47 protein-coding genes, 3 tRNA genes and 3 pseudogenes (2 of these 53 cut by a window edge) are annotated in these 57,671 nt (G+C 64.0%); 23 read left to right on the top strand and 30 right to left on the bottom strand.

The genetic code is table 11. From position 1 onward, the window contains the following. Positions 1-335, bottom strand: the 5' end (the start) of a protein-coding gene (gene rlmB / locus DIE04_RS07230) for a 23S rRNA (guanosine(2251)-2'-O)-methyltransferase RlmB (protein ID WP_044845081.1). 409 nt of this gene lie to the left of the window's left edge; the window shows 335 of its 744 coding nt (coding positions 1-335); it begins with the start codon at positions 333-335; the stop codon falls past the left edge of the window. Between the two features lie 151 nt (positions 336-486). Next, the gene (rnr, locus tag DIE04_RS07225) at positions 487-2,961 is read right to left on the bottom strand and encodes a ribonuclease R (RefSeq protein WP_124572969.1); all 2,475 of its coding nucleotides are present in this window, start codon (positions 2,959-2,961) and stop codon (positions 487-489) included. A 249-nt stretch (positions 2,962-3,210) separates the two neighbouring features. Between rnr and DIE04_RS07220 the strand changes: the two genes are divergently transcribed. Beyond that, positions 3,211-3,297 (top strand) — tRNA-Leu (locus tag DIE04_RS07220). A 143-nt stretch (positions 3,298-3,440) separates the two neighbouring features. Here DIE04_RS07220 and qatA read toward each other — a convergent pair. The 4 genes and pseudogenes from qatA to DIE04_RS07200 all read right to left on the bottom strand — a co-directional run. Then, positions 3,441-4,862: pseudogene (gene qatA, locus DIE04_RS30355) on the bottom strand (Qat anti-phage system ATPase QatA); the annotation flags it as partial. Positions 4,863-5,081: 219 nt separating this feature from the next. Next, the gene (locus tag DIE04_RS07210) at positions 5,082-5,342 is read right to left on the bottom strand and encodes a PAAR domain-containing protein (RefSeq protein ID WP_124572967.1); all 261 of its coding nucleotides are present in this window, start codon (positions 5,340-5,342) and stop codon (positions 5,082-5,084) included. Positions 5,343-5,421: 79 nt separating this feature from the next. Continuing rightward, a complete protein-coding gene (locus tag DIE04_RS07205; protein WP_124572965.1) occupies positions 5,422-5,997 on the bottom strand; it encodes a hypothetical protein in 576 nt (191 codons plus the stop codon). Between the two features lie 159 nt (positions 5,998-6,156). Then, positions 6,157-6,462: a hypothetical protein gene (locus DIE04_RS07200; protein ID WP_124572963.1), complete on the bottom strand. Its 306-nt coding sequence runs from the start codon at positions 6,460-6,462 to the stop codon at positions 6,157-6,159. A gap of 117 nt (positions 6,463-6,579) precedes the next feature. Between DIE04_RS07200 and DIE04_RS07195 the strand changes: the two genes are divergently transcribed. The 13 genes and pseudogenes from DIE04_RS07195 to DIE04_RS30040 form a co-directional block, all read left to right on the top strand. Next, complete coding sequence (locus tag DIE04_RS07195; protein ID WP_124572961.1) at positions 6,580-9,084, top strand: RHS repeat-associated core domain-containing protein; 2,505 nt, start codon at positions 6,580-6,582, stop codon at positions 9,082-9,084. Positions 9,085-9,093: 9 nt separating this feature from the next. Beyond that, positions 9,094-9,747 (top strand): hypothetical protein, encoded by a 654-nt coding sequence (locus DIE04_RS07190; protein ID WP_124572959.1) that lies wholly within the window; start codon positions 9,094-9,096, stop codon positions 9,745-9,747. Positions 9,748-9,773: 26 nt separating this feature from the next. After that, the gene (locus DIE04_RS07185) at positions 9,774-9,965 is read left to right on the top strand and encodes a hypothetical protein (protein ID WP_124572958.1); all 192 of its coding nucleotides are present in this window, start codon (positions 9,774-9,776) and stop codon (positions 9,963-9,965) included. Positions 9,966-10,457: 492 nt separating this feature from the next. Next, complete coding sequence (locus DIE04_RS29945) at positions 10,458-10,607, top strand: PAAR domain-containing protein (RefSeq protein ID WP_260426219.1); 150 nt, start codon at positions 10,458-10,460, stop codon at positions 10,605-10,607. 163 nt (positions 10,608-10,770) lie between these two features. Then, the gene (locus DIE04_RS07170) at positions 10,771-11,220 is read left to right on the top strand and encodes a hypothetical protein (RefSeq protein WP_124572954.1); all 450 of its coding nucleotides are present in this window, start codon (positions 10,771-10,773) and stop codon (positions 11,218-11,220) included. Between the two features lie 153 nt (positions 11,221-11,373). Continuing rightward, positions 11,374-12,081, top strand: a pseudogene (locus tag DIE04_RS07165) (ABC transporter substrate-binding protein); the annotation flags it as partial. Positions 12,082-12,191: 110 nt separating this feature from the next. After that, positions 12,192-12,278 (top strand) — tRNA-Leu (locus DIE04_RS07160). Positions 12,279-12,685: 407 nt separating this feature from the next. Next, positions 12,686-12,772: transfer RNA gene (locus DIE04_RS07155), tRNA-Leu, on the top strand. A gap of 558 nt (positions 12,773-13,330) precedes the next feature. Further along, positions 13,331-14,578 (top strand): ROK family transcriptional regulator, encoded by a 1,248-nt coding sequence (locus DIE04_RS07150; protein WP_124522267.1) that lies wholly within the window; start codon positions 13,331-13,333, stop codon positions 14,576-14,578. Beyond that, positions 14,565-16,118 (top strand): sugar ABC transporter ATP-binding protein, encoded by a 1,554-nt coding sequence (locus DIE04_RS07145; RefSeq protein ID WP_124572231.1) that lies wholly within the window; start codon positions 14,565-14,567, stop codon positions 16,116-16,118. Before DIE04_RS07150 ends, DIE04_RS07145 begins: the two co-directional genes overlap by 14 nt. A 40-nt stretch (positions 16,119-16,158) precedes the next feature. Further along, a complete protein-coding gene (locus DIE04_RS07140) occupies positions 16,159-17,196 on the top strand; it encodes an ABC transporter permease subunit (RefSeq protein ID WP_124489874.1) in 1,038 nt (345 codons plus the stop codon). 86 nt (positions 17,197-17,282) lie between these two features. After that, positions 17,283-18,227, top strand: coding sequence for an ABC transporter substrate-binding protein (locus tag DIE04_RS07135; protein WP_124572952.1), 945 nt, complete (start codon positions 17,283-17,285; stop codon positions 18,225-18,227). Between the two features lie 165 nt (positions 18,228-18,392). Further along, positions 18,393-18,512, top strand: a pseudogene (locus DIE04_RS30040) (carbohydrate kinase); the annotation flags it as partial. A 47-nt stretch (positions 18,513-18,559) separates the two neighbouring features. On the opposite strand, the gene DIE04_RS07125 reads toward DIE04_RS30040, so the two are convergent. The 3 genes from DIE04_RS07125 to DIE04_RS07115 form a co-directional block, all read right to left on the bottom strand. Further along, entirely contained in the window at positions 18,560-20,278 is a 1,719-nt protein-coding gene (locus DIE04_RS07125; protein WP_124522593.1) for a SulP family inorganic anion transporter, read from the bottom strand. 25 nt (positions 20,279-20,303) lie between these two features. Beyond that, positions 20,304-20,930, bottom strand: coding sequence for a ParB-like protein (locus DIE04_RS07120; protein WP_124488926.1), 627 nt, complete (start codon positions 20,928-20,930; stop codon positions 20,304-20,306). Between the two features lie 125 nt (positions 20,931-21,055). Further along, a complete protein-coding gene (locus DIE04_RS07115) occupies positions 21,056-21,598 on the bottom strand; it encodes a GNAT family N-acetyltransferase (protein WP_124488925.1) in 543 nt (180 codons plus the stop codon). A gap of 279 nt (positions 21,599-21,877) precedes the next feature. On the opposite strand from DIE04_RS07115, the gene DIE04_RS07110 reads away from it, so the two are divergent. From DIE04_RS07110 to DIE04_RS07095, 4 genes are all read left to right on the top strand, one after another. Further along, positions 21,878-23,098, top strand: coding sequence for an MFS transporter (locus DIE04_RS07110; protein ID WP_124488924.1), 1,221 nt, complete (start codon positions 21,878-21,880; stop codon positions 23,096-23,098). 216 nt (positions 23,099-23,314) lie between these two features. After that, positions 23,315-24,133, top strand: coding sequence for a TetR/AcrR family transcriptional regulator (locus DIE04_RS07105; protein WP_044849270.1), 819 nt, complete (start codon positions 23,315-23,317; stop codon positions 24,131-24,133). A gap of 380 nt (positions 24,134-24,513) precedes the next feature. Further along, positions 24,514-26,268 carry an AMP-binding protein gene (locus tag DIE04_RS07100; protein ID WP_124522591.1) on the top strand — a complete coding sequence of 585 codons (1,755 nt, stop codon included), beginning with the start codon at positions 24,514-24,516 and terminating at the stop codon, positions 26,266-26,268. Between the two features lie 29 nt (positions 26,269-26,297). Beyond that, positions 26,298-27,212 carry a DUF1571 domain-containing protein gene (locus DIE04_RS07095; protein ID WP_124522589.1) on the top strand — a complete coding sequence of 305 codons (915 nt, stop codon included), beginning with the start codon at positions 26,298-26,300 and terminating at the stop codon, positions 27,210-27,212. A gap of 33 nt (positions 27,213-27,245) precedes the next feature. Here DIE04_RS07095 and DIE04_RS07090 read toward each other — a convergent pair whose 3' ends face one another. Next, positions 27,246-27,530 carry a PXPV repeat protein gene (locus DIE04_RS07090; protein WP_044846004.1) on the bottom strand — a complete coding sequence of 95 codons (285 nt, stop codon included), beginning with the start codon at positions 27,528-27,530 and terminating at the stop codon, positions 27,246-27,248. 295 nt (positions 27,531-27,825) lie between these two features. Between DIE04_RS07090 and hfq the strand changes: the two genes are divergently transcribed. Beyond that, positions 27,826-28,392 (top strand): RNA chaperone Hfq, encoded by a 567-nt coding sequence (gene hfq, locus DIE04_RS07085; protein WP_044846005.1) that lies wholly within the window; start codon positions 27,826-27,828, stop codon positions 28,390-28,392. Between the two features lie 83 nt (positions 28,393-28,475). On the opposite strand, the gene DIE04_RS07080 is transcribed toward hfq, so the two are convergent. The 14 genes from DIE04_RS07080 to DIE04_RS07015 all read right to left on the bottom strand — a co-directional run bounded on the left by DIE04_RS07080 (position 28,476) and on the right by DIE04_RS07015 (position 42,207). Continuing rightward, the gene (locus DIE04_RS07080; RefSeq protein ID WP_124488921.1) at positions 28,476-29,183 is read right to left on the bottom strand and encodes a DUF2968 domain-containing protein; all 708 of its coding nucleotides are present in this window, start codon (positions 29,181-29,183) and stop codon (positions 28,476-28,478) included. A 54-nt stretch (positions 29,184-29,237) separates the two neighbouring features. After that, a complete protein-coding gene (locus DIE04_RS07075) occupies positions 29,238-30,629 on the bottom strand; it encodes a sigma 54-interacting transcriptional regulator (RefSeq protein WP_044846007.1) in 1,392 nt (463 codons plus the stop codon). A 12-nt stretch (positions 30,630-30,641) separates the two neighbouring features. Continuing rightward, positions 30,642-32,594, bottom strand: coding sequence for a pilus assembly protein TadG-related protein (locus DIE04_RS07070; protein WP_124522587.1), 1,953 nt, complete (start codon positions 32,592-32,594; stop codon positions 30,642-30,644). 5 nt (positions 32,595-32,599) lie between these two features. Continuing rightward, the gene (locus tag DIE04_RS07065; RefSeq protein WP_124522585.1) at positions 32,600-32,926 is read right to left on the bottom strand and encodes a DUF3613 domain-containing protein; all 327 of its coding nucleotides are present in this window, start codon (positions 32,924-32,926) and stop codon (positions 32,600-32,602) included. 20 nt (positions 32,927-32,946) lie between these two features. Then, complete coding sequence (locus DIE04_RS07060) at positions 32,947-33,789, bottom strand: pilus assembly protein (protein WP_124522583.1); 843 nt, start codon at positions 33,787-33,789, stop codon at positions 32,947-32,949. A gap of 17 nt (positions 33,790-33,806) precedes the next feature. Then, positions 33,807-34,799, bottom strand: a complete 993-nt coding sequence (locus tag DIE04_RS07055; RefSeq protein WP_124522581.1) for a type II secretion system F family protein — start codon at positions 34,797-34,799, stop codon at positions 33,807-33,809. Between the two features lie 4 nt (positions 34,800-34,803). Next, positions 34,804-35,796 carry a type II secretion system F family protein gene (locus DIE04_RS07050; RefSeq protein ID WP_124522579.1) on the bottom strand — a complete coding sequence of 331 codons (993 nt, stop codon included), beginning with the start codon at positions 35,794-35,796 and terminating at the stop codon, positions 34,804-34,806. After that, entirely contained in the window at positions 35,789-37,150 is a 1,362-nt protein-coding gene (locus DIE04_RS07045; protein WP_124522577.1) for a CpaF family protein, read from the bottom strand. The genes DIE04_RS07050 and DIE04_RS07045 overlap by 8 nt, the downstream gene beginning before the upstream one ends. A gap of 3 nt (positions 37,151-37,153) precedes the next feature. Further along, the gene (locus tag DIE04_RS07040) at positions 37,154-38,425 is read right to left on the bottom strand and encodes a fimbrial protein (RefSeq protein ID WP_124488913.1); all 1,272 of its coding nucleotides are present in this window, start codon (positions 38,423-38,425) and stop codon (positions 37,154-37,156) included. Positions 38,426-38,485: 60 nt separating this feature from the next. Continuing rightward, complete coding sequence (locus tag DIE04_RS07035; protein WP_124522575.1) at positions 38,486-39,817, bottom strand: type II and III secretion system protein family protein; 1,332 nt, start codon at positions 39,815-39,817, stop codon at positions 38,486-38,488. 64 nt (positions 39,818-39,881) lie between these two features. After that, positions 39,882-40,817 carry a Flp pilus assembly protein CpaB gene (cpaB, locus tag DIE04_RS07030; RefSeq protein WP_124522573.1) on the bottom strand — a complete coding sequence of 312 codons (936 nt, stop codon included), beginning with the start codon at positions 40,815-40,817 and terminating at the stop codon, positions 39,882-39,884. A gap of 70 nt (positions 40,818-40,887) precedes the next feature. Continuing rightward, on the bottom strand, positions 40,888-41,382 hold the full coding sequence (locus DIE04_RS07025) for a TadE/TadG family type IV pilus assembly protein (RefSeq protein WP_124522571.1): 495 nt from the start codon (positions 41,380-41,382) through the stop codon (positions 40,888-40,890). Next, positions 41,379-41,879, bottom strand: a complete 501-nt coding sequence (locus tag DIE04_RS07020; RefSeq protein ID WP_124522598.1) for a prepilin peptidase — start codon at positions 41,877-41,879, stop codon at positions 41,379-41,381. Before DIE04_RS07020 ends, DIE04_RS07025 begins: the two co-directional genes overlap by 4 nt. A 100-nt stretch (positions 41,880-41,979) precedes the next feature. Continuing rightward, complete coding sequence (locus tag DIE04_RS07015) at positions 41,980-42,207, bottom strand: Flp family type IVb pilin (RefSeq protein ID WP_124522568.1); 228 nt, start codon at positions 42,205-42,207, stop codon at positions 41,980-41,982. A gap of 669 nt (positions 42,208-42,876) precedes the next feature. Between DIE04_RS07015 and DIE04_RS07005 the strand changes: the two genes are divergently transcribed. The 4 genes from DIE04_RS07005 (at position 42,877) to DIE04_RS06990 (ending at position 48,329) form a co-directional block, all read left to right on the top strand. Continuing rightward, positions 42,877-44,490 carry a collagen-like triple helix repeat-containing protein gene (locus DIE04_RS07005; protein WP_124551438.1) on the top strand — a complete coding sequence of 538 codons (1,614 nt, stop codon included), beginning with the start codon at positions 42,877-42,879 and terminating at the stop codon, positions 44,488-44,490. A 40-nt stretch (positions 44,491-44,530) separates the two neighbouring features. Continuing rightward, on the top strand, positions 44,531-45,871 hold the full coding sequence (locus tag DIE04_RS07000) for a collagen-like triple helix repeat-containing protein (protein WP_124522564.1): 1,341 nt from the start codon (positions 44,531-44,533) through the stop codon (positions 45,869-45,871). A gap of 144 nt (positions 45,872-46,015) precedes the next feature. Further along, positions 46,016-47,701: a ShlB/FhaC/HecB family hemolysin secretion/activation protein gene (locus DIE04_RS06995; protein ID WP_044846020.1), complete on the top strand. Its 1,686-nt coding sequence runs from the start codon at positions 46,016-46,018 to the stop codon at positions 47,699-47,701. A 166-nt stretch (positions 47,702-47,867) separates the two neighbouring features. Continuing rightward, the gene (locus DIE04_RS06990) at positions 47,868-48,329 is read left to right on the top strand and encodes a DUF2147 domain-containing protein (protein WP_124488928.1); all 462 of its coding nucleotides are present in this window, start codon (positions 47,868-47,870) and stop codon (positions 48,327-48,329) included. Between the two features lie 103 nt (positions 48,330-48,432). Here the strand turns inward: DIE04_RS06990 and DIE04_RS06985 are convergent, their stop codons facing one another. The 6 genes from DIE04_RS06985 to typA form a co-directional block, all read right to left on the bottom strand. Continuing rightward, on the bottom strand, positions 48,433-48,843 hold the full coding sequence (locus DIE04_RS06985) for a transposase (RefSeq protein ID WP_124572950.1): 411 nt from the start codon (positions 48,841-48,843) through the stop codon (positions 48,433-48,435). Positions 48,844-48,987: 144 nt separating this feature from the next. Then, the gene (gene zapE, locus DIE04_RS06980) at positions 48,988-50,085 is read right to left on the bottom strand and encodes a cell division protein ZapE (RefSeq protein ID WP_124488906.1); all 1,098 of its coding nucleotides are present in this window, start codon (positions 50,083-50,085) and stop codon (positions 48,988-48,990) included. A gap of 98 nt (positions 50,086-50,183) precedes the next feature. After that, on the bottom strand, positions 50,184-51,614 hold the full coding sequence (lpdA, locus tag DIE04_RS06975) for a dihydrolipoyl dehydrogenase (protein ID WP_044846024.1): 1,431 nt from the start codon (positions 51,612-51,614) through the stop codon (positions 50,184-50,186). A gap of 81 nt (positions 51,615-51,695) precedes the next feature. Next, positions 51,696-52,973: a 2-oxoglutarate dehydrogenase complex dihydrolipoyllysine-residue succinyltransferase gene (gene odhB / locus DIE04_RS06970; protein WP_044846025.1), complete on the bottom strand. Its 1,278-nt coding sequence runs from the start codon at positions 52,971-52,973 to the stop codon at positions 51,696-51,698. A 136-nt stretch (positions 52,974-53,109) separates the two neighbouring features. After that, positions 53,110-55,974 (bottom strand): 2-oxoglutarate dehydrogenase E1 component, encoded by a 2,865-nt coding sequence (locus tag DIE04_RS06965; protein ID WP_044846026.1) that lies wholly within the window; start codon positions 55,972-55,974, stop codon positions 53,110-53,112. Between the two features lie 316 nt (positions 55,975-56,290). Further along, on the bottom strand, positions 56,291-57,671 hold the 3' portion of the coding sequence (typA, locus tag DIE04_RS06960; RefSeq protein ID WP_044846027.1) for a translational GTPase TypA. It continues 446 nt past the right edge of the window; the window shows 1,381 of its 1,827 coding nt (coding positions 447-1,827); its start codon lies off the right edge, out of view — the gene reads right to left on this strand; the stop codon is at positions 56,291-56,293.

The following is a 57,671-nucleotide window of genomic DNA, read 5'->3' as shown; positions in this document are numbered from 1 at the left end:
GCGCCGAGGTTGTGCGGATCGGTGACGCCGTCGAGTACCAGCAGCAGCGCCGGGCCCTGGATGCCGTCGAGCAGCTCGGACAGGTTCTGTGCGAGCGGAACATCCTCGACGCGCGCCACGACGCCCTGGTGGCGCTCGGTATGCGCGAGGCCCCACAGGCGGGTTTCATCGGCCGCAATCAGCCGCACGCCCGCTTCCTTCGCGGCGTGCAGGAAGTCCTGCATGCGGCGGTCGCGGCGCGTCTGGTCGTACAGCACCTCCGCAACCGTCGACGCATCGTGCCGCAAACGTGCGGTCACCGCATGAAAACCGTAAAGAACCTTCAGACGAGACATGACTGGAACAACCTTCGATCAAACGTGCGGCCGCGCGACGTGCGCAGCCGCGATCCATGGAAAAGGAAAGCGCCGCGTTGCCGGCCGGTGACCGGTCAAGCGCGGCGTCTCTCGATACTGCAAGGGCGTGCGCGTGCGCCGCCCCGAACGCTCAATACTTCTTGCGGGCGTGCACCTTCTTCGCGGCCGTCTTCGCCGCCGCGCCGCCCTTCTTCTTCGCGGCACGCGCGGCGCGCGCCTCCTTCACCGCGACGGTCGGCGCGCTGGCCGCCTTCTTGCGGCGCGGCGCGGCGTCCTCCACCGGCGGCAACGCGCGCACGCGCGGGCCGCCGCGATCGTTACCGTTACCGTTACCGTTGCCGGCGACAGCCGGCGCCGGTGCCGGACGCGGCGCCTTCACCGGCGTGTCGCGCACGAGGCGGAAGTCGATCTTGCGCGCGTCGAGATCGACGCGGCTCACCTGCACGCGTACGCGATCCGACAGGCGATAACGGATGCCCGTGCGCTCGCCGCGCAGCTCGTTCTTGATCTCGTCGTACTGGAAGTAGTCCGAGCCGAGTTCCGTGACGTGCACGAGCCCCTCGATGAACAGCGTATCGAGCTGCACGAAGATGCCGAACGACGTGACGCCGTTCACCATCCCGCCGTACTCCTCGCCGAGCTTGTCGCGCATGAAGTAGCACTTGAGCCAGGCCTCGACGTCGCGCGACGCTTCGTCGGCACGGCGCTCGTTCGCCGAGCAGTGCAGGCCGAGTTCTTCCCAGATCGCCGTGTTCGAGCGCGAACGGCCGCGTGCTTCGTCGTCGGCCTGCTGCATCGCGCGGGCGCGCGGCGACAGCGCGGTGTTCAGCTCGAAGCCGTCCGGCGCCTTCGGCACGTACTTCTTGCCGGACAGGATCGCGTAGATCGCGCGGTGCGTGAGCAGGTCGGGATAGCGGCGGATCGGGCTCGTGAAGTGCGCGTACGCCTCGTATGCGAGACCGAAGTGACCGATGTTGTCCGGGCTGTAGACGGCCTGCTGCATCGAGCGCAGCAGCATCGGCTGCAGCATCTGCGCGTCGGGCCGGTCGCGGATCTGCGCCATCAGCGCCGCGTAGTCGCTCGCATGCGGCTTGTCGCCGCCGCCGAGCGAGAGGCCCATGCCGCGCAGGAACGCGCGCAGGTTCTCGAGCTTCTCCGGCGTCGGCCCCGCGTGCACGCGGTACAGGCCCGGGTGCTTGTGGCGCTTCAGGAAATCGGCCGCGCACACGTTCGCGGCCAGCATGCATTCCTCGATCAGCTTGTGCGCATCGTTGCGCTGACGCGGGACGATCTGCTCGATCTTGCCTTGCGAGTTGCAGACGATGTAGGTCTCGGTCGTGTCGAAGTCGATCGCGCCGCGCTTCTGGCGTGCGGCGAACAGCGCCTTGTAGACGCCGTACAGATCCTGCAGGTGCGGCAGCAGGTCCGCGCGGCGCGCGGCCTCCGGCCCCTTCGTGTTCGACAGCACGGCCGCGACTTCGGTGTACGTGAGGCGCACGGCCGAATGGATCACGGCCGGATAGAACTGGTACGCCTTGATCTCGCCGCGCGCGGTAATCACCATGTCGCATGCGAGCACGCAGCGATCGACCTGCGGGTTCAGCGAACAGAGGCCGTTCGACAGCTTCTCCGGCAGCATCGGGATCACGCGGCGCGGGAAGTAGACCGACGTACTGCGCTCGAGCGCGTCGGCATCGAGCCCGCTGCCCGGCTGCACGTAGTGCGACACGTCGGCGATCGCGACGATCAGGCGGAAGCCGTCGCCGCGGCCGACCTTGGTCGGCTCGCAGTAGACGGCATCGTCGAAGTCACGGGCATCCTCGCCGTCGATCGTCACGAGCGGCACGTCGCGCAGGTCGACGCGGAAGCGCAGGTCGGTCGGCCGGACCTTGTCCGGCAGCGCGGCGGCTTCGTCGAGCGCCGGCTGGCTGAATTCGTGCGGCACGCCGTACTTGCGAACGGCGATCTCGATTTCCATGCCCGGATCGTCGATGTCGCCGAGCACTTCGACGACGCGGCCGAGCGGTTGCGAATGACGGCTCGGGAAGTCGGTCAGTTCGACGACGACGACCTGCCCGACCTTCGCCTTCTTCACGTTCTGCGTGATCAGGATGTCGTGGCCGATGCGCTTGTCTTCGGGGGCGACGATCAGCGCGCCGTTCTCGTTGAGCAGGCGGCCGATCACGCGCTTGTTCGCGCGCTCGGTGACTTCGACGACGTGCCCTTCCGGCCGGCCGCGGCGATCGTAGCCGACGATCCGCGCGAGCACGCGGTCGTTGTGCATGACCTTCTGCATTTCGCCGTTCGGCAGGAACAGGTCGTCCTGGCCGTCGTCGCGGATCACGAACCCGTAGCCGTCGCGATGGCCCTGCACGCGGCCGGCAACGAAGTTCGACGGATGGGTGAGCTGGTAGTGGCCGCGCTTGTCGAGGCGGATCTGGCCGTCGCGTTCCATCGCGGCGACACGCCGGAAGAACCCCTCGCGCTCCTGACGCTTGATCGACAGCGCTTCGGCGATGTCGTTGGCTGCCAGCGGCGCGTCGCTCGTACGCAGCACGCCGAGAATTTCTTCACGGCTCGGAATGGGGTACGGATATTTGCTCAAGGGTTTGTCGATGATTGTTCTCGTTGCGTTGACTGATGGTGCACGGCATCAACATAGAAGTGTCCGTCAGACAGTTCTATAGTGACGGCGGCGGATCATTCTATCACCCGCCTGTGTCGCCAAATGACGCGAATGCCGCGTGCAGGCGCCGCGGCGACCGGTTTGCGGTGCATCGCAAAAAAGTGTTGACACGATTAATTGGGGCGCTATAATTTCGCTTCTTTGCAGCAAGCAGCTACTGCAAAACGTGCCCAGGTGGCGGAATTGGTAGACGCACTAGGTTCAGGTCCTAGCGGTGGCAACATCGTGGAGGTTCGAGTCCTCTCCTGGGCACCACTTACACTTCCAGAGACTTCCAACAAAGTCTTCTGATCCTCGGAAAAGCCCGCCACTGCGGGCTTTTTTGTCTTCTGACGTCTTTTGAGTTCCACCCTAAGCCACCTGCAAACGAGTACATTTTTGAGTACATTGAAAGTTCGATGTAAGGAGATGTACTCAGATGGCACTGACAGCCCTACAGATCCTAGGCGGCCAAGCCGAGAGTCCTCATCGCTATCCGCTTTCTCCGCCTCTGCCGCCGCGCGCACTCGCGCCTCGAATTGGACAAGTGCCTCGGGCTTTCCATCTGGATGCGCGGCAGTCAGACGAGCGATCTGCTCGTAGAAGTCGGGATAGAAGCGCTCGGCGAGCATGATCTTCGCCAAGATCGGCCGCTGAATCTCGCTGCCAAACCCTCGCTCGTCGGCGATGGCATGACGGAGCATCAGGGAGTTCAGAAAGCGCTTGATCTGCCGCGGATTGCCACGCGTACCCTCGCTGAGGATCTTGGTCACATGCGCACTGATCACCAACGCCTGGTCAACTTCAGGCGGTACCGAGCCCTGCATGGCATCCTCGACCGTCTTCCTATCCAGACCACGGCTCTTCCACGGCCGCCGCATATCCTCGCGAGCCGCCTTCAACAACGCCTGGAAGGGCTCGCTCTCCGCTCCCAGTGCATTCTCGGCCAGTAGCAACGTCACGTACACGCGCGTTTCGGCTACACCCAGCGCGGGAATGCGAAACGGAACCTGGATCAGCTTCTCCAGATAGTTGCGGGCGTAGGTTACCGGCCCCACGCTTTGAGGTAGATCGGGGAAGTGCTCGCGCACCGCGTACTCGATCATCATCTCGTCTGCGCCGACGACGAACGCTGTCCGCTCGACGAAGAGGAACAGCCGGATGGCTTCCAACGTGGCTATCGCCGTCTTCGGCAGGCAGCGGTCAAGATCGTCCACAATGACCACCAGCTTGTCGATGTCGGCGGCATCGAGCAATTCCTTGAACTCGTTGCGGAATGCGTGAATATGTTCGGGCAGGTGGTCCGAGACAGACTCCGCATCCTTGAGAAAATCACCCGCTCCTTTCGCGAAGCTCTTGATATCCTCGGAAGAAACATGCTCCTGCGGCTTGCTCAGGAAGCCAGCAGCCAAGTCATAGACCCCCTTGAGTTGATCCAGCGTGGGGATCCCTGTAAAAGCCGTCAGAGCGAATCCGCCGGTTTTTCGGGCAAGCTTGAGCCAGTCAACGCGCTTGAGAACCTTCTTCGCCGCATCGGCTACCTTCGTACTCGTGGGTCTTGCTCGGCGCAACTCGTCAACGATCGTCTCTATAACGACCGTCTTGGCGTCTTCGAATCCTTCGAAAGTCCAGCCATTAAACCAGAGGCACAACGTGCGTTGGTCGTCCTTGAACGAGGCCTCCAACATCTTCAGCACACTGGATTTTCCAGCCCCCCAATCTCCATGCACCGCGATGGTGATCGGCGCTTTCGAGGTTCTCCCGATTAACTTTACAACCGTCTTGGCGATCGCTTCGTAATACAGCAGATCGGTCGCCGTTTCTTGATCATTCAAAAACATGCGGTTCCCTCCTAAGCCGGCATGCACTGCTACCATTCTTCGCCAGTCGAATATCTGACTCAACAACGACGCCCGGCAAAGCCATCCACCCGATTGCTATAAGAATGGGCGGGATCAATTCCTGCACTTATTTCTGCTGCCCCGCATCTCATCGATCATCGCATCGAGGTTTTCTTGATCCCGTTCTGGACAAAGCGAGACCGAATAACAAAATACGTCTCACCCCACGCTGCCCTGCGAGCCACTGGCGATCAGGCTGGCGCCGCAGGCAGTCTTCATGTTGTGCAGCGCCACCGGCACGCCGCCAATGTCGTAGTTGGAGCTGCCCTCGGCGATGGGGAAAACGCCCTTGCACTTCGGGCAGCTCACCGGGTGCCCCAGGCCGGCAATCTTCCGGCCGTTGAGATCGGTATTGTCAAAGCCCTGCATGACCATGCCGCCGTGGTCTGTCGTGTCGCCTTCGCGAACGATGTCTTGCATAGCAACTCCCATTTGATTTGGCCGTGCCAAGGCGGCACGGCATGGACCCGCGACACTGGAAACCAAAATGCCCAGCGCCTCACTGGTAATGCTTGAACTGCTCGGCCAATTGACGCGCCGTATCGTCGTTCAGGCGCATATCTCCCGAGGCCGAGAATTTGTCGCCGTACAGCGACGCATACTCGATCTCGATAACGATGCTGTTGTCGGCGAGCAGTTTCATCATCTGTGCCTGGCACGCCAGATTTGCCAGCCCCGACACCGTGAAAAGAGGTATCTCCTCACCCGCCTTCACGACGCTGTCTTGAACAGGCCACCCCGTCCTGAAGCATCCCGTTGCGCTCAGCCCCAGATCAGCACGGAACTGCGGCCAAATGCTGGGGCCCAGGCCGGTGTATCTCCTGCCGCCCACCGTGACCGTCATGCTCTTGATGATCGCCGGGCCGAGCCCCGCGTTCGACAAGTAAATGCCGTACTTCCGGCTCGTGTCGTCGAAGTATTGCGTCGTGATCGCATACGGGCGATACAGCAACTTGTTGCTGGTATAGCTCTGGTGGGTTGCCCAAGCCGCCCATAGGCCCGCCCCGGCCGAAGCGACCGACACTGCGGCCGCAAACCCCGCCGTAAGCAGGCGGTAGAAAATTCTTGTACGCACTGGTTTCCCCCGTGGCACTGCCCCGATGCAACGCAAACGGTTCGCCGGCATTCGCCCCGCCCACCGTCGCCCACGTCGGGAGTAATGCCTGCCCCATTCGTGGGGCATCTATTCTTGAATCGTGAGTGAGTACGTTGACGCCCGCACCACCCTCCTCTTTCACCAATTATCGGTACGGTAAAGCCTCGTGTTGCAGTGGTTGCAGATGAAGATGCGACGCGGATCATCACTTCCCTTGAGGCCCCAGTTCCTGATGCTCATCGACCGGCAGACGGTGCATTGAATGCCGCGCGGTGTCCTGCACTTCGGGTACTTGTGCAGGTACTGCGCCAGCGTCAAGGTGCGTTCGGCGACCCGTCTGTCCTCAGTAAAGTGGTCGCGTATCCTTCCGTAGAGCCATCGAAGGAACAGAAAGGCCAACGCGACAAACACGAGATTGGCGACGAGTGATTTCAAAAACTCCATGGCGTTCTTCTGTCAGGTCTCCAAGAACGGGAGCAGGTTTGGCCCCGTTCTTGGTGATTCGGCCGTTGAGATCTGGTTGGGAAAACCTACCAGCGCCACGGCGATCGCTTCCTGCTCGTGCAGGTCGAACTGCGCGGCGGCGCGGGCCTGCTGCTGGGCTACGACCACCGCGTGGGCGAGCGCGTGGTGCTCTCCCATCTCGTCACCTACCAGGACGACCCGGGCCAGCCGCACACCCATCTGGGTACCCAGGTGGACGAGGCCGGCCGCATCACCGGCCTGTGGCTGCTGGGCGAGGATGCCCCCGAGCGCCGGCTGAGCCTGTACCGCTACGACGAGGCGGGCGACCTCACGCTGGCCCAGGACGAGAACGCCGCCGTCTGGACCTACGCCTACCAGCACCACCTGATCACCCGCTACACCGACCGCACCGGCCGCGGCATGAATCTCGAGTGGCAGGGCGAAGGCCCCGATGCGCGCGCCGTGCACGAGTGGGCCGACGACGGCAGCTTCGAGGTGCGCCTGGAGTGGGACGAGAACATCCGCCTCACTTACGTCACCGATGCGCATGGCCAGGAGACCTGGCACTACTACGACAGCCTCGGCTACACCTACCGCGTCATCCACCCCGACCAACGGCAGGAATGGCTGTTCCGCGACGCCGCCAAGAACGTGGTGCACCACATCCACACCGATGGCAGCGACGACCGCTACGCCTACGACGAGAACGGCAACCTGCTGGAGCACATCCGCGCCGATGGCACGGTGGTGCACTACGCGTGGGACACGAAAGACCAGCTCATCAAGATCAGCGACGCCGAGCGCGGTCTCTGGCTGCGCGACTACGACACGCGCGGCCGGCTGATTGAGGCCATCGACCCGCTGGGCAACAAGACCGAATACGCCTACAACCCGATGGGCTTGCCCATCGGCATCACCGATGCCAGCGGCAAGACCAAGCAGCTCGAGTACAACGCCAACGGCCAGCTCACGCGCTACGTGGATTGTTCCGCCAAGGCCAGTGCCTGGGCCTACGACGAGCGCGGCCAGCTCGTGCAGTTCACCGACGCGGCGGGACAGGTCACGCGCTATCGTTACGAGGCCGGCCAGCTTGCCGCCATCCGCCACCCGGACAACAGCGAAGAGCACTTCGAGCGCGACGCCGAAGGGCGCCTGCTGGCCCACGTCGACGCGCTGGGCCGGCGCACCGAATGGGACTATACCGAGGCCGGGCTGCTCGCCAGCCGGGTGGACGCGGCCGGCCAGCGCCTGCGCTACCAGTGGGACAAGCTCGGCCAGCTCACCGCGCTGCGCAACGAGAACGGCCGCGACGCGGAGTTCCACTACGATCCGATGGGCCGCCTGCTAGCGGAAACTGGCTTTGACGGCGCGACTACCCGCTACGTGTACGAGGAAACCACCGGCAAGCTGGCGCGCGCCGTCGATGGCCAGCGCATCACGCACTACGAAGACGAGCGCCTGCAGGCCGACTACAGCTACGACGCCCTCGGCCGGCGCCTGACGAAACACAGCAAGGCCCACTACGAGGAGCGAAGGGAAGCCGGCCCGCACTGGAACCGCGCCGAGCGCGTCAAGCGCGTCAAGCGCAACCGCGAGCTGCAATGCGGCTTCACGCTGTACGGGTGGGACGGCGACACGCTGGCGTGGGAGAGCAATATCGCCGACGAGGATGGCTTCGGCGCGCGCACCACGCACTATGTGTACGAGCCGGGCAGTTTCGTGCCGGTGGCGCAGGCGGTGCGGCAGGATGCTATCGAACTGCTCGACCAGCCGGAGTACGGCGATTACTACCGGCAGGATGAAGACCCGCTGTGGCTACCGCCACCGCCAGCGCCGGCCATCGACAGCCTGGCCTGGTACCAGTGCGACCACCTGGGCACGCCGCAGGAGTTGACGGACGAGCACAGCGAGATTGCGTGGGCTGCCGAGTATCGTGCCTGGGGTGTCGCGCAGGAGGCGATCCGCAAGGCATCGGGCAAGGCATCCGTCGCCAACCCCATCCGCTTTCAGGGACAGTACCATGACCACGAAACCGGGCTGCACTACAACCGGTATCGGTACTACGATCCGGAGGTGGGGCGGTTTGTTGGCAGGGATCCGATTGGGTATGCGGGTGGGATTAACGTTTACGAGTTTGGTCCGAATCCGAATGAGTATCTAGACCCGTTGGGATTGACTGCTGCGAAGCTCAAGACGAATCTTGAGCGCGCTGGTCGACCTGTGCTCCCTGGCCAGACTCCGCACCACATTGTTCAGGAAAACTGTCGGAAAGGAATGCCCAACAGCCATGTTCAGAAATCTCGTGAGATTCTTGAACGCAGTGACATCGGTATTGACTCCGCTTCAAACGGGGCAGTTTTATGGGGGGCGAGTAACACTCAAGTGGCAGCACCAGGCCACCCCGGACGGGCAGGCGCTGCAAGCAATGGCAACTATCATGCTGGTCGACATGTTCACAGTGCACTTAACGATAAACTGATTTATCAAGTGCTTAAAGGCGTTGAAAAGCGTGGAGGAAACGTAGAGAACGCACTGAAGGATTTAGGTCGACGCCTAGAGTCAGGATCTTGGAAGGCGACGTTTGATTGCTGTTGTGATTAGGATAAAGAGATGCTTTTGCAAGAGTCATTAATTAAAAATCAGCTTGGAGCTCTTCATTGTGAATTTGAGGGGCAGCCAAAACTGGATTGGTATGACGAGTATTTGAGGGTGGCCTCCACCATTGATGAATGGAGATTTTCGACCGGTGACTATTTCTCGCCTGCCCCTTACGAAGCTGAGCGAGGAGGGTTTCCTTCTCCAAAGCTTGTTAAGAGGAAATACAAAGACGTCGATGAAGCTCGATGGCTAGGTAAATATTGCGCCGGCTTTCTGGGGGGGCAGCACTTGGTTACTGTAATGCCTGGTGAGCCAAGCATTCAAGCGCTCGACGCTGATTTCTTTAATATGACCGAGGAAGGGGGAGTCACCATTCTGAGCATTTCGTGCAAGAGCATGCACCGGCTGGAAAGGCGCAGTTCCAGAGTGATCGGTATGCGTCGATTTATCAATTTAGGAAAAGATTCTAAGCTGTACATGGGCGTTGGAGAGGGAGGCGCGTGCTTTGCGTTTCTCTACGAATATTTGTCTGATCGCCCAGTAGCTGCACGTGGGGCTTCGAATCGGACTGGTTCTGAAGCTCGTTGGGAGTTTCACTATGATGATGCTGGAGAATTAAATAAAATCACATCAGGCCCGAGCGTGATGTGGGAAAAGAACAGGTAGCGATGACGCGTTAGAGGGAGTTGGTTATGAAGGCATGGAATGGCGTCGAGAAAGATGCGAAGCCGATCCTTGATTATGTGAAGAGGCCAATTTTCTTTGATGGGCCATATAAAAAAGGTGTCGCTACTGGTAAAAAAGTTATTTTTGATGCTTTGCGGCGGTCGAGTACTCTACTGCTGATTCTGGAGATAAATTTCCGGATTGGCAGGCAATTTTAGAGTCTATTACTCCTGCTTGGCCAGATATGCCGCGCAGCATCGAAAATAAAATTATGGAGGTGCTCGATCAAAGGCATGGGAAAAATTACTCTGGAGTAAATGAATCTCCATTGATTAATAATATGGAGGGTGATGTTTCAAGATTACTTCACTGCTACGCCTACGGAGAGGTTCATCCGTTGTGGAGGCAGATTGAACGGATTTACCTTGATGGTGGTATTCCGTGTGGTTGGGAAGGAAGCTATCCCGATGGTGAAGTGGTAGTTTTCTCAAATCATCCCATTCCTTGACAAGAACGGAGTCGGGTTCACTTCCGCATGGAGAGCGGTAAGCCGATGCCGTGCTGATTGGCTCAGCACGGCCAAATCAAGTGGGAGTGGATATGCAAGACATCGTTCGCGAAGGCGACATGACCTATCACGGCGGCATGGTCATGCAGGGCTTTACCGACACCGACCTCAACGGCCGGAAGATCGCCGGCCTGGGGCCCTGGTGAGCTGCCCGAAGTGCAGGGGCGTTTTCCCCATCGCCGAGGGCAGCCCCAACTACGACATTGGCGGCGTGCCGGTGGCGCTGCACAACATGAAGACCGCCTGCGGCGCCAGCCTGATCGCCAGTGGCTCGCAGGGCAGTGTGGGTTGATTTTGTATTTCGTATTCCTGATCAAACTGGAGTTAAGTGTTGATGCGCTTAAAAAGGTAACCTCGGGGGCTGAGTCAGCTGTTTTCGGTCCGACCGGTGAATATAAGCCCGCATGCTCGTCATGCGCCCCTGTACTTGATACGTTAGGGATAAAGCACAAAAAATGAGAGAAGATGCGATTCAGTTGGACTTGCTTGAAGATCAGGTGGATCTAGATGATGTCTCGTTTGGAAAGTCTGTCGATTATTTTTCTAGGTTTCTCCAAAATGTTGCGAGTGAGCTCCATGAGAGAAAGGTATTTGATGGCGACTTCTTGAAATGGGCGAATGAGACGCTTGAGTTTCCTTTGCGTTTTCAAGCCAAGAAGTGTTCTAGTGCGGAGCTTCTTCGGAAGAGAGTTGAGACTTGGCAGTTGCACGACGCTGAGGTGGCGGGTCAGAAGAAGAGCTTTCTGCGGGCGGTTGTTTGCTGCCTGTATGAAGAAAAGCCTGAGGAGGGAGATGAGTATGAAGTGCCTGACATGCTGGAGTTGTTTTTCTCGGTGCTCTTAGACATTGAGCCAACACTTTGTCAGAGATTCAGAGTGTTTTTCGAAGCGGAACTACGGGAATGAATCGAACGAGAATGAGGTCGGATTGATGCCCGCAGGGAGAGCGGTGAGTCGGTGCTGTGTTGGCGAAGAGTGGCCAAATCACGTAGGAGTGGATATGCAAGACATCGTCTACGAAGGCGATATGACTGACCACAGCGGCGCGGTCATGCACGGCTTCCCGTCTTCGCACAGGCCGCGCATGCGCGCTTCGTATACGTCGCGCAGGAAGCGCCGTCACCGAAAGCGCAGGCCATCATCGTCAAGCGCGACAGCGCGCTGCGCACGCTCGCCGATCTCAAGGGCAAGCGCATCGCCGTCACGAAAGCAGCCGGCAGCCACTACCTGCTGCTTGCCGCACTCGCACGCGCAAAGCTCACCCCCGCCGACGCCGCAATCCACTACCTGACGCCGGCCGACGGCCGCGCGGCGTTCGAGCGCGGCAGCGTCGATGCATGGATCACGTGGGATCCGTATGTCGCATCGGTCGACGCGAGTCCCGACGTGCGGATTCTGGCCGACGGCGACGGGCTTGCGTCGTACCAACGCTATTACCTGGCGTCGAGCAGCTTTGCCGCCGCGCGCCCCGACGTCATCCAGATCGTGTTCGACCAGTTGTCGCAAGCCGGCACCTGGCTGCGCGAACATCAGCAGGAGGCCGCCAATACCCTCGCCCCGATCTGGGGACTCGACGCGAAGACGATCGAGCGCGCGAACGCACGACGCAGCTATCTCGTGCGCACCGTGGCCACGCAGAACTTCGGTGAGCAGCAGAAGATCGCCGATACGTTCCTCGCGGCCGGTTTGCTGCCCGCCCGCGTCGACACGGGTGAAGCGCTGCGCTGGAATTTCGCGGCAAAGCGTGCTGAGCCGATCGGCGCCTGATGCCCGGAACCTGCAACGCGCGATAATTTTGATCGCCATCGAAAAATTGTGTTGACAGATGCTCCAGACACGCTAGAATAGCGGTCTTCGCATCGCAGCAAGCGAAACGTGCCCAGGTGGCGGAATTGGTAGACGCACTAGGTTCAGGTCCTAGCGGTGGCAACATCGTGGAGGTTCGAGTCCTCTCCTGGGCACCACTTATTTAAAAAAGGTCGGCTTCTGCCGGCCTTTTTCTTTTTCAGGCCCAGGAAGCAAAGCGCCTGCGCGCTTTGCGCGAGGACTCGAAAGGCTGCGCTTGCAAGCGCAGCCGGGGTCGCGCTCGTGTGACCGAGTCCTCTCCTGGGCACCATCTGTTTTCTAAAAAGGTCGGCTTTCAGCCGGCCTTTTTTTATTTCCGGCGCCGAATCGATACGCTCGCCGTGGCACGATGGTCGCACCTGACCATCACGACGCATCGACGAACACTCCGATCGTTTCCGCGCACGCTCCCCTCTCGCATCGCAAGCAGGCCGGCAAATTATTTTCGTTCGTAACCTCAAATTCTGTTGACAGATCCTTCAGACGCGCTAGAATAGCGGTCTTCGCATCGCAGCAAGCGAAACGTGCCCAGGTGGCGGAATTGGTAGACGCACTAGGTTCAGGTCCTAGCGGTGGCAACATCGTGGAGGTTCGAGTCCTCTCCTGGGCACCACTTATTTAAAAAAGGTCGGCTTCTGCCGGCCTTTTTCTTTTTCAGGCCCAGGAAGCAAAGCGCCTGCGCGCTTTGCGCGAGGACTCGAAAGGCTGCGCTTGCAAGCGCAGCCGGGGTCGCGCTCGTGTGACGGAGTCCTCTCCTGGGCACCATCTGTTTTCTAAAAAGGTCGGCTTTCAGCCGGCCTTTTTTTATTTCCGGCGCCGAATCGATACCAGGTTCACGCCGCGCCCCATACCGTCCCGGTGACGCGCATGACGCGCCATCTTTCCTTCGCCACCTGCGCATCAGGACAAATCGCCCCGGCCTGCGCGGCGAGTCAGTCCGGCCGGCGGTCCGTCGAGCGTGCGCGCCGGCCGCGATCCATCGCGCGAATTCGACATCGCCGGCCCCGCTGCACGACGCGGCGGCCGCCCGCCCCGGCAACCCGGGCCCCGCCTTCATCCCGGAACAAAACCGGGATTTCCCTAGGCTGACATGCTACCGCTCACGCGGTTAAATAAATCAACATGATTTATTTAATGCGTCGACGTTCGACGCAACATGGAAGGAGACGCCATGCGAAGCCCGCACTTCGGCCAGGGCAGCAATTCGGCCAACGTGCGCCGTTACAACGAGCGCCTGCTGCTGAAGACGCTGCGCCGCGTGGGCAGCGCGTCGAAGGCCGACCTCGCGCGTCTCGCGAACATGACGAGCGCGGCTGTCGGCGGCATCATCGCGTCGCTCGCCGACGCGAAGCTGATCGAATCCGCCGGCCGCACCGAGGGCCAGCGCGGCCAGCCGGCGTCGCTGATCCGCCTCGATCCGCGCGGCGCGTTCGGCATCGGCGTCCACCTCGACCGGATGCGCATCGAGACGGCGCTCGTCAATTTCGCGGGCGACGTGCTCGGCCGCCGCTCCCACGACTGCCTGCTCCCCCCGCCCGCCGACGTGCTCGACATCGTGCGGCGCGACATCGATGCGATGCAGGACCTGCTCCCCACGCATGAGCGCGCGCGCCTGACGGGCGTCGGCGTCGCCCAGCCGTACAACCTCGGCGCGTGGATGCGCGAACTCGGCCTCGCACCCGACACGTTCCGCGCGTGGGAAGACGTCGACTTCGCGAGCGACCTCGGGCGCACGCTGTCGCTGCCCGTGTTCGGCGAAAACGACGGCAACGCGGCCGCGATCGCCGAACTGTTCTACGGGTACGGCCGGCAGTGCGACGATTTCGTGTACCTGTTCATCGGTCCCGCGATCGGCGGCGGCATCGCGATCGACGGCGACTGCCTGCGCGGCGTGACCGGCAATGCCGGCGACATCGCCGTGATTCCGGTTCCGCCGAGCCGGCTGGCGTCCGCGCCGCCGCCCCGCGGCCCGTGGGACATCCTGCTCGCCCGCGCATCGCTGCACGCGCTCGTGCGTCATCTGCGCCATTGCGGCGAGACGGTCGAGAACCGCGCCGATCTCGAGGCCTGCATCGCGCGTGGCCTGCCGGCGGTCGACGAATGGATCGACGACTGTGTCGACGCGCTCGCGCCGGCATTGCGTGCGGTGCTGTGCGTCGTCGATGCGCCGGTGGTCGTACTCGACGCCGATACCGACGCCGGCCTGCTCGATGCGGTGACGACCCGCCTGCGCGCGGCGCTCGTCGCCACCGCGCCGGAAGCGCGCGGCACGCCGACGCTCGTGCGCGGCTCGTTCGGCGCCGACGCCGGTGCGATCGGTGCCGCGACGCTGCCGATGTTCTTCAACTTCTCTCCACGGGCCGGCATCCTCAAGGGCGCCCGCACCGAATCGCAGGAGGTCAACCATGTCGCGTTCTGAGTCCCCCCGGCCGCTGCTCGAGATGCGCGGCATCAGCAAGACCTTCCCGGCCGTGCGCGCGCTCGACAACGTCAGCCTGACCGTCTATCCGGGCGAGATCCATTCGCTGATGGGCGAGAACGGCGCGGGCAAGTCGACGCTGATGAAGATCCTGTCGGGTGCGTACCGCGCCGACGCCGGCGGCGAGATCCTGATCGACGGCGCGCGCATCGACGTCGACGGCCCGCTCGCCGCGCGCGATGCCGGCGTCGCCGTGATCTACCAGGAGCTGTGCCTCGCGCCCAACCTCACCGTCGCGGAAAACATCTACGTCGGCCGCGAACTGCGCCGCGGCAACCGCCGCTGGGGCACCATCGACCGCGCGGCGATGGCGCGCGGCTGCCAGGACGTGCTCGCGCGCCTCGGTGCGCCGTTCGGCCCCGACACGCTGGTCGGCACGCTGTCGATCGCCGAGCAGCAGCTCGTCGAGATCGCGCGCGCCGTGCATACCCGCGCACGCATCCTCGTGATGGACGAACCGACGACGCCGCTGTCGTCGCGCGAGACCGAGCACCTGTTCGGCCTGATCCGCCAGCTGCGCGAGGAAGGTCTCGCGATCATCTACATCAGCCACCGGATGGCCGAAATCTACGAGCTGTCCGACCGCGTGTCGGTGCTGCGCGACGGCTCGTACGTCGGCACGCTCGAGCGCGCGTCGCTGTCGGCCGAGCGGCTCGTCGCGATGATGGTCGGCCGCGACATCTCCGGCTTCTACAAGAAGGAACACGCGCCGTACGATCCCGGCCACCTGCTGCTGTCGGTGCGCGACATCGCCGACGGCGAGCGCGTGCGCGGCTGCAGCCTCGACCTGCATGCGGGCGAGGTGCTCGGCATCGCCGGGCTCGTCGGCGCGGGCCGCACCGAGCTCGCGCGGCTGATCTTCGGCGCGGAGCCGCGCACGCGCGGCGACGTGAAGCTGGGCGAGCGCACGTTCGGCGCGCATTCGCCGCGCGACGCGATCGACGCGGGCCTCGTCTACCTGACGGAAGACCGCAAGCGCCAGGGCCTGTTCCTCGACATGAGCGTGCGCGACAACATCAACATCTCCGTGTGCAACCGCGATGCGCGGCTCGGTGCGCTCGATCTCGCGCGCGGCGCCACGCGCGCGCGCGACGCGATCGCCTCGCTGTCGATCCGCGTGCCGAACGCGAACGTCAACGTCGGCGCGCTGTCGGGCGGCAACCAGCAGAAAGTGCTGCTGTCGCGCCTGCTCGAGACGAAGCCGCGCGTGCTGATCCTCGACGAGCCGACGCGCGGCGTCGACATCGGCGCGAAATCCGAGATCTACCGGATCATCAACGAACTGGCCCGCGCCGGCGTCGGCGTGATCGTGATCTCGAGCGAGCTGCCGGAGATCATCGGCGTCGCCGACCGCGTGCTCGTGATGCGCGAAGGCGAGATCGCCGGCGAACTCGGCGGCCACACGCACACGCCCATCACGCAGGAAGCGATCATCGCGCTCGCCACCGGCTCGCAGGCCGAGCTCGCCGACGCGCACTGACCACGGCCCCTTCATCTCCTTCTTCCTTCAAGGTACCGACATGATCAACCCGACCAAGCAGCGGAACCTCGCGTCCGCGACGGCCCATCCGGTCGCCAACCGTACGCCGCTGATGCGCGGCGCCGATCATCGCGCGCGCATGCAGTCGCTGATGCGCACCGCCGGCATGCTGCCGGTGCTGCTGGTCCTCTGCATCGGCTTCGGCTTCATGACCGACGGCTTCTTCACGCTGCAGAACCTGTCGATCGTCACGCAGCAGGCGTCGATCAACATCGTGCTCGCCGCCGGCATGACCTTCGTGATCCTGACGGGCGGCATCGACCTGTCGGTCGGCTCGGTGCTCGCCGCGTCGGCCGTCGCCGCGCTCATCGCGTCGACCATCCCCGGCTGGGGCTGGCTCGGCGTGCCGATCGCGCTCGCGGTCGGCCTCGTGTTCGGCGCGATCAACGGCGGCCTGATCTCGTTCCTGCGCCTGCCGCCGTTCATCGTCACGCTCGGCGCGATGACGGCCGTGCGCGGCATCGCCCGCCTGATCGGCAACGACACGACCGTCTTCAACCCGCAACTGCCGTTCGCGTTCATCGGCAACGGCACGATCCTCGGCGTGCCGTGGCTCGTCGTGATCGCCTGCGCGGTGATCGCGCTGTCGTGGTTCATCCTGCGCCGCACGGTGCTCGGCATGCGGATCTATTCGGTGGGCGGCAACCCGGAAGCCGCGCGGCTGTCGGGCATCAACGTGCGCGCGATCCAGCTGTTCGTGTATGCGGCGTCGGGCCTGCTCGCCGGCCTCGGCGCGGTGATGTCGGCCGCGCGGCTCTATGCGGCCAATGGCCTGCAGCTCGGCCAGTCGTACGAGCTCGATGCGATCGCCGCGGTGATCCTCGGCGGCACGAGCTTCGTCGGCGGCGTCGGCTCGATCGTCGGCACGCTGATCGGCGCGCTGATCATCGCGGTGCTGACCAACGGCCTCGTGCTGCTCGGCGTGTCCGACATCTGGCAATACATCATCAAGGGGCTCGTGATCATCGGCGCGGTCGCGCTCGACCGCTATCGCCAGCGCGACTCGGCCCGCACCTGATTCGTATTCCTCACCACTCGACCATCGGGGCGCAGGCAGGTCCTCCTGCACCCATCCGCCAACGGACCTTCCGGAGACACAACGACATGTTCAAGCAAAAAGCCGCCCTGACCGCCGTCGCCTGCGCGCTCGCCTTCGGCGCCGCCGCCGCCCATGCAGCCGACAAGCCGCTGAAATCGATCGGCGTCACGGTCGGCTCGCTCGGCAACCCGTACTTCGTCACGATCGTGAAAGGCGCCGAGGCGCGCGCCAGGCAGCTCAACCCGAACGCGAAGGTCACCGCGGTCTCGGCCGACTACGACCTGAATAAGCAGTTCACGCAGATCGACAACTTCATCTCCGCGCACGTCGACATGATCCTGCTGAACGCGACCGATCCGAAGGCGATCGAGCCGGCGGTGAAGAAGGCGCAGGCGGCGGGCATCACGGTCGTCGCGGTGGACGTCGCGGCCGCCGGCGCGAACGCGACCGTGCAGACCAACAACGTGAAGGCCGGCGAGCTCGCGTGCGACTACCTCGCGAAGAAACTCAACGGCAAGGGCAACGTGATCATCGAGAACGGCCCGCAGGTGTCGGCCGTGATCGATCGCGTGAACGGCTGCAAGACCGTGCTCGCGAAGAACCCGGGCATCAAGCTGCTGTCGAGCGACCAGGACGGCAAAGGCTCGCGCGAAGGCGGGATGAACACGATGCAGGGCTACCTGACGCGCTTTCCGAAGCTCGACGGCGTGTTCACGATCAACGACCCGCAGGCGATCGGCAGCGATCTCGCGGCGAAGCAGCTGAACCGCCCGAACATCGTGATCACGTCGGTCGACGGCGCGCCCGACATCGAAGTCGCGCTGAAGTCGAACACGCTCGTGCAGGCATCGTCGAGCCAGGACCCGTGGGCGATGGCGCAGCAGGCCGTAAACGTCGGCTACGGGATCATGAACGGCCAGAAGCCGGCCAACCCGATGATCCTGATCGAGCCGACGCTCGTCACGCGTGACAACGTGAAGGCTTACAAAGGCTGGAGCAGCCCGCGCTGATCGCGCGACGCGACCCGCGATTCCTGGCGGTGCCGGTCGGTGTCGGGCGCGGACACCGGCCCTGCCCGTCCGTTTACCAACCGCCGTACCGCCGCGCGACACGCCGCGGCACATCGTCTCGACACAACGACGACATTCCCCCGCCGGGCCGTATTCGGCGAAGCACTGACCGACTTCATCCGCGATGACGCGCGGCATTGGCGCAGCGTCGCCGGCGGTTCATGCTGGAACGTGGCGCGCGGCTCGGCGTGCCGATCGCCCTCGCCGGCACGGTCAGCCGCGCTAACTTGGCGGCACGTGAAAACGCCAGACGGAGCATGCGCGCCGCCCGGTCACGCACCACGCTTCGCGCCGTTACCGCGTGCCTGCAGCAGTTGCAGGCTCTCGTCGACACTCAGTTCGGACATCGCATCGTCGCGCAGCGTATCGTCGGTCGCACGGCGCAGCGCATGCAACGCGTGCTCCTTGAGCCGCACGATCGCGAACTGTAGCCCGCGTGCCGCGCATTCGGCGGCGAACGTGCGCAACGACTCGATCGTCGTGCCGTCGACGTCCGGCGTTTCCTCGAGACTCAGCATCACGGTATGCGTGTCGGGCGCGGCCTTCATCAGCGCGCGCACGCGATTGAGCATCCGGTCGGCGTTCGCGAAGAACAGCTGCGCCTCGGGCCGCACGATCAGCACACCGGGGACCGGCTTCGCATCAGCGTGATTCGCGACGTCGACGAAGTCGTGCCCGTCGCGCAGCCGGCCGAGTACGCTCACGTTCGGCTCCGACAACTTGCGCAGCGTCAGCAGCAGGTTCACGCCGATGGCCGCGAGCAGCCCGTGCAGCACGCCGAGCACGAGCACCGCGAGCAGCGCGGCGATCACGACGAGCCGGTCGCGATGCCAGACCCAATACGGCCGGAACACCGACGGATGCAGCGAATGGCTGACCGCGAAGATCACGATCGCAGCGAGCACGGGCTCCGGCGTGCGCGCGAGTTGCGGCAGCAGCAGCCACACGATCAGCGCGACCACGCCGGCCGCCCACAAGCCCGCGAAACGCGACTGCGCGCCTGCCGCCTCGTTCGCGGACGTCGCCGAATAGCCCGCGCCGACCGGCATTCCGTGCAGCAGCCCCGACACGAGGTTCGCGCAGCCGATCGCGACCAGGTCGCGGTTCGCCGACACGCTGTCGCCGTGCTTCAGCGCGAAGTTGCGAATCGAACCGTACGACTCCGCATACAGGATCAGCATCAGCGCGAACGCGAGCTCGACCGTCTGCATCCATGCGTTCCGGTCGAGATGCGGCAGCCCGAATTCGAGATGCCGGAAATCGATGTGTCCGACGATCGCGATCCCGTAGTGCTGCCAGTCGAACACATAGCCGGCCGCGATCGACAGCACGATCACGACGAGCGTCGCGGGCACGCGCGAGCGCCGCCCGAGCACGAACAGCAGTGCGAGCGCGGTCGCGCCGAGCGCGACGCTCGCGAGGTTTGCATGCGGTGCGCCGGTGAGGAGGTCGAGTGCGACGCGCGGCGCATCGCTGTGCTGCACGGAGATCGCGAGAATCTTCGGCAGCTGCTTGATGACGATCGTCAGCGCCAGGCCGAACGTGAAACCGCGCAGGACCGGTCGCGCGACGAAATCCGACATGCCCCCGAGCCGCGCGACGCCCGCCAGGATGAACAGCACGCCGGTCATCGCGACGAGCGCGGCCGCGAGCGCGAGCTGCGCGGCAAGCGCCATCCCCGACTCGGCCAGCACGGTCGCGGCGAGCACGGCCGCCGACGACGACGTCGACGACACGATCGCAAAGCGACTGCTGCCGGTCAGCGCATAGACGACGAGCCCCGACAGCAGCGCGATCAGACCGGCCTGCGGCGGCAGGTTGGCGAGACCCGCGTATGCGACCGCCTCGGGAATCAGCAACCCGGCGATCGACAGGCCAGCCAGCGCATCGAGGCCGATGCGCTGCGTGGGTGGCGGCGGCGCCGCATCGAGTGCAGCAAAATGCTCGGGATGCTGCAAGCCGGCATCCGGACGGGTCGGGGCAGTCGTCATGAGGCGGTAGGCGCCGGGGTGCGGGTCAGGGTTTGACGGCGATGACACCCGACCAGCCGGGCAGATAGCGCGCGTCCTGCTCGTGTGCGCGGCGCAGCGAGATGTCGAGCGCCTTCGCGAAGTTCTTGCGGATCTGATCGAGCGTCACGTGCTGGCGCAGGTAGTCGGCCCACAGGAATTCGCTGAACGGCGTCGCATCCTTCGCGTAGCCGCCGGCCGTGCGCAGCTCGCCCGCGAGGCTTCGATACGGATCGTCCTCGAGCCCCGTCAGCGCCTTCGGCAGTTGTGCGTAGTCGCGACGCGAGCCGTCCACGCCGAACGGATGCACCCACTGGTTGTGTTCCATCATCCGCCAGAAGATCGTGTCGTCGAGCCAGGACAGATCCTTCAGCAGCATCGCATTCACGCGCGCCTCCCCTTCCTCGATCAGCGCCAGGCCGAGATGGTGATGGTCGGTGATGTAGTGCACCCCGCCGGGGCCGAGGACGGCCGGAAACCAGTGCGACTCGATCGCCGCCTTGCGGGCACGCTTGTCGAGCGTCTTCCAGTGCTTGCGCTTCGCTTTCACTTCGCGATAGCCGACCGTCATTTGCGTCGGACGCAGCGCGTCAAGGCGGACGGGAATGAGATGAACGTCGTTGCCGAGTGCCATGGTCGTACCCCATGTTGCGAATTTCCGGCAACGATACTCCTGATCGTGCGAGCCGTTAATACGTCGCGACCTCGATACGCGTGCGCTTGACCATCTCTGACAACCGGTCGCGCCCGCACGCGACGCTATGCACGCAGGTCGTCGCGCTCGAGACGATGGCGAACGTAAGGAATGCCGTCGTGAACGACGCTCACGCGCCGCATCCCGAGCTTGCGCGCGACGTTCAGCGAACCCGAGTTCGCCTCCGCGATATCGGCGATCACGCGCGGCAGCCGCACGGTGTCGAACGCGTGTCGCACGACGGCCGCGGCGGCCTCGCACGCGATGCCGCGCCCCCACGCCACGCGCACGAGCCGCCAGCCGATCTCGACGTCGCGCGCGCCGCCCGCATAGTCGGGAATCAGCAGGATCCAGCCGATGAACGCGTCGGGCGCGGCCTTCTCGAAGATCGACCAGTAACCGAGGCCCGGCGGATAGGCGCGTGTGATCCGGTGCGTGACGAAGCGGCGATGTTCGTCGGGGTCGTGCCACGGCCCCGCGATGTAGCGCGTGACCTCCGGATCGCGATCCATCGCGATGCTCGCGTCGAGGTCGGCCAGCACGCGCGGGCGCAGCCACAGTCGCGCGGTCTCCAGGGCGGGCAGCGCGGCAACGGACGGTTCGGTCATCGGGGCTCCTGATTCGGTGGCGATGCGCATCGCGTGCATTACGTATCTGATACAAAAAACCTTCCGGAATGATACAGACGACTGTCGCTCGTCACGCACACGCTCATTTCCGTTTTCTCAACAGTTCATTTCGTAGGGATTATTCCCGATGCGCGGTTATCGCGCCCCGCATCGCACGGCGCCGCGGCCTACACTCGATCCATGCCCCCGCGCCGCGCGCCGGCCGGGCCGGCATCCGCCGGCAGAGTGTGCGCACAAGCCAACGAGGAGACCTCGGACATGAGCTGGACCCGCGAACAACGCAACGTCACGATCGCCGCCTACCTGGGCTGGACACTCGACGCGTTCGATTTTTTCCTGATGGTCTTCGTGCTGAAGGACATCGCCGCCGAATTCGCGTCGACGATCCCCGCCGTCGCGTTTGCGCTTACGCTCACGCTCGCGATGCGCCCGATCGGCGCGCTGATCTTCGGGCGGCTCGCCGATCGTTTCGGCCGCCGCCCGACGCTGATGGTCAACATCGCATGCTATTCGCTGCTCGAGCTCGCGTCGGGCTTCGCGCCGAGCCTCACCGCGCTGCTCGTGCTGCGCGCGCTGTTCGGCATCGCGATGGGCGGCGAATGGGGCGTCGGCTCCGCGCTGACGATGGAAACCGTGCCGACCCATGCGCGCGGCTTCGTGTCGGGCCTGCTGCAGGCCGGCTATCCGAGCGGCTACCTGCTCGCGTCCGTCGTGTTCGGCCTGCTCTACCAGACCATCGGTTGGCGCGGGATGTTCATGGTCGGCGTGCTGCCTGCGCTGCTCGTGCTGTACGTGCGCACGCACGTGCCCGAATCGCCGGCCTGGAAGCAGATGGAAAAGCGCCCGCGCCCGAGCCTCGGCGCCACGCTGCAGCAGAACTGGAAGCTCACGATCTACGCGATCGTGCTGATGACCGCGTTCAACTTCTTCTCGCACGGCACGCAGGATCTCTACCCGACCTTCCTGCGCGAACAGCATCACTTCGATCCGCACACCGTGTCGTGGATCACGATCGTGCTGAACATCGGTGCGATCGTCGGCGGCCTGTCGTTCGGCGCGATCTCGGAGCGGATCGGCCGCCGCCGCGCGATCTTCATCGCCGCGCTGATCGCGCTGCCGGTGCTGCCGCTGTGGGCGTTCTCGAGCGGCCAGCTCGCGCTCGCCGCCGGCGCGTTCCTGATGCAGATCTCGGTACAGGGTGCGTGGGGCGTGATCCCCGTCCACCTGAACGAGATCTCGCCCGACGAGATCCGCGCGACCTTCCCCGGCGTCGTCTACCAGCTCGGCAACCTGCTCGCGTCGGGCAACGCGACGATGCAGGCATCGCTCGCGGTCTCCCAGGGCAACAACTACAGTTTCGCGCTGGCGCTCGTGGCCGGTATCGTCGCCGTCGTGATCGCCGTGCTGATCCTGTTCAGCCGCGAACGGCGCGGCGTCGACATGACGCAATCGGTCAATACGCGTACCACCGCCGGCTGAAGCCGCGCATTGCCGCGACGCACCATCGCGCGTGCCCCGTCCCGCCGGGGCCGCGCGACAGACTTTCCGCATCCGCACATCGAACTAGAGGAATTTGTCCAGATTCCGCGCTTGCCCGCGCCGTACGCGTTTTTTTATCTTAATAAAAACGGCTGTTTGAATCAGATAATCAAATCACCTGTTCGCGGCCGGGCAACCGGCATTGGGAGGCGGGACATGGCAGTCAGTCAGGAGGGGCGAGCGTCCGCGGGACGACCGTCCGGGACGCGGTCATCCGGCAATCGGCAGACCGGCGGGACGAAGGCGCGCATTCTCGATGCGGCCGAGGACCTGTTCATCGAACATGGCTTCGAAGCGATGTCGATGCGGCAGATCACGTCGCGTGCGACGGTGAACCTCGCCGCGGTCAACTACCACTTCGGCAGCAAGGAAGCGCTGATCCACGCGATGCTGTCGCGCCGGCTCGACCAGCTCAACCTGGAACGCCTCGGCATCCTCGACCGCTTCGATGCGCAGCTCGGTGCGCACATCACCTGCGAACACGTACTCGGCGCGATGTTCATTCCCGCGCTGAAGGCGTCGCGCGACCCCGAGCGCGGCGGCCCCGCGTTCCTGCGGCTGATCGGCCGCGCGTACACCGATCCGTCGCCGTTCGTGCGCAACTTCCTGACCGCGCACTACGCGAGCGTCGCCGGCCGCTTCTTCGATGCGTTCCAGCGCGCGCTGCCGCATCTGCCGCGCACCGAGCTCGGCTGGCGGCTGCACTTCGCGATCGGCGCGCTGTCCGGCGCGCTGGCCGGTGCCGAAACCGAAAGCCTGATCGACGAATTCTCGCAAGGCCGCACGATGAACGACGTGCAGATGATCGCGCGGCTGTCCTCGCTGATCGTCGCCGCGCTGAAGGCACCGATGCCCGACAGCGCGCAGTTGTCGATCTTCGCGGCCGTGCTCGACGATGCGGGCGCGAGCGAAGCGTTCGGGCTGTCGTCGAGCACGGCTGCTGCCGATACGGCGACGGCGCCTTCGGCGAGCTGATCGCACCAGGCCGCGCAGGCGGCGTTTCACGATTTGGGCGGCCCGGGCCGGCGTTGATGCGCCGGCCCGGGCCGAACGAATGTCATGCGGCGGGAGAGCCAAGGCAGGCTTGCTTTCGTCGCCGAAAAGCATGGGGTACGAGTAAGCGCTGGAGTGCTGACTCTCACTGACTGCGAAGCATGGGCCGGGAGTAAGCGCTGAAGTGCCAACTCTCACCGACCGCAAAGCACGGGTGAGCGTAAGCGCTGAAGCGCCAACTCTCACCGACCGCAAAGCATGGGGCGAGAGTAAGCGCTGAAGCGCCAACTCTCACCGACCGCGAAGCATGGGGTACGAGTAAGCGCTAAAGCGCTAACTCGTACCGACACCGGAGACACATCATGGCCTCATCCCCAGCAACCGCAGCGGCCCAGCTCCCGCCGAACAGCGACGGCATCTGGTACGCGTCGTATCCGCCCGGCGTGCCGCACGAGATCGACGTCACGCAATACGCATCGCTCGTGCAGTTCTTCGACGAATGCACGACGCGCTTCGCCGAGCGGGTCGCCTACGTGAGCGCCGGCGCATCGATGACCTACCGCACGCTCGCGCAGAAAGTCGACGCGTTCGCGTCGTATCTGCAAAGCACCGGCGTAAAACCGGGCGACCGCGTCGCGATCATGCTGCCGAACACGTTCCAGTACCCGGTCGCACTGTTCGGCACGCTGAAGGCCGGCGCGATCGTCGTCAACGTCAATCCGCTCTACACCGCGCGCGAACTCGCGCACCAGTTGAAGGACAGCGGCGCGCAGACGATCGTCGCGTTCGAGAACTTCGCGCGCACGCTGCAGGACGCGCTGCCGGAAACGCAGGTGAAGAACATCATCGTCACCGCGCTCGGCGACCTGCTCGCCGACGGTTTCAATGCGAAGGGACGCCTGATCAATTTCGTGCTGAAGCACGTGAAGAAGCTCGTGCCGGCCTACAACCTCCCGCAGGCGATCCGGCTGCGCTCCGCCCTCGCACTCGGCGCACGCGGCAAACCGCAGCCGGTGCAGACGACCCGCGACGATCTCGCGTTCCTGCAGTACACCGGCGGCACGACCGGCGTCGCGAAAGGCGCGATGCTCACGCACGGCAACCTGATCGCGAACCTGCTGCAAGCGAAGGCGTGGATCGCCGACCAGGTGTCGGGCGACGTCGAGACCGTGCTCACGCCACTGCCGCTCTATCACATCTATTCGCTGACGGTGAACGCGTTCATCTTCATGGGGCTCGGCGGGCGCAACATCCTGATCGCGAACCCGCGCGACATGAACATGGTGATGAAGATCATCCGCAACGAAACGTTTACCGGGATCACCGGGATCAACACGCTGTACAACGCGTTCCTCGACAACGACGAATTCCGCAAGCGCGACTTCTCGAAGCTCAAGCTCGCGATGGCGGGCGGCATGGCGATGCAGCGCGCGGTCGCGGAACGCTTTCAGCAAGTCACGGGCCGGCCGATCGTCGAGGGCTACGGGCTCACCGAATGCTCGCCGATCGTCACGATGAATCCGGTGAACCTGAGCGACATGGCCGGGTTCAGCGGCTCGATCGGCCTGCCCGCCCCGTCGACACTCGTGCGCTTTCGCCGCGAAGACGGCACCTGGGCCGCCGTCGGCGAGCCGGGCGAGCTGTGCGTGCACGGCCCGCAGGTGATGCGCGGCTACTGGCAGCGGCCCGACGAGACCGCGAAGGTGATCGACGCCGACGGCTGGCTCGGCACCGGCGACATCGGCGTGATGGACGAGCGCGGCTTCATCCGCCTCATCGACCGCAAGAAGGACATGATCCTCGTGTCGGGTTTCAACGTGTATCCGAACGAGATCGAGGAAGTGCTGGTCATGCATCCGGGCATCAGCGAAGCCGCTGCGATCGGCATCCCGGACGAAGTACAGGGCGAACGGATCAAGGTCTTCGTCGTGCGCCGCGACCCGACGCTGACGGTCGACGACGTGCTCGCGCACTGCCGCAAGAACCTGACCGGCTACAAGATGCCGAAATTCGTCGAGTTCCGCGATGCGCTGCCGCAGACCAACGTCGGCAAGATCCTGCGCCGCGCGCTGCGCGACGAGGAACTCGCCAGGATCAAGGCCGCGAAGCAAGGCTGAACGATCCAACGCGCCCGGAGACGCTGTCGATGAACGAAGGAACGAAGCGCCGCGCGCGGTACGCCGCCGCGGCACTCGCGTGCGTGCTGTCGCTCGCGCAAGCCGGCCTGCACGCCGAGGAAACCGCCGATGCCGCGAGCGCGGTACAGGAGGCCGCACTGCCGGCGGAGCTGGCGAAGGTCACGCGCGAGCCGGTCGCGCAGCAGGCGCGCTGGCTGCGCACGGCCGCCCAGCGCGGCGTGCTCGCGCAACTCGACGACGCGACGCTCACGGCGCTGTTCAAGGCCCTCGATCCGCTCGCCGTGCCGCTCTATATCCGCAATGGTCCCAACGGCTATCCGTCGTACCAGTTCACGATGGTGCGCCAGGAACGCATCAGCGGGAAATGGTCCGACACGCCCGACCGCATGCTCGTGAAGACGACCCGCGAACCGTTGCGCGTTTATGCGAAATGGCTGCCGGGCGGCGCGCATGCGGGACAGGAGACGATCTACGACACGACGCGGCGCAAGGACGAGATGTACGGCCATCTCGGCGGCCTGCTCGGCAAGATTCCGTTGTGGACGGCGCTCGACGGCGCACTCGCGCGTGCGCAGTCGAATCACCAGGTGAAGGATCTCGGCACCGAGTTCATCACGAACCTGTACCTGACCGAAGGAAGGAAATACCAGGAAGCCGGCGTGCAGCGGCCGACCCAGGTGGAGGCGAAGACGATCGGCGGTGTGCGCGTCGTCGCGCTCACCTACGAGACGCCGACCGGCCGGCCGCAGTTCTACGCGAAAAAGGAAATCCTCGGGCTCGACCTGCACGCGCCCTACTTCAGGACCATCGAATCCTATGACAACGACGGCAGGATCTTCGAACGGATCGTCATCGAGAAAATCGCGCCGGCGACGCTCGACGAATCCGCGTTCGACCCGAAGAACCCGGACTATGCGTTCTGATCGTCACCGGCGCCGGCGCCACGCAGGTCGCGCTCAATCATCATCGTCGTCGTGGTGATGCTTGTGCCAATGCTTGTAATAGTGCTTGCGCCATTTCCGGTAGCCGTCGTCGTCCTCGTCGCCGTAGTAGCCGTATCCGTAACCCGGATAAGCGACTACCGCAGGCTGGGGCGCCACATAGACCGGTGCCGGCTCGACATAGACCGGTGCGACCGGCACGCCGATGCCCACCGACAGGTCGACGCGCCCCGCCATTGCACTGCCGGAAGCGAGCAACGCCACACTCCCGATCCACACCGCCAATCCCCTCTTGTTCATGTTCCCCTTCCCGGATCCGCCGGCCTGCCCGGCATGCGCGTGGAATGTAATCCCGCCGCGCGCCGCCAGGTGCTACGCCATTGCGAGATTCGTAACGCGACGTAACGAAACGGCACTAGCCATTCGACCGAATCGCGAAAATGCACGGGAACGTCTATAGTGGGTTACGGTTCGACACAATCACGACTGCGCGCTGGTGGAACGAACAGGGTAAAATCCCGCCAAACACTTGGTGGGCAACCACGCCACACACACGCACAACATATTCTCTGACGCAGGCTCCTGCCGCACCTCAATGGCCAATCCCGCAGAATCCCATCCGCAAAACGACTTCATCAATTCGGCGCGCAAGGAACGTAAGCGCGTTGAAATCTATCTCGTCAACGGCATTCGTCTGACGGGATGTATCGAGTCGTTCGACCAGTATCTGGTGATGCTGCGCACCCCCGTGGGTCTGCAAGGCATCTACAAGCGTGCGATTTCCACGATCCAGCTCGACACGGGCGGCTCGCGCCCGGGCGGCGGCGGTCCCCGCGGCCCGCGGCCCGGCGGTCGGCCGGGCGGCCGCGAAGGCGGCGGCCACAGCCCGTACGGCTCGCACGGCGGCTCCCGCGAATCGCGTGGCGACGGCGGCGGCTACGGCTCGCGCGAGCCGCGTGAAGGTTACGGTTCCCGTGAACCGCGCGAGGGTTATGGCGCGCCGCGCGAGCCCCGCGAAGGCTATGGCGCCCCGCGCGAAAGCTACGGCGCACCGCGCGATGCCGGCGACGCATCGGGCAACACGTCGCCGTCCGACGCACGCGGCGGCAACGGGCCGGTGATCGTCACGCGCCGCCGGCGAATCGTGCCGGACGGCCAGTAAAACAAAAGGGCAAGCCAGGCGGCTTGCCCTTTTTTCTGGCGGATCGGCGCGGCATGTCGCCGCACCGGCCGTGCCGTGATCGCTCAGTGTGCCGTCGTCGGCAAACCTGCGTCGGCCTCCCGCTGCAGCGAACGCACCTGCTGCTGCAACGCGCGCAGTTGCGACTGAAGCGCCGCCTGTTGCGCCTGCAGCGCCGCCGTTTCGTTGCGGACGCTCTTCTGGCGATCCGCGACCGCCGCCTGCTGCTCGCGGGCGATCGAGATATCGGCCTGCAGACGCCGCGCCCGCTCCTGCGCGACTTCGATCTGCCGGTCCGTCTGCACCTTCTGCGACTCCAGCTTCGCCGCACGCAGCTCGTTGACGGACAGCCGTTCCGCCTGACGCGAGAAATCGCGATAGATCGCTTCCGCGCGCGCTTCGTCGTAAGTCTTGATCACGCGCCAGAACGCCTTCTGCTGGAACAGCGCGACGAAATAGGAACCGTCCTTCACGCTGAACAACTGGCTCGCGCCGTAGCTGCCGTTATAGCTGGTGCGCATTTCCGTCAGCGAATGCGCCTGGATCTGGCGCTGCAGTTCGTCAACCGTGCTCTGCCCCGTCGTCTCGCCTGCCTGCGGCTGTATCGAGGTTTGAACCTGTTGATCGATCACCGGAATCGCCGCCACCGGTGCCGACGCCTGCTGTACCGCCGGCGATGCATTGCCCGCCAATCCCTGCGCGAACGCGCCCTGCATGCCTCCCATCATCGCGAGCAACACCCACGCCCGCCCCAACCCCGTCATATGGCTCATGAATTTTGATTCCTGCCCGTGTCGTTGTAATTCAGCGCGATTTTATCGCATTAATTATTCGCTTTCGCGGGTCTCGGGCTCTTCGTCGAAGATCTGATATTTGCGCATCTTTTCCCACAGCACCTTCCGGCTGATGCCGAGCTGCTGCGCCGTATCCTGGCGTCGCCAGCCGTTTGCGTCGAGGGCCGCGATCACGCGGCTGCGCTCGTTCATGTCCCACTTGCTGCGGTCGACGAAGACCTCCGCCACGCTCTCCGCCGGCACCGGCTGCGCCGCATTGCGCGCATGCGCGACCAGCCGCTGGAGTCGCGCGGCGTCCCAGCCGCCCGTTTGCCGCACCGTCACGCCGACGCGCTCCGCAAGGTTGCGCAGCTCGCGCACATTGCCGGGGAAATAGCTGTCCGCCACCGCATCCGCGAGCCAGTAAGGCAGGTCGGACAGTTGCGCGAGCCGTTCGTCGCCCACCACCTCCGCGACGAACGACTTGAACAGCGCAATCTTGTCGACCGCGCCCCGCTCTTCCAGCGACGGAATGCTCAGTTCGATCACCGCGAGCCGGTAATAAAGATCCGCGCGGAACAGGCCTTCCTTCACGAGCTGCGGCAGCTTCTTGTTGCTGGCCGCGACGAGACGGAAATCGACCTTGATCGGCGTCGTCGCGCCGACCCGCAGCACGGCGCCGTCCTCGAGCACGCGCAACAGCTTGACCTGCTGATACAACGGCAGATCGCCGACTTCGTCGAGGAACAGCGTGCCGCCCGCCGCCTGCTCGAAATAGCCTTTATGCGCAACAACCGCGCCGGTAAACGAGCCTTTTGCGTGCCCGAAGAACAGCGATTCGAACAGGCCGTCCGGAATCGCACCGCAGTTGACCGGCACGAATTCGCCGTCGCGGTAGCGCGAATGCTTTTCGTGGAGTAATTGCGCGATGCGTTCCTTGCCGACGCCGGTTTCGCCGTGCAACAGCACGTTGGTGTCGCAGTCGGCGAACATATCGACCTCGTGCAGCAGCGCCTGCATCGACTCCGAGTGCGCGACGAGTTCGGACGGCCGCAGCGTATCGGCCGCATGCGCGCGCAGCTGCGTGACGAGCTTGCCGATCATCCCGCGCAGCTCGGCGCACGTGAAGTCGAGCGGCAGGATGTGCGAATAGTCGGGCGGATACTGCGACGCGTCGTGGTCGCGCGCCGCGCCGACCCAGACGACCGGCATGCCGATGTTGGCCTGCCAGTCGCGCAGGAACGCCGCACCGGTCTCGATCATCGTCACGCTGATGATCGCGAGCGATGGCCGCAAGGCGGCGCGCTCCGGCGAGATTTCCGCATTGTCGGCGCGGATCACCTCGACGTCGAAGCTCGCCATGCAGCGGGCAACGCGGTCGACAATGTCCGCCTTGCCTTCCCAGACGTACAGGTCGAGTTCTGCGATTGCGGAGGGGGTTCTCATAATAAAAGCCTGTTACTGACCGACAAGTTGTGCGGCATTGCATGTCAGCGAAATCTGATGAACGTTCGCTTGGCCAACCTGAACGCCCAGCAGATTTAGCAACGGTACGATCAAGGTATCAAGCGATGTCAATATCGGGCCGAGGAGTGTGCCGAGCAGCGACGATAGTGTGCTAACTGGTACCGGGACATTGATCGTTCCAATGAGGGGAAGCGTCAAGGCAATGTCCAGCGATTGGAGGTTCAGGTTCGCAAGGGCTGTCGCCAGTTGCGAACCGAGCTGATTCGAATAAGTGGTCCAGTTCGGATTCCTCGACCAGCCGTTCGAACATGTCGGCGACGATGCCGAATAGTTGGCCGTGTCGGCACAGAACTGCGGCGGCGTGTTGCCACTGTTGCTGCCATACGGCGCACTATATGATTCATCTCCCGCGACCTGAAGCACCGGATTGCCGACATTCGCCGTGACCGGCAGTGACAGCACCGTCACGCCCGCAAGGATGACGTTCAGGTTCACGATTTGCAGTGTCCCGGTCGCGGCGGGGCAGCTACCCGAATTATTCAGATTAAGCATGCCGCCCGGGGGCGTACTCACGCACAGACGAGCGATACCGGGCTTCGCACCGATCGTGACCGTCGACGTGTCGATAGTCGGCCCGCATTTGGTGGCCGCCAGCCATGCCGTGGCCGGCCCACCCACGACCAGATAGAGTGGCAACTTGAGACCGCTCAGCTGTGCACTAAGAAGCGATGGAAGACCAGGAATCGAAACACTGAGTGGCGGGGTCTGCACATCCAGGAACAACCCGATCTGAGCAGACGATGCCTGTGTCCGCCAAACCCCGTTCAATTGACCGGCCTCGCCGACGGCCAGCGACGGCGGGCTCAGAATCTGCAGTTGCACATTCGTAGCGGTATTCGCGCCAAGCGGCAACGTAGCATTCAACGAAACCGCCTTCCCGGCATTCGCGACTTGTGCCGTCGTTGTCAATAAATCCAGCAGGTTGACCGTGGCGTCAGCGGCGGAATCGGGATTGCCGAGGCCCAACTGCAGGAGCGCATTTGCCTGATTCGCCAGCTTAATCGTCGTGTTCGGGATGTAAACGATCGGTATCCGACCCAGGGCGGCGAGCCCTGCCTGCAACTGCGCGACATATCCAGGATTGTTGTTCTGACCAGTCTGTAAAGTATTAAGGTCAAGGTTGGCCAGTTTACCCAGCATCGTTGACATGCCGATCGACGTCGTGGTGAGTCCACTTACCGTACCGACGCCAACAGCTGTCGCGATATCGACAAGCCGGATGTTGGCATTAGCAATCGCTTGATAGTCGCCAACCTGCAGGTTGATGCTCGTCCCCAGCAACGAAGTCAGAATGGCATTTAGCCATACTGGATTTACGCTCGCGATCGTCGCACTGACGGAGAACGAATCGATTGCGGTTGCCCTCGCGGTAGAACTGGCGGTTACCGTCGGCGATCCACGGCCGGCCGCGGACAACAATCCGAGAAACGAGTAATTCACACGGCGATTTAACGTGACCCGTGCGGCATTGAACTGCGTAAGACTCGCAGCCGCCTCTTGGTAAGACGCATTGCTTCCCGCTGGCGGATCCCAGCGTCCGCAACTCGTTACGATCTGATCTGTCCCGGCAACCGGGGATTTTGTGCCAACCGGATACGCGTCATTCTGGCCAGCATTATTCTGTGCTGCCTGAATAGCACTCGCGCATTTGACATCAATAGGATCGACCGACTGGGCCGCCGCCAACGCAGCCAGATCCGCGATCCGCTGCAAATCCCGCTTCTGGAAATACAGATTCCCGATGTCAACGGCACCCAACACGACCATCGCGACCATTACCCAAACCGCAGCCATGACCGCAATGGAGCCGTGCTGACGTCGCGCCGCCGGCCAACCAGCGCCGCGCCACCGAGTTCCATGTGATTGATCTGCACGCATCGTCATCTGGCCTACTGCGCCCCCTGCCCGCCGCCCTGCATGCCGCCGGACGCCCCGAGTTGCGTGCTCATCGACTCCGGAATCTTGTTCTTGAACGAATCGAGATAGCGCTGGTAGACGAGTGATGCAACATCCCCGAGCAACGGTTGCGTCGATGCTGCCGCGCGGTTCTCGCCCTGCATCACCAGCCAGTCGCGGGTCGAGCGGCCCACGTCCGACGCGGCCGGCATCGTACCCTGCTGCGCATAGGCGGCGACGCTGCCGAATGCCATGCTCGCGATCATGCCCAGCACCATGATTCGACCCACACGCATGTTTCGATAATGTTTATTGTTCATGTCGTTCCCCGCACGTCCGTTCATTGTGCAAACCGTTGCAGCAGCGGCACGGTCTGGTCATAGCCGAAATTGTTTGCCATCGGCGTGACCGGCGCAGCTGCGGCCTGCCGAGACACCACCGACGGCGTCGCTACCGCGCGTTGCTGAGCACGCGCCGCTGCCGCAATTCTTGCGGCATCGCTGCTGATTTCCTTACGGATATCTGCCTGCAAATGCTGCTGGTTCATCAACCGCTGCGCATCCTGCGCGCGCCCTGTCGCGAGCAGATACAAAGTGAGATTGCTGACGATCTTCGGGTTGCGTTGATCCAGCTCGGCCGCCTTCATCAAGGGTACTCGCGCACCAACGATATCGCCGTTGCGCAATTTCGCATAGGCCAGATCGGACAGCAGCAACGCATCGGTCGGTGCCAGTTCGGATGCCTGCGTCAACGCTTGCACCGACCGGCCAAAATCGCCGGCGGCACCGGCGATCAACCCGAGCCCCCGGTAACCGCGCGCTGCGAGTGGCGTCTTCAGCAACTGCATATACGCGGCTGCGCTAGCGGCTGGCTGGTCGGTCATCCGCAGCGCGTCCGCGCGCAGCAGAATCGTGTCTGGCGATACTCCGTACGCCTTGTCGTACGCATCGATGTGTGCAAGTGACGCGTAATAGAGGCCCTGGGCCTGCATCCGCTGGATCAGTCCGAGATACATCCCGGGTGTATCGGGCACCGCATGTTTCTGGTCAGCCGCCTGAATCAGCGCTGCCCGCTCGGTCTGTCCGCCGACGCCATACCCGCTTTCCTTGGCCGCGCATGCACCAAGCAGCAAAACTGCCGCCGCCATACTCGTGTGCATCGCCATCCTGATGATCCGCTTCATGGTCTTTCCTTCCACCATCAATGATGCGCTGACAGCGCATGCATCACCGCCAGAAACCCGGGGCCGGCCGTCACGATCAGAAGCGCGGGCAACAGCGTCAGGACCATCACGCCCGTCATCTTCACAGTCAATCGACCGATCCGCTCGCGAAGCATTGCGCGGCGCGTCTCGCGCAGCCTGTCACCGAACTGCCTGAGCGGCTCCTGAACCGCGCCGCCGTGCTTGTCGACCTGCACCATCAGCCGTGCAATCGCGCGCAAGTCCTCGTTATCGAACCCGCTCGACAACCGCTGCATCGACTGCTCACGCGTGCGGCCCGTTGCGAATTGACGCTGCGCGATCCCGACTTCCGACGACAGAACCGGCATCATCCCCCTGAAATCGTTCGTCACGACCTGCAGGCTTTGATCCAGCGACAATCCCACGCCCTGCAACAGGCGCAGCATGTCGACGAGTAAAGGCAGTTCATCGACGACGCTCTGGCGCCGTGCCGCTGCACGACGGCGCACATAGAGTTTCGGCAGCATGAAGCCAAACCCGAATGCGGCGAACATGCCTATCGTCCAGTGTCCGCCTTTCATTCGCCCACTCGCGACTACCGCGAAAAGCACCGGCACCGCGATCCCACAAGCGATCCGTGCGATCAGAAACAGCCCGCGTGTACGCGCGTCGACGTAACCGCATTGCTCGAGTAGACGACGATCCTCATCCGCTACGATGTGCTTGCCGAACCCGGTTTCAAGCAAGCGCATCCCTGTCGCCGAAAGCCGTGCAAGCAAACGCTCGACGCACTGCCGACCGTGCGTGTCGGATTTCGGAGCGACATCCGCATCGGCTACGCCCCCTAGCTTGGCCGCTTCGTGTGCAGCCATACGCTGATCGAGCGCATCGGCCAGCGCGCGTTCGACACGCGACGCGGCGCTCGCTCGCAGCAATGCGATCATTCCGAGCAGCAGCACGCCGAGCGCGCCGAGCGCGAGAGCGATTGATCCAATCTGAGTTGCCGTCATCGCATCACCTGAGTCGAGCCATTCGGTACAACCACACGCTACCCGCCATCTGCATCAGAAATGCGAGTATGAGGAGCACTCGTCCGCCCGGATCAATCCACATGCCTTCCAGATACTTCGGATTGGTCATCACGACAAAACTGCCGATCGCGATCGGCAGCATCATGAGCACGAACGCCGACAACCGTGTCTCCGCCGACATCGCCGCCAGTTCGCGCTCCGCCTGCTCGAGGTCGCGCATGAACACGGCCATGCGCTCGAGCATCACGTCCGCACGGCCGCCATATTTGACCGACAATCGCAGCACGGATCCGAGAAGTTCGAATTCCTTCGTCCGGTAGATCTTCGCGATATGAAGCATCGCGCGATCGATCTCGACACCTGTGCGCAACATCCGGGACACGTGGTCGAGACACCCCCGCAGCGGCTCCTCCGTCGTCAGCAGCGCTGCCTGGAATGCGGCCGGCACGCTGTTGCCGAGCGTCACCAGTCGCACGATCCCGTCGAGAAACGATGGAATCTGCCGGACGATCTTCAGTCGACGCCGCTGGATGCGCGATGTGAGCCAGATGCCGAAAATCGCGCTCCCGCAGACAAGCGCAGCGAAACACGCGAGCACGCCGCCGCGGCTGCCCGCGATTGCCGCAACCGTCACGAGAGCCGCCAGCGCGACGATCGCCTTGCCGCGTGCCCCTTCGATCCCGGCACGGTTCACGAGGTCGGTCAGATACTCCGTCGCCATCGCAAGCCAGTGCACCCAGAAAGCACCGGATGCCGCATTGCGCGCGCCACTGGATGACGACACGGCACGCGGCGCCGCGGATGCTGCCGGTCTTGCAGCCGGTGCCGCCGCGCGTGCGCCGGGCTCCAGCCGACTGTCGATGAAGCGCTTCGCATCGGTGCGCACGCGCCGGGTTTCCGCATGTCGCCACAGCATCAGTGCCGATGCCACGCACAGCATCGCGACCGCGAGCATCCAGATCGTTGCGCTATACATTGAAGCCCCCGCCGCGACCGAAACCGCCGCCGCCAAAGCCGCCGCCGAAACTGCCCAGGCCGCTGTTCGTCAGCGTCTGGCGGAAACGCGCGAGCTTCGGCGAATGCGGATGAATGCCCAGCGACTCCCAGTGATCGACTTCCTCGCCCTCCGGCGTGACGCGCGCTTCGTAGCGATACAGTTCCTGCGTCGCGATGATGTTGTCGGACAGCCCAGTCACTTCGGTGATCGACAGAATCCGGCGGCGCCCATTCGACAGGCGTCCGATCTGCACGATGAAGTCGATCGCGTTCGCGATCTGGCGACGCAGGCTCGATTCGGTCCCCTGGAAGCCCGCGAAGCCGGCGAGCATCTCGAGACGGTACAGGCACTCGCGCGGCGAACTCGCGTGCACGGTGCCCATCGAGCCGTCGTGGCCCGTGTTCATGGCCTGAAGCATTTCGAGCACTTCACCGCCGCGCACTTCGCCGACGATGATCCGGTCCGGACGCATCCGCAGCGTATTGCGCAACAGATCGCGAATCGTCACGACGCCACTACCGTCGAACCCGCCCGGCCGGCTTTCGAGGCGCACGACGTGCGGGTGGTTCAGCGACAGTTCCGCCGTATCCTCGATCGTCACGACACGCTCGGCCTCCGGAATGTGGAACGCGAGCGCATTGAGCAGCGACGTCTTGCCCGAGCTCGTGCCGCCCGACACGAGCACGTTGCAGCGGGCCTCGACCGCCGCCTCGAGCAATGCACCGATCTCTTCGTTGTACGTGCCGTTGCCGAGCAGGTCCGAGGGCTTGAGCGGGTCCTTGCGGAATTTCCGGATCGACACGATCGGGCCGTCGATCGACAGCGGCTCGATCACGACGTTCACGCGGCCGCCGTCGGGCAGTCGCGCGTCGACCATCGGGTTCGATTCATCGAGACGGCGCCCGATCGGCGCGAGGATCCGGCGCACGATTCGCAACAAATGCGCGTTGTCGGTGAAGCGCACCGGCAGCTTCGCTAGTATCCCGTGACGCGACACGTACACGTCGTTGTAGCCGTTGATCAGGATGTCCTCGACCGCCGGATCCGCGAGCAGATCCTCGATCGGCCCGAAGCCCGCGAGTTCCTTCGTCAGCGCTTCCGCAATCGCACGCACCTCGTTCTCGTTGAGCGGAATGCGGCGCAGGCGCACGAAGCTGTCGATCTCGAGATCGACGAACTGATTGATCGCCTGGCGCGACCATCGGCCGAACTCGGCGCCCAGCTCCTCGATACGCGTCAGCAGGTGCTCGTGCGCGGCATTCTTGATGTCGTGGAATTGCTGCGTCTGGGAGAACGGCGCTGCGCCGTCGGCGAATTGAATGTCGTGTGCCATCGGTTACGACCGCTTGGACGAAGGTTGAATGAAACGTTTGAGCGCGGACAGGCCGGGCGCCGCGCGCGACGCGCCCGCCATGCCCGATACGCCGGGCAACCGCGCGGCGAGGGATTCGAGTGCGCGCACGTAAGGATCACGCTCTGCCGCATCGACGATGAGCCGCCCCTGGTTCGCCGCATGGCCGATCGCGACGCGGCGCGCGGGCAAGCTGCCGACCAGCGACAACCCGAGACGCTCGGCGATCTGTCCGGGCATCAGGCCCAGCGCGGGATCGTACTGGTTGACCACGAGCTTGACGCGATCCGTATCGACGCCCCCATCGCGCAACCCGGTGATCAGGTCGACGGCCGAAACGATCGATGCGACGCCTTGATCGCAGACCAGCCACGCCTCGTCGGCCGACGCGGCGATCTGCGTGACGAACTCGCGATTCGAGAACCCGCCGAGATCGACGACCTGCTGGTCGAAGAACGCGCGAAGGCGGTTCAGCAAACCGATGCATGACGCATAGGACACATCGCGCAACGCGCCGAGGTCCGGCGGCAGCGTCGTCAGCGCGACACCGCTCTGATGCCTCGTGAGTGCGGTGTTCACGAACGTGCGGTCGATGCGGCGCAGGTTCTGCACCGCATCGATGAAATGAAATTCGCAACGCGTGTTCAGAAACAGCGCGCCGTCGCCGGCCGGCAACCCCAGGTCGATCAGCGCGGTCTGGCGGCCGGCCGGCGCACCGCCGTCCGTGCCCGCCGCACCCGGCCCGAGTGCCCGCTTCTGAAGCCAGACCGCGAGATTCGCTGCGAGCGTGCTGACCCCCATGCCCGCGCGCGCGCCGAGCAACGTGACGACCTTGCCGTGACGGCTCGTCGGCTCGCCGACGTGGGATAGCAATCCACGCGTCGTCCGCAGTGCGTCCTCGGCCGATGCCGACACGTCGATGAAATCGCGCACGCCCGCGCGCAGTGCGGCAAGCGTGCTCTCCGGCTGGGTGAGCGAGCCAAGTGCGACGATCGGCAACCCCGGATGTGCCGCGCGTACCGTGGCCGCAGCGACGCTCGCCGCTTCGCTGCGTTCGGAGAAATCGATGAACACGAGCGCCGGATTGAGCCCCGTGATGCGCTGCGCAAGCACGCCCGGCTCCAGCGACGCGGCCTCGACCGCACCGGCCGACACCAGCGTATCGGCCAGCCAGCGCACATGCGCTTCCTTTGTCGATGCGCAAACGAAGTAGTCGGTCACGGCGGGTTCACACAACGATTGGGTTCGTGCATTCATGTCGAACACCCCCGATTACGCAAGGCGTAGCAATGTGCCACGACGCGCAATGCCTCAGATTCATTTCGAAAACCCCGGTGCCGCATCCGGCGATGCCGCACCGCCCAGGTAGGATCGCCATACCGGCCCGTCGCGCTGCTCGGACAATTCGCCGGGCGTCGCAGGCAGCACCGCCCCCTTCGCAATCGGTGCGACGAGATGCGGTGTCACGATGATCAGCAATTCCTTGTCGTTCTGCTGGTAGTTCAGGTTCTTGAAGAACGTGCCGATGATCGGCAGGTCGCCGAGCAGCGGCACCTTGCTCACGTTCGACATCGTCTGGCGATCGATCAGGCCGCCGATCACGAAACTCTCGCCATCGCCGAGTTCGACCGTCGTGTCGGCGCGACGCGTCGTGATGCCCGGCACGGCGACACCGCTGATCGTCACGCTGTTCACGAAATCGAGCTGGCTCGATTCCGGCGCGACCTTCAGCGCGATCCGGCTTGGGCTCAGCACCGTCGGAGTCAGCGACAGTCCCACACCGTATTGTTTCCACTGGATCGCGGTCGAGCCAAGCCCCTGCGGCGACGGAACCGGGATCTCGCCGCCGGCGAGGAAGCTGGCGCTCTGGCCGGACAGCGCGACGAGCGTCGGCTCGGCGAGCACGCGCGCCAGATTGTTCGCTTCGAGCAGCGACAGGTCGGCGAAGATGCCGTGCCCGGCTGCGTTCGCGACCAGGTTGAACGCGGATGCGACGGGGGCGCCGAGCGTCGGAAGATATCCGGCCGACCCGGGCCCGGAGCCGCCGCTATACGATTGCACGCCGCCCGGTGAAAACGAGCCAAACGAGAATCCGTTGCTCTGCTTGAAGAAGTTGAACCCCACTTGCTTGAGCACGGTGCGGCTGAACTCGACCACGCGTACGTCGACCTGCACGACATTCTTGCCAGCCAGTGTCGAGCGATCGATCAGCGTGCCCTTCGTGTTCATGTTTTTGGCGACTGCCGCTGCTCGTTCGTGAGCATCGAGCGAAGCGGACGTTCCCCGCAACACCGACGTCCCACCGTACGCTTTCACCTGCGGCATCGAACCGTCGAGCACCGCGTGCGCAGACGCGTCGACGACTTCCACATTCCAGGCCGTCGGCTCGTCGTGACCGCGTTCCCACAACATCACGTTCGTTGCGCCCGGCGCTTTCGCGGTCAGCAGCACGGACCCGGAACCACTGCCCTTCATGATCAACACGTCGGCGATCGCAGGATCGCCGACTGCGACACGCTGCAGCGCACGACCTGCAGAAATCTGTCGCTGCGCGCCGACCGCGAGTTCAATCGTGCCGCTCGCGCTTGCAGTGGATGCGAACGTCAAGGTCCAGAGAGCAATCGCGAATGCAGTCAGTATATTTTTCATTGTTTGTTGGGCCGTCGCACGGCCTTTACTTGTCGTCGCAGATATCGATGGCCACCGATGTTGTTCAATATGCAACCGTTTCCGACCGGCCGCCGCGGATCAGCTCGATGCTGCCGCCACCTCCGCCGCCGCCCGGTCGCGTCACCGGCGGCAAGCGCGACGGCAATGGCGGCACGTTCACGTTGGCCACCGCGGTCCTCGACGTACCGGACAACTGTTGCAGCGATACGCCGGCCGCGGCAAGCGCCGACGGCGACAACTTGTTGTCCGTACGCACCGCCACCGTCTGCATCGCAAGCTCGTCGTCGCGCGGATTGCGCAGTGCGAGCGTCAGCCGGCCGCTCGCCTCTCCGAGCGTCAGCGCATCGACCTGTGCGGTCGGTATCGCGAGTATCGCGATACGCGTGTTGCTCGGCTGACCGTTATTGCCGTTCGTGCTGCTGCCGCTGTCGCGCTCCGACGTCGCGTCGCCAAACGACAGCACCCGCACCTTCGACATCAGGAGCCGCGCTTGCGTCTGCGAGACTTCGCTATCGAACATCGTGCCGCTACCTTCGCGCTTCAGGTTCAGGAACACGTCGACGAAGTTGCCCGGCCGCAACCGGTTGCCGACCGCATTGGTCTCGTCGACGCGAACCGCGATCGCCCGCTCGCCCGGCTGGACGTCCTCGGCAAGCCCCGACACCAATGCGTCCGATACGACCGGGGCCGACGCCGGGATGTCCCTCACAGGAACGCGACCAACCACGCTTGCCGGATCGGCAATCGCACCTGTCGGCGCGGAAACAGTCGGTTGAACCTTCAACGCATCGGCGACAATCGGCTGACCTACCGGCAAAGTCCGTGTTGCGACCACGACCGGTACCGGATTCCCGGCAACGACCTGCGGTGCCGGAGCGGAGCCTGGCGTACTGCGTCCGAGCATCCATGCATAGATTCCGAGCAGTACGGCGATCGCGATCAGCAGCCCGGCGATGATCTTCGTCAAATTGTTGGTCATGTTGAAAGAAGTGTGAATGCCGGAATGAAGGCCCGAAAGTTCTTATGTCGCGCGACTCGCGATGCGTATGTCACAGCATGGACTGCGGGATTTGCACTACTGCCGAGCTCGTAAGCGGCCCGCTCAGCACTTGCCCCAAAAACGGCATCGTCGTCAGCCACTGCAGAGGCGAATAGCTCACGGTGACCGTAAGACAGTTCGTCAAACTCGACGAGCCGGCGCTGCACGTATTCGTCTTTACCGTTACCGACACCGGTTGCGGATTGCCGTTCAACCAACCCAGCGCACCCAAGGCGGTATTGCACGCGTTCTGCGTACGCGTGAGGGAATTAGGCAGGGACGTACAGTGATTCTGGTCGGAGCCGAGGCTCGGCGCATAATTCAACCCGGCACGCGCCCCTTCACTGACCGCGAATGTCAAGCTCTGCTGAATGACAAAAACCATTCCGAAGCTGACGATCGCATAGAAGATCATGAAGAACAGCGGAAACACGATCGCGAATTCGACGGCCGTCGCGCCTCGCTGATGATGCCGCCATCGGCATGCCCTGCTTCGTCGTTTCATCGTCCCCCCCCTGTCGCGACGAGGTAGACAAGCCATCCGGCCGCTGGCACCACGAGACACGCCGCATAGGGCGTCGCCCGATATCCGTCCAGCATTAGCATGGGCTCGCGATGCGGCCACAATGCCCGGATTGGCGTCCGCGATAACAGCATCAACGCAAGTACGTGAACACCGGCCGCAAGACTGGCTGCAATCCAGAACCCGAGCAGCGTGCCCGCACCACACCAAGCCCCGAGGACGGTGAAAATTTTCACGTCCGCCGCGCCCATGACACGCAGCAAGAAAAGAGGAAAAAGAACGATCAGCCCGGCGAGCATGCCAACCATCGCCTGAACTGGAAGGATTCCAAATGGATTCGCATTTAGAAACGCGCCCAAGAGTCCGGCCGCCAGTCCAATCAGGACCAGCGAGTTTGAAATACGCCGGAAACGGATATCACTCGCCGCGACAAACAACGTCCAGACCAGGAATACCCCGATAAAAATAAAATGTGCCATCGCATCACGATCGGACGAACATGCCGCAACAGACGAATTGCCCCCGAGCGATTCGTCTGTCACGACACTACGACACTCTTATAGCAGTGATGAGATCGACTTATTTCCAGGGGGACGTGCAGGCAGCGTTGGCTGTAGTGGTGCCGCCGCTGGTTGTCGTAGGATTGGTGATGCAGGTCCCGAGATTGGAGAACATGGTACCAAGACTGCCCCCGATCGACGAAACTCCTGCAACGATGGCAACAGCAATCAGACCCGCAATCAGCCCATACTCGATCGCGGTAACCCCGTCTTCTTCCTTGAGGAAGCGCTTGATGAGTGCTTTCATTTTTTAATTCCTCGTGCCTGTATGTACGTTTTTTGGCCTTTTATACGTTGTACATCCTCGCATATCGGGCCCTTGCCCCGCGTCGTTCGCTACAACTAAGTAACGACAACCGGATGCGCTTTCTTTATATGTCACCCCGAGGGGTATGTATCACAATTTGATGCAAGTTAACATTCGCGATAGTGACCCTCCTCGAACGTCGTGTACCGAGCTGTACATTTCCTTACACCTGCTCCGGATTCTATATCCGATCGCATTTAACTTCCAACCTCTTTTAAGACCGGATCGAAAAAACTTTCCGGGAGCACAGCCGTATTTGTACGGCGTTTCGGTACGCCTTACACATAGGACTTACGATAGGTTAGATGTGCACACCTAATCCACCAGTAAAACAGCCGGAGCGCCCGCCAGGCCTGCACGCCCGCCCACGTTACGCCGCACGCGTAACGCCAATGTTGTGACGTTACGTTACGAAACGGCCGAAACCGTTCTCATTCGACCGTTCTTAAACAGATTCAACAATCTTTCAGTTTGCCTAAATCCCTTTTCCGACAAGGAATTGCCCCGTTTAAAACCAATCGTCGAACCGTCGGCCATCGAAATGGCACGACAGTTGCAGAGTAATCCCCGCATCACTCAACACAACATCAGCTTCAATGCGAGGACGAAATGGACATTAAGGTTATCCCTCATGGCACGCTCCGGACGACTATGATCGCGGCCACCGTGGCAGCCATGCTTTCCCTCTCCGCGTGCGGCGGCTCCGGTTCCATCAGCAAGGGGCTCAGCGGCGGCTCCAGCTCGGGCGGTGGCGACTCCGTCTCGACGTCGGGCGGCGGCACCTCGGGCGGCACGTCCGGTTCGACGAGCGGCAGCACGTCGGGCGGCACCAGTGGCTCGACCAGTGGCAGCACGAGCGGCTCGACGAGCGGCAGCACCAGCGGCACGACGAGCGGCACGACGAGCGGAACGTCCAGCGGAACGAGCGGCACCTCCGGTGTGTCGTCGAACGCAGTGGGTCAGGTCCTCGCAAGCGGCAGCAATCTCGTCACCAATCTCGGTGGCACCGTGTCAAACCTCGGCGGCGTCGTCGCCGGCCAGTCGTTGCCCGGCGTCAACCCGGCCACGACGCAAGCGGCGGGCGGCATCATCCAGAACGTCGGCGGCGCGGTCACTGCACTCGGTAATGGCCTCGGCAACGGCCTCGGCCAGCTCGGCGCAACGAAAGACCCGGTCGGCGTCACGGTCGCCAGCACCGGCGGCGTGGTGAACCAGCTCGGCGGCGCAGTCACGCAGACCGGCAACCTGGTCACGAGCCTCGGCAGTGGCCCGTTGTCGCCACTCGCTCCCGTCACCGGCGCCGTCGGCGGCCTCGTGACGCAGGTCGGCAACGCGGTTTCGAACGGTGGCACCACGCTGTCCAACGTGCTGTCGACCGGCCCGATCCAGCAGGTCACGCAGACGGTCAGCTCGGCGATCACGCCGATCACGACGATGGTCGGTCAGACGACGCAGACGATCGGGACGGCCACCGGCCTCGGCGCCCCGGTCAACACGCTGCTCGGCACGATCGGCAACGGCCTGAACCAGGCCGGCGCGGTGATTGCGTCGACGGGCGGCAATCCCGTCACGACCGGCCTCGGCAGCACTGTCTCGTCGACCGGCAATACCGTGAAGGCCGTCGGCGGCCTGCTCACGGGCGCCACCGGCGGCGCGACCAACCCGCTCGCGCCGCTCACGGGCCTGCTCACGACCGTCACCGGCACGCTCGGCGGCGCAACGGGCGGTACGAGCGGCGGCCCGCTCGCTCCGGTCACCGGCCTCGTCTCCACCGTCACCGGCGCACTCGGCGGCGCAACGGGTGGCACGAGCGGCGGTCCGCTCGCTCCGGTCACCGGCCTCGTCTCCACCGTCACCGGCGCACTCGGCGGCGCAACGGGTGGCACGAGCGGCGGTCCGCTCGCTCCGGTCACCGGCCTCGTCTCCACCGTCACCGGCGCGCTCGGCGGCGCAACGGGTGGCACGAGCGGCGGTCCGCTCGCTCCGGTCACCGGCCTCGTCTCCACGGTTACCGGCGCGCTCGGCGGCGCAACGGGCGGCGCGGGCGGCAGCAACCCGCTCGCTCCCGTGACGGGCGCCGTGTCCGCGGTCACCAGCACGGTCGGTGCCCCGGCACTGAGCGGCACCACGGGCGCCGTCACGAATTCGGGCTCGGGCTCGAACCCGCTCGCGCCTGTCACGTCGCTGCTCGGCGGCCTGCTCGGCGGCACGCACGGCAAGTAATCGAACATCCATTCATCGACAAGACAGCGAGGAGTCCATCATGTCCCAGCAACGTTCCATCACGACGGCCGCCCTGCGCCAATGGCGCGCGCCCCTCACCGCTTTCGCCGCAGCGTGCCTGCTGGCCGCCTGCGGCGGCAACAGCGTCAGCACGCCGCCGACGAGCAGCAATGCCGGCAGCAGCAGCGGCACCAGTGGTACGAGCGGCACCAGCGGCTCGTCCACCGGCACCAAGGGCGCTGTCAGCACGATAGGCCAGACGGCAACCGACCTCGGCAGCACGGTCGGCAACATCAGCGTGCCCGGCCTCGGCGACGGCGTGACGAAGGGTGTCGGCAGCACCGTCTCGAGCACCGGCACGATCATCAACGCGGCTGCCGATGCGTTGAGCAACGGGCTGGGACAGACCGGCTCGATCAAGGATCCCGTCGGCACGACGGTCGCCGGCCTCGGGAACGTCGTGGGCGCGACGAGCAACACCGTGTCCGGACTGAGTTCGACGGTCAAGGCGCTCGGCACGGGTCCGCTCGCGCCGCTCGCCCCTGTCACGACGCCGGTCGGAACCGTGCTCGACACGGTTGCCAACGGCCTGTCGGCAGCCGGCACGACGATCGGTTCGACGCTGTCGTCGGGTGCCGTGCAGCAGGTTACGCAACCGCTCAGCTCGGCGATCACGCCGCTGGTGATCACCGCAGGCCAGGTCACGCAACAGGTCGGCACGACCACCGGCCTCGGGCAGCCCGTGTCGGGCCTGCTCGGTCAGGTCGGCGGTGCAATCAGCTCGGCGGGCACGAAGGTCGCAAGCACGTCTAACCAGCCGCTCGTCGGCGACGTCGGCCAGCTCGTCACCGCGGTCGGCAACACCGTGACCAACGCGGGCGGCCTCGTGAACCCGAACGGTCCGAACGGCGCGGCACCGATCCCCGGCCTGCTCACCAGCCTCGTCGGCGGCTCGACGGCTACGGTCCAGAACGGCACGTCGTCGGGTTCCGGCTCGACGAACCCGCTCGGCGGCCTGCTGTCCGGCCTCGGCTCGACGCCGCTCGGTTCGCTCACGGGTGCGGTCGGCGGCGCAACGGGCAGCTCGGGCAGCAATCCGCTCGCGCCCGTCACGGGCCTCGTGTCGACGGTCACGGGCACGCTGGGCGGCGCAACGGGTGGTGCAGGCGGGGCAAACCCTCTCGCGCCAGTCACCGGTTTGCTGAATACTGTCACCGGAACAGTCGGCGGTGCAGCGGGAACCGGGGGTTCGTCGAGCCCGCTCGCACCAGTCACGTCGCTGGTCGGCAGCGTGACGGGTGCGGCATCGTCGGGCAGTTCGACGGGTCTGCTGGCACCGGTCACGGGGCTGCTGGGCACGCTGGGTAGCGTCGGCAAGTAAGGAGGACGATCGCGCCTTTGCAGCCGGAGCAGGAGGCGCGGCCGTACCAATACAACCGGCAATGCGGCACGCGGCGCGCGACACCCTGGTGTCGCGCGCCCGCATTAGAAAGAAGATGAAAAGCAAGGCCTACGAGGAAGAACAATGAAATCCAGACTCGACAGATGGATGATGCTGCTCGCTATCGCGGCAGCAGGCACGGCGCATGCACAAACGCGCGCGGCAGGTAACCCGCTCGATTCCCTCCCCCAGATCAACGCACCACAGAAAGGCCCGAGCGTCACCGTGCAGGTCGCGCCGCAGGCACCGCAACTGCAGGAACTGCTGTCGCGGCACCTGACGCCGACGACGTTCCAGGTCGAAGGCGTGAAGTCGGTACCGTTCGACGAGATCTCACGTCGCTTCACGCCCCTCGTCGGCAAGGACATCACGATCGGCGAGCTGATCGAAACCGCCAACGGCGTGACCAAGCTGTACCAGGATCGCGGCTATGCGCTGTCGTTCGCGTTCATTCCCGCGCAGACGTTCGAGAACGGCGTCGTGCGCGTCACGGTCGTCGAAGGCTATGTGTCGGACGTCAAGGTGACCGGCAAGCCCGGCGCGATGGAATCGAAGATCCGCGCGATCGCCGCGCACATCACGGCCGATCGCCCGCTGCGCCGCGCGACGTTCGAACGCTACGTGAACACGTTCGGTCTCCTGCCCGGCGTGTCGGTGAAGGCCAATGTGCCGCCGCCGCAGACGACCGACGGCGCAACGACGCTCGAACTGGCCGTCGACCGCAAGGCATTCAACATCAGCACCGGCATCGATTTCAATCACCCGGGCGTGCAGGGGCTCATCACCGCAACGGAGAACGGCCTCACGTCGTTCGGCGAGCAATTGAGCATTTCCGCGCTGGTGCCACCCGGACGCGACAAGCAGACCTACGTCGCATTCAGCGGTGCCGTGCCGGTCGGCAGCAGCGGCCTGGTCACGCGCCTCGACGCCAGCACGTATCGCGGCAAGCCGACCGACAACCCGGGCCTGCCGTCGACCGTCGAGCGCACCGTCAAGAACGAGAAGCTCGGTCTTTCGGCATCCTATCCGTTGCTGCTGAACAACCAGCGCAGCCTGCTCGGCACCGTGTCGGGCTATGCGTCGCACAACGAAGACCGCTACCAGAACAAGATCAGCGGCAACAGCATCGATACACGCTCGCAGGTCCGCGTGCTGCAGATGCAGCTCGACTATACGAGCGTATCGGCCAAGCAGGTACAGAAGCTGAGCGTGAACGTCGCGAAGGGCTTCAACATTCTCGGCGCGTCGAAATCGCAGGACATCACGATCGGCTCGAACACGACGTCGGTGGACAGCCCGATCTCGCTGACGTTCGTGCGCACCGGCGCGACCTTCACGCAGACCAACGAATGGCCGTTCAAGATCGGCACGTCGGTCTCGCTGACCGGCCAGTACAGCCCCGACTCGCTGCCGACGTCGGAGCAGATCTCGTTCGGTTCGACACGCTATGCCCTCGGCTACCAGCCCGGCGAAACGTCGGGCGATTCGGGCTGGGGAATGTCGCTGGAGGTCAACCGTGGGTTCACGCCGGGCTGGACGTACATGAAATCGATCACGCCGTACATCGCGTACGACATGGCGCGCGTGTATCTGCATACCGGCACGCCGTCGCCGAGCCGCCTGTCGTCGGTCGGTATCGGCGTGCGGTTTACCGACAGCCGCTACTACAGTCTCGACCTGAACATCGCGAAGCCGGTCGGCGATGCACCGGTTGAAAGCGCATCGCGCAGCCCGCGCGTGAATGCCGCGTTCTCGTATCAGCTCAACTGATCGGTCACCAAACAGCCTGCGTCTCGCGGGCCGTTTGGATTAGAACCCCCTCTATCAAACGCGGCGTGCGGTTTCACGTATTCTGGCAAAGCTCGCAACATGCCACCGCCCCATGCAGACGGTCGTGCGGGCACATCGAACACGACATGAAACAAGGAGGAAGACGATGATTCAACTGACCCGCCCGTTGCGCGCGCTGGCCGTCGCAAGCGCCCTGCTCGCTTGCGCCGCCCCAACCTTCGCCCAGGCCGACAGCCCCGTCGGCATGTGGCAGACGATCGACGACAACACGCATCAGCCGAAGGCGCTCGTACAGATCGCCGACGACGGCGAAGGCTCGCTGTCGGGCAAAGTCGTCAAGGGCCTCGGCGCCAATGACACGCCCGATCGCCGCTGCACCGCATGCACGGACGAGCGCAAAGATCAGCTCATCAAGGGCATGACGATCATCAAGGCGATGAAGAAGGACGGCGATCACTGGGACGGCGGCAACATTCTCGACCCGGAGAACGGCAAGGTCTACAAGTGCAAGATGTCGCTCGAAGACGGCGGCCAGAAGCTCGTCGTGCGCGGCTATATCGGCGTATCGCTGCTCGGCCGGTCGCAGACCTGGGTTCGCGCACAATGACGCAACGCGCGTCGACACGCTCGACGCGATAAAAAAATCGGCCTGCGACGACGTCGTCAGGCCGATTTTGTTTTGACGCCGACGTGCATGAAACCGATCGACATCACGCTGCGCGCTTCAGCGCATCCGCCGTGTAGCTGCGCGGTGCGCGATAGACCGGCGCCACGGCACTGCGCACAGCTGCCGCCTTCGATTGCGCGTGCTTGCGCATCCGCGTGGCCAGCTGGTCGCACAGATTCGCGCCTGCGTCGCCATATAACGCATGCATCACCTGCCGCAGCGTGCCGGTCTCGTGCCAGACCTTGAAACGGCGGTGGCAGGTTTGGTACGAGGGGTAACGACGCGGCATCGCGGACCAGGTCGCGCCGCTATAAATGACCCACAGCACGCCGTTTAGGACGGCGCGTGTATTGGCCAGTGGTCGGCCGCGCAACTCGGTGCGCGGCTGCATTTCGGGAAAAAACGGCGCGACGCAGCGCCACTCATGGTCGGTCAGATCGCGGTACGGTGTCATGGATATCTCCAGCCTTGGGAACCATGACACAACGATATCGGCTGACCTCGACCGTGAACATAAGACAAGTCCGAAAATACCCGGAGATTGCGGGAATTTGACCGGAATTGACCTTTGAAGCCCGCCGCTCGCCGGCAACCGCGATCAGGTCAGCGAAGTATCGACGATGCGACGCGGCGTTTCGAGGTATTCCTTCGACTGCATCTCGACGATCCGCGACACCGTGCGCGTGAACTCGTTCGCCATCGGCCCTTCGACGTACAACTGCTCCGCCGGCACCGCCGCGGACATCAGCAGCTTGACCTTGTGGTCGTACAGCACGTCGATGAGCCAGGTGAAGCGTCGCGCCTCGGACGCCATCCGCGGCGACATCTGCGGCACTTCCGACAGCACGATCGCATGGAAGCGGCTGGCAAGCTCGAGATAGTCGTTCTGTGAACGCGGGCCGCCGCACAGCGTCGCGAAGTCGAACCAGACGACCCCGTCGGCCTTGCGCAGCGCCTTCAACTCGCGCTTCTCGATATGCAGGAGCGGGCTTTCGTCCGGCACCGCGGCGAGCTTCGCGAACGCATGACGCAGTTCGCGATCGGCGTCCGCGCCGAGCGGCGTGTGGTACATCTGCACCTGCGCCAGCGTGCGCTGACGATAGTCGACGCCCGCGTCGACGTTCAACACGTCGAGCTTTTGCTTGATCAGCGCGATCGCCGGCAGCATGCGGTCGCGATGCAGGCCATCGGGATACAGATCGTCGGGATCGTAGTTGGATGTCATCACGAACTGCACGCCGTTGTTGAAGAGGCGATCGAGCAGCCGGTACAGGATCATCGCGTCCGCGATGTCCGACACGTGGAATTCGTCGAAACAGATCAGCCGGTAGCGCTTCGCGATGCGCCGCGCGAGTTCGTCGAGCGGATCGGCCTGCCCTTTCAGCTCCTCGAGTTCGCGGTGGACTTCACGCATGAATTCGTGGAAATGCAGGCGCGTCTTGCGCTGCACGGGCACCACCGCATAGAAGCTGTCCATCAGGAAGCTCTTGCCGCGGCCGACGCCGCCCCACATGTAGACGCCGCGCGGGAGGTCCGGATGATTGATGAGCTTCTTGAACGCGTTCGAGCGACGCGCCTTGTACTCGACCCACTCGTCGAAACAGCGCTGCAGGCGATCGACGGCCGCGCGCTGGGCGGGATCGGACTGATAGCCGCGCGTGGTCAGTTCGCGCGTGTAGTATTCGGTGACGTTCATCGGGCAAACCGGAAAGAACGAAGGCGAGCGGGAAACCCCGCCCGCCTTCGTCATGAGACGGCTGCACCGGCCAATGGCCGGCCGGCGCTATACCGCGCTCAGCTGTTCAGCGAGCGCTTGTCGACGGCGAGCGCCGCTTCGCGCATCACTTCCGACATCGACGGGTGCGGATGGCAGATGCGGGCGATGTCTTCCGACGCCGCCTTGAACTCCATCGCCACCACGGCTTCCGCAATCAGGTCCGACGCGTTCGCGGCGATCACGTGCACGCCGAGCAGTTCGTCGGTCTTCGCGTCCGCGATCATCTTCACGAAACCGTCCGGCGCGTTCATGCCGAGCGCGCGGCCGTTGATCGAGAACGGGAACTTGCCCGACTTGATCTCGCGGCCTTCGGCCTTCAGCTGCTGTTCCGTCTTGCCGACCCATGCGATTTCCGGGTACGTGTAGATCACCCACGGAATGCAGTTGTAGTCGATGTGCGGCTTCTGGCCGTCGATCACTTCCGCGACCAGCACGCCTTCGTCTTCCGCCTTGTGCGCGAGCATCGGGCCGCGCACCACGTCGCCGATCGCGTAGACGTTCGGCACCGCGGTACGGCAGTGGTCGTCCACGTCGATGAAGCCACGCTCGTTCGCCTTCAGGCCGATTGCCTCGAGGCCGAGGTTGTCGGTGTTCGGCACACGGCCGACCGACACGATCAGGCGGTCGGCGTCGAGCGTCTGCGCGTTGCCGTCCTTGTCCGTGTAAGCGATCGACACGCCGTCGGCGGTCGTCTTCACTTCGCCGATCTTCACGCCGAGATGGATGTCGAGGCCCTGCTTCTTGAACAGCTTGGCCGCTTCCTTCGCGAGCGCTTCGTCGGCTGCACCGAGGAATGCCGGCAGCGCTTCGAGCACCGTCACTTCGGCACCCAGGCGACGCCACACCGAGCCGAGCTCGAGGCCGATCACGCCTGCGCCGATCACGGCGAGCTTCTTCGGCACCGAGTCGAACGTCAGCGCACCTTCGTTGTCCGACACGATCTTGTTGTCGACCGGGATACCCGGCAGGTGACGCGCCTTCGAGCCCGTCGCGATGATCACGTTCTTCGCGGTGACGACTTCGGTTTCACCCTCGCCGCTCACTTCGATCTGCACGCCGGCATCGGTCTTGCCGGTGAACTTGCCATGGCCCTTCAGCCAGGTGATCTTGTTCTTCTTGAACAGGAACTCGATCCCGCTCGTCATCTTCTCGACGATCGCATCCTTGCGGCCGAGCATCTTCGCGACGTCGATCTTCACGCCGTCGACCGTGATGCCGTGGTCGGCCAAGTGATGCGACGTGTTCTCGAACTCTTCCGACGAGGCGAGCAGTGCCTTCGACGGGATGCAGCCGACGTTCAGGCAGGTACCGCCGAGCTTCAGCGCGCCGGCCGGGTTCTTCCATTTCTCGATACAGGCAACGGTCTTGCCGAGCTGCGCGGCGCGAATCGCGGCGATGTAGCCGCCGGGGCCGGCGCCGATCACGACGACGTCAAATTCCTTGGACATGACAATCCTTTCTACTTGTACGCCCGCACGCTCGCGCAAGTGCGCGAGCGTGCGGGGCGGGTCAATGCAGTGAGACTCGGCTTACAGGTCGAGCAGCAGGCGTGCCGGATCTTCCAGCGCATCCTTCATCGCGACGAGCGACAGGACTGCTTCGCGGCCGTCGATGATGCGGTGGTCGTACGACAGGGCCAGGTAGTTGATCGGACGGATCACGATCTGGCCGTTTTCGACAACCGGGCGTTCCTTCGTCGCGTGCACGCCGAGGATGGCCGATTGCGGCGGGTTGATGATCGGGGTCGACAGCATCGACCCGAACACGCCGCCGTTCGAGATCGAGAACGTACCGCCCGTCATTTCCTCGATCGACAGCTTGCCGTCCTTCGCCTTCTGGCCGAATTCGGCGATCTTCTTCTCGATCTCGGCGAGGCTCAGCTGATCGGCGTTGCGCAGGATCGGCACGACCAGGCCGCGCGGCGAACCGACCGCGATACCGATGTCGAAGTAGCCGTGGTAGACGATGTCGTTACCGTCGATCGACGCGTTCACCAGCGGGAACTTCTTCAGCGCGTGCACGGCCGCCTTCACGAAGAACGACATGAAGCCGAGCTTCACGCCATGTTCCTTCTCGAACTTGTCCTTGTACTTGTTGCGCAGTTCCATGACCGGAGCCATGTTCACTTCGTTGAACGTCGTCAGGATCGCGTTGGTCTGCTGCGACTCGAGCAGACGCTCGGCGATACGCGCACGCAGGCGCGACATCGGCACGCGCTGTTCCGGACGATCGTTCAGCCACGTCGCTGCCGATGCCGGCACCTTCACTTCCGGCAGCGCCGGCTTCGCAGCAGCGGCCTTCGCCGGTGCGGCGGCCGGAGCAGCCTTCGGTGCGCTGCCTGCGGCCAGCGCGTCGCCCTTCGTGACACGGCCGTCACGGCCCGAACCTGCGACGTCGCCTGCCGACAGGCCCTTCTCGGCCAGCAGCTTCGCTGCGGCCGGCGATGCGGCGGCCGAACTCGACGCGGTCGCGACGGCCGGCTGTGCTGCCGGTGCGGCTGCAGCAGGGGCTGCCGCCGGCTTCACTTCGGCGGCGCCTGCCGCTGCTTCGGCAGCACCTGCCTTCGCTTCGGTGTCGATCGTCGCGATGATCTGGTCGGCGACCACGGTGTCACCGTCGTTCTGCAGCACTTGCGCGAGCACGCCCGCGGCCGGTGCCGGCACTTCGAGCACGACCTTGTCGGTCTCGAGTTCGATCAGGATTTCGTCCTGCGCGACTGCTTCGCCCGGCTTCTTCTTCCACTGCAGCATGGTGGCTTCCGAAACCGACTCCGAAAGCTGGGGGACTTTGACTTCTACGATAGCCATGTGATTTTCCTGGATGCTTAATCTGGGGTATGACGAGGTTCGTGCGATTCCTTCGGCCGGTGCGGCGCGCGACGCGCCCGGCAGGCCAAAAGAGACGGGAAAGCGCAGTGCGCCTTCCCGTTTCGCTTGACGTCGGTTATTTCGCGATCGATGCGCTCTTCAGGCGGCCGAATGCACCTTCGATGAGGGCCTTCTGCTGCTCGTAGTGCTTCGCGTAGTAGCCAACCGCCGGCGAGGCCGAAGCCGGACGGCCGCTGTATGCCAGCTTCTGCCCTTCCTTCATGCCTTCCTTCAGGTGGTGCTCGACGTAGAACCAGGGACCCTGGTTCTGCGGCTCGTCCTGCACCCAGACCACTTCAGTCGCGTTCTCGTACTTCTTCATTTCGGCTTCGAACTGCTTGTGCGCGAACGGATACAGCTGCTCGATACGGATGATCGCGACGTCGTTCGCCTTCGCTTCGCGGCGATGCGCGACGAGGTCGTAGTACACGCGGCCCGAGCAAGCCAGCACGCGCTTGACCTTCTTCGCGTCGATGCCGCCGTCGGTTTCGCCCAGCACCGGCTGGAACGAACCCTTCGCGAGTTCCGACAGGTCCGACACCGCTTCCTTGTGGCGCAGCAGCGACTTCGGCGTGGCGACGATCAGCGGCTTGCGGAACAGGCGGATCATCTGGCGACGCAGCAGGTGGAAAATCTGCGCCGGCGTCGTCGGCTGGACGACCTGCATGTTGTGATCGGCACACAGTTGCAGGAAACGCTCGATACGCGTCGACGAGTGTTCCGGACCCTGGCCTTCGTAGCCGTGCGGCAGCAGCATCGTGAGACCCGACACGCGGCCCCACTTCACTTCGCCCGACGAGATGAACTGGTCGATCACGACCTGCGCGCCGTTGACGAAGTCGCCGAACTGCGCTTCCCACAGCACGAGCGTGTTCGGCTCGGCGGTCGAGTAACCGTATTCGAAGCCCAGCACAGCTTCTTCGGACAGCACCGAGTCGATCACCGTGAACTTCGCCTGACCGTCGGCGATGTTCTGCAGCGGCACGTACGTGCCGTCGTTCCAGCGCTCGCGGTTCTGGTCGTGCAGCACCGCGTGACGGTGCGTGAACGTGCCGCGGCCCGAGTCCTGGCCCGTCAGGCGCACCGAGTAGCCCGATGCGACGAGCGACGCGAACGCGAGGTGTTCGCCCATGCCCCAGTCAAGCGGCTGGTCGCCGCGCGCCATGTTGCGGCGGTCGTTGATCACGCGCTCGACGAGCGGGTGAACCTTGAAGTTTTCCGGGACCGTCGTGATGCGTTCGCCCAGGCGCTTCAGTTCGGCGAGCGGCACGGCCGTGTCGGCTGCGTCCGTCCACTTGCGGTTCAGGAACGGAACCCAGTCGACCGCGTACTTGCTCTTGTAGTTCGACAGGACCGGATCGACGGTGTGGTGGCCGTCGTCCATCGCCTTGCGGTACGCCTTCACGTAGTTGTCGGCGTCTTCCGCGGTGATCACGCCCTGCTGCACGAGCTTCTCGGCATACAGCGCACGGGTGCCCGGGTGCTGCGCGATCTTCTTGTACATCAGCGGCTGCGTGACCGCCGGCGTGTCCTGCTCGTTGTGACCCAGCTTGCGGAAGCAGACGATGTCGATCACGACATCCTTGTGGAACTGCATCCGGTAGTCGATCGCGATCTGGATCGCGAGCACGACGGCTTCCGGATCGTCACCGTTCACGTGCAGCACCGGCGCTTCGATCATCTTGACCACGTCGGTACAGTACAGCGTCGAGCGCGCATCACGCGGGTCCGACGTCGTGAAGCCGATCTGGTTGTTGATGACGATGTGCAGCGTGCCGTGCGTGCCGTAACCGCGCGTCTGCGCGAGGTTCAGCGTTTCCATCACGACGCCCTGGCCGGCGAAGGCCGCGTCGCCGTGGATCTGCACCGGCAGCACTTGCAGGCCGTCTTCGTCGCCGCGACGGTCCATCCGCGCCTTCGCGGAACCTTCGACCACCGGGTTCACGATTTCGAGGTGCGACGGGTTGAACGCGAGCGACAGGTGGACCGGACCGCCTTCGGTCGACACGTCCGACGAGAAGCCCTTGTGGTACTTCACGTCACCGGCCGGCAGGTCGTCGACGTGCTTGCCTTCGAATTCGGCGAACAGGTCGGCCGGCATCTTGCCCAGCGTGTTGACCAGCACGTTCAGACGGCCGCGGTGGGCCATGCCGATGATGATTTCCTGCACGCCGCGCTTGCCCGCGTGCTGGACGACTTCGTCCATCGCCGCGATGAAGCTTTCGCCGCCTTCGAGCGAGAAGCGCTTCTGGCCGACGTACTTGGTGTGCAGATAGCGCTCGAGGCCTTCCGCTGCCGTCAGGCGATTCAGGATGTGCTTCTTCTTGTCGATCGAGAAGGACGGCGTCGCGCGGGTCGATTCCAGGCGCTCCTGCCACCAGCGCTTCTGCTCCGGATCGCTGATGTACATGTATTCGGCGCCGATCGTGCCGCAATACGTGTCACGCAGGCCCTTGACGATGTCGCGCAGCGAAGCCTGGTCGAAGCCGAAATACAGGTTGCTTGCGCTGTACGTCTGGTCGAGGTCGCCTTCGGAGAAGTCGTAGAACGCGGGTTCGAGTTCGGGAATGGCGGGACGTTCGCGACGCTTCAGCGGATCCAGATTGGCCCATTGCGAGCCGAGGAAGCGATATGCGCTGATGAGGGACTGGACGTGGACCTGCTTGCGCGCGGTCGCCAGATTGCTGGTGCTTTCGCGCGGGATGAAGGCATTGGCCTTCGCGCGCTCGGCGAACGATTCGACGATCGGAAAATGAGCGACGTCATTGGCATTCGAGCCGTCGGTTGCAGGCACGTTCTGCAGCGCGTCGAAATACTCTCGCCAGTTCTCCGGCACCGATGCCGGATTGTTGAGGTATGCATCGTACAGTTCTTCAACGTACGAAGCATTGCCGCCGAACAGATAGGAGTTCAGCTGAAACTGCTTCATTACATCTGACATTTTACGCTCACCTTTCTTCGAGCTTCTCGAGAAATAGCGGGTTACTCAACCTTCCGCGACACGGCCTGACCGTTTAGCGGATTGCGAATCAAGTCTTGCTTGGAAGGACCTAAAACTTGCGTGCGCGCAGCATATCACAGAACCGTTACCGAAGTTCACGACGAAATGTGCCCGAAAGCACCGCGCGACGGGGTTTTGCCGGATTGCCACGACCCGCGGGAACAGTGTTTTGCAGCCCGCCCGATTGCGCATCGCGCAGATGCAAAAAAGGCCGCCCGAAGACAGCCTTTTTCATCACGCAAGGGAACGATCGAACTTAGTCGACCGCGCCTTCGCGGCTCGCGCGGCGACGCTCGTGCTCCTTCAGGAAGCGCTTGCGCAGGCGGATCGACTGCGGCGTCACTTCCACGAGTTCGTCGTCGTCGATGAATTCGACCGCGTATTCGAGCGACATCTGGACCGGCGGCACGAGGCGCACGGCTTCGTCGGTGCCCGACGCGCGCACGTTGGTCAGCTGCTTGCCCTTGATCGGGTTCACGACGAGGTCGTTGTCGCGGCTGTGGATGCCGATGATCATGCCCTCATACAGCGCGTCGCCCGGCTTCACGAACATGCGGCCGCGATCCTGCAGCTTCCACAGTGCGTAGGCGACCGCGGCGCCGTCATCCTGCGAGATCAGCACGCCGTTGCGGCGCTCGAAGACCGAGCCGTCCTTGACCGGTGCGTACGAGTCGAAGATGTGGCTCATCAGGCCCGTGCCGCGCGTGAGCGTCAGGAATTCGCTCTGGAAGCCGATCAGGCCACGTGCCGAGATCTTGTATTCCAGGCGCGTGCGGCCACGGCCGTCCGATGCCATGTCGAGCATTTCGCCCTTGCGGCGACCGAGCTCTTCCATCACGCCGCCCTGGTGTTCGTCTTCGACGTCGACCGTCAGCAGCTCGTACGGCTCGTGGCGCACACCGTCGATTTCCTGCATCACGACGCGCGGACGCGACACGGCCAGCTCATACCCTTCACGGCGCATGTTCTCGACGAGAATCGTCAGGTGCAGTTCGCCGCGGCCCGACACTTCGAACACCGTTTCGTCGCCCGTGTCCTTCACGCGCAGCGCGACGTTGTGGTTCAGTTCCTTCATCAGGCGGTCGCGGATCTGGCGGCTCGTCACGAACTTGCCTTCGCGGCCTGCCAGCGGCGACGAGTTGACGAGGAAGTTCATCGTCAGCGTCGGTTCGTCGACCGTGATCATCGGCAGCGCTTCCGGCGTGTCGACCGCGCAGATCGTCGCGCCGATGCCGACGTCTTCAATACCGTTGATCAGCACGATGTCGCCGGCTTCAGCCGACTCGACCTGCACGCGCTCGAGGCCCTTGAACGACAGCACCTGGTTGATCTTGCGGTTCAGCACGTCGCCTTCCGGACCGAAGCGCATCACGACCGGCTGGCCCGGCTTGATGCGGCCGCGCGTGATGCGGCCGACGCCGATCCGGCCGACGTACGTCGAGTAGTCGAGCGACGTGATCTGGAGCTGCAGCGGCGCTTCCGGATCGGCCGGGCGAACCGGCACGTGCGCGAGGATCGCCTCGAACAGCGGGCGCATGTCGCCTTCGCGGGTCGCCGGATCGAGCGACGCATAGCCGTTCAGGCCCGATGCGTAGACGATCGGGAAGTCGAGCTGCTCTTCGGTCGCGCCGAGCTTG

It is taken from the genome of Burkholderia sp. Bp8994, assembly GCF_003853805.1.
In the GTDB taxonomy this organism is placed as follows: domain Bacteria; phylum Pseudomonadota; class Gammaproteobacteria; order Burkholderiales; family Burkholderiaceae; genus Burkholderia.
The sequence above is the reverse complement of the archived record's forward strand: the minus strand, read 5'-3'. Positions and strand labels throughout refer to the sequence as shown.

Coding starts and splice junctions, on each gene's coding strand:
- hfq (WP_044846005.1), top strand. CDS start 27,826: ATGGCCAATCCCGCAGAATCCCATCCGCAAAACGACTTCATCAATTCG.
- DIE04_RS06995 (WP_044846020.1), top strand. CDS start 46,016: ATGAAATCCAGACTCGACAGATGGATGATGCTGCTCGCTATCGCGGCA.
- DIE04_RS07080 (WP_124488921.1), bottom strand. CDS start 29,183: ATGAGCCATATGACGGGGTTGGGGCGGGCGTGGGTGTTGCTCGCGATG.
- lpdA (WP_044846024.1), bottom strand. CDS start 51,614: ATGTCCAAGGAATTTGACGTCGTCGTGATCGGCGCCGGCCCCGGCGGC.
- DIE04_RS06985 (WP_124572950.1), bottom strand. CDS start 48,843: ATGACACCGTACCGCGATCTGACCGACCATGAGTGGCGCTGCGTCGCG.
- DIE04_RS07125 (WP_124522593.1), bottom strand. CDS start 20,278: ATGACGACTGCCCCGACCCGTCCGGATGCCGGCTTGCAGCATCCCGAG.
- DIE04_RS07050 (WP_124522579.1), bottom strand. CDS start 35,796: ATGTATAGCGCAACGATCTGGATGCTCGCGGTCGCGATGCTGTGCGTG.
- DIE04_RS07065 (WP_124522585.1), bottom strand. CDS start 32,926: ATGAACAATAAACATTATCGAAACATGCGTGTGGGTCGAATCATGGTG.
- DIE04_RS06965 (WP_044846026.1), bottom strand. CDS start 55,974: ATGTCAGATGTAATGAAGCAGTTTCAGCTGAACTCCTATCTGTTCGGC.
- DIE04_RS07040 (WP_124488913.1), bottom strand. CDS start 38,425: ATGAATGCACGAACCCAATCGTTGTGTGAACCCGCCGTGACCGACTAC.
- DIE04_RS07105 (WP_044849270.1), top strand. CDS start 23,315: ATGGCAGTCAGTCAGGAGGGGCGAGCGTCCGCGGGACGACCGTCCGGG.
- DIE04_RS07000 (WP_124522564.1), top strand. CDS start 44,531: ATGTCCCAGCAACGTTCCATCACGACGGCCGCCCTGCGCCAATGGCGC.
- DIE04_RS07015 (WP_124522568.1), bottom strand. CDS start 42,207: ATGAAAGCACTCATCAAGCGCTTCCTCAAGGAAGAAGACGGGGTTACC.
- DIE04_RS07120 (WP_124488926.1), bottom strand. CDS start 20,930: ATGGCACTCGGCAACGACGTTCATCTCATTCCCGTCCGCCTTGACGCG.
- DIE04_RS07135 (WP_124572952.1), top strand. CDS start 17,283: ATGTTCAAGCAAAAAGCCGCCCTGACCGCCGTCGCCTGCGCGCTCGCC.
- DIE04_RS07095 (WP_124522589.1), top strand. CDS start 26,298: ATGAACGAAGGAACGAAGCGCCGCGCGCGGTACGCCGCCGCGGCACTC.
- DIE04_RS07025 (WP_124522571.1), bottom strand. CDS start 41,382: ATGAAACGACGAAGCAGGGCATGCCGATGGCGGCATCATCAGCGAGGC.
- DIE04_RS07090 (WP_044846004.1), bottom strand. CDS start 27,530: ATGAACAAGAGGGGATTGGCGGTGTGGATCGGGAGTGTGGCGTTGCTC.
- DIE04_RS07115 (WP_124488925.1), bottom strand. CDS start 21,598: ATGACCGAACCGTCCGTTGCCGCGCTGCCCGCCCTGGAGACCGCGCGA.
- DIE04_RS07190 (WP_124572959.1), top strand. CDS start 9,094: ATGCTTTTGCAAGAGTCATTAATTAAAAATCAGCTTGGAGCTCTTCAT.
- DIE04_RS07075 (WP_044846007.1), bottom strand. CDS start 30,629: ATGAGAACCCCCTCCGCAATCGCAGAACTCGACCTGTACGTCTGGGAA.
- DIE04_RS07005 (WP_124551438.1), top strand. CDS start 42,877: ATGGACATTAAGGTTATCCCTCATGGCACGCTCCGGACGACTATGATC.
- DIE04_RS07045 (WP_124522577.1), bottom strand. CDS start 37,150: ATGGCACACGACATTCAATTCGCCGACGGCGCAGCGCCGTTCTCCCAG.
- cpaB (WP_124522573.1), bottom strand. CDS start 40,817: ATGACCAACAATTTGACGAAGATCATCGCCGGGCTGCTGATCGCGATC.
- DIE04_RS07210 (WP_124572967.1), bottom strand. CDS start 5,342: ATGCAAGACATCGTTCGCGAAGGCGACACGACAGACCACGGCGGCATG.
- DIE04_RS07185 (WP_124572958.1), top strand. CDS start 9,774: ATGAAGGCATGGAATGGCGTCGAGAAAGATGCGAAGCCGATCCTTGAT.
- DIE04_RS06990 (WP_124488928.1), top strand. CDS start 47,868: ATGATTCAACTGACCCGCCCGTTGCGCGCGCTGGCCGTCGCAAGCGCC.
- DIE04_RS07110 (WP_124488924.1), top strand. CDS start 21,878: ATGAGCTGGACCCGCGAACAACGCAACGTCACGATCGCCGCCTACCTG.
- DIE04_RS07170 (WP_124572954.1), top strand. CDS start 10,771: ATGAGAGAAGATGCGATTCAGTTGGACTTGCTTGAAGATCAGGTGGAT.
- DIE04_RS07070 (WP_124522587.1), bottom strand. CDS start 32,594: ATGACGATGCGTGCAGATCAATCACATGGAACTCGGTGGCGCGGCGCT.
- DIE04_RS07035 (WP_124522575.1), bottom strand. CDS start 39,817: ATGAAAAATATACTGACTGCATTCGCGATTGCTCTCTGGACCTTGACG.
- DIE04_RS07145 (WP_124572231.1), top strand. CDS start 14,565: ATGTCGCGTTCTGAGTCCCCCCGGCCGCTGCTCGAGATGCGCGGCATC.
- DIE04_RS07100 (WP_124522591.1), top strand. CDS start 24,514: ATGGCCTCATCCCCAGCAACCGCAGCGGCCCAGCTCCCGCCGAACAGC.
- DIE04_RS07140 (WP_124489874.1), top strand. CDS start 16,159: ATGATCAACCCGACCAAGCAGCGGAACCTCGCGTCCGCGACGGCCCAT.
- zapE (WP_124488906.1), bottom strand. CDS start 50,085: ATGAACGTCACCGAATACTACACGCGCGAACTGACCACGCGCGGCTAT.
- DIE04_RS07020 (WP_124522598.1), bottom strand. CDS start 41,879: ATGGCACATTTTATTTTTATCGGGGTATTCCTGGTCTGGACGTTGTTT.
- odhB (WP_044846025.1), bottom strand. CDS start 52,973: ATGGCTATCGTAGAAGTCAAAGTCCCCCAGCTTTCGGAGTCGGTTTCG.
- DIE04_RS07200 (WP_124572963.1), bottom strand. CDS start 6,462: ATGGAGTTTTTGAAATCACTCGTCGCCAATCTCGTGTTTGTCGCGTTG.
- DIE04_RS07060 (WP_124522583.1), bottom strand. CDS start 33,789: ATGAAGCGGATCATCAGGATGGCGATGCACACGAGTATGGCGGCGGCA.
- DIE04_RS07150 (WP_124522267.1), top strand. CDS start 13,331: ATGCGAAGCCCGCACTTCGGCCAGGGCAGCAATTCGGCCAACGTGCGC.
- DIE04_RS07055 (WP_124522581.1), bottom strand. CDS start 34,799: ATGACGGCAACTCAGATTGGATCAATCGCTCTCGCGCTCGGCGCGCTC.